Source organism: Streptomyces sp. NPDC001903 (genome assembly GCF_042891345.1).
Classification (GTDB): domain Bacteria; phylum Actinomycetota; class Actinomycetes; order Streptomycetales; family Streptomycetaceae; genus Streptomyces.
Map to the genome: position 1 here is coordinate 165,366 of NZ_JBIASZ010000006.1, position 51,240 is coordinate 216,605.

Consider the following 51,240-nt stretch of genomic DNA (forward strand, 5'->3'; position numbering starts at 1 on the left):
CACCGAGCAGTACCCGGAGCAGCAGAAGACCACCGCTCCGCGCTTCCACGGACGGCACCAGCTGAACCGGCACCCGGACGGTCTGGAGAAGTGCATCGGCTGCGAGCTGTGCGCCTGGGCCTGCCCCGCCGACGCCATCTACGTGGAGGGCGCGGACAACACCGAGGAGGAGCGCTACTCCCCGGGTGAGCGGTACGGGCGGGTCTACCAGATCAACTACGCCCGCTGCATCCTGTGCGGGCTGTGCATCGAGGCCTGCCCGACGCGGGCCCTGACGATGACGAACGAGTTCGAACTGGCCGACTCCAGCCGCGAATCGCTCATCTACACCAAGGAGCAGCTGCTCGCGGGCCTGACCGAGGGCATGGTGGAGTCGCCGCACTCGATCTTCCCGGGCACGGACGAGCAGGACTACTACCGCGGGCTGGTCACGGGAGCCGCTCCCGGGACGGTCCGGCAGGTGGCCGTCTCCAAGGGCGAGACCGCGGCCGGTGCCGAGGAGGTGCAGGCATGAGCGCCCTCGCAGCGGCCACCTCGACCTCCACGGGCGAGGCGGTCCAGTTCTGGATCCTCGGCACCGTCGCCGTCATCGGCGCGCTGTCCACGATCCTGATGAAGAAGGCCGTGCACAGCGCGCTGAGCCTGGCCGGGACGATGATCATCCTGGCGGTCTTCTACCTCGCCAACGGGGCGTACTTCCTGGGCGTGGTCCAGGTCATCGTCTACACGGGCGCGATCATGATGCTCTTCCTCTTCGTGGTCATGCTCGTCGGCGTCACCGCCGCCGACTCGCTGAAGGAGACCCTCAAGGGGCAGCGCTGGCTGGCCGCCCTGTGCGGACTCGGCTTCGGCATCCTCCTCATCGCCGGCATCGCCAACGCGAAGCTGACCCACTTCAACGGGCTCGGCCGGATCAACTCCGCCGGGCACGTGGAGGGGCTGGCCACGCTGATCTTCACCAAGTACGTGTTCGCCTTCGAGATCACCGGCGCGCTGCTGATCACCGCCGCCGTCGGCGCGATGGTCCTCACCCACCGGGAGCGCACCGAGCGCGCCGCCACCCAGCGCGAGCTCGCCGAGCGCCGCGTGCGCGAGGGCGTCCAGCTCCCGCCGCTGCCCGCGCCCGGCGTCTACGCCCGGCACAACGCGGTGGACGTCGCCGGCCTGCTCCCGGACGGCACCCCGTCCGAGCTGACCGTCAACAAGACGCTGCGCGCCCGCGGCCAGATCCGGGACGTGTCGAGCGAGGCGCTGAACGACCTGAAGGCGCTGGAGCAGGCGTCGGCGGAGCGCCTCGGCCGCGAGGAGGCATCGAAGTGAATCCGGTCAACTACCTGTACCTGGCCGCCCTGCTGTTCACCATCGGCGCGGCCGGAGTGCTCATCCGGAAGAACGCGATCGTGCTGTTCATGTGCATCGAGCTGATGCTCAACGCCTGCAACCTCGCGTTCGTCGCCTTCTCCCGGATGCACGGCAACCTCGACGGCCAGATCATCGCCTTCTTCACGATGGTCGTCGCCGCCGCGGAGGTCGTGGTGGGCCTCGCGATCATCGTGTCGCTGTTCCGTACCCGCCACTCGGCCTCGGTCGACGACGCCAGCCTGATGAAGCTGTAAGGGGCGCTCACAGTGGAGAATCTGATTGGGCTGCTGATCGCGGCGCCCCTGCTCGGAGCGGCGGTGCTGCTTCTGGGCGGCCGGCGCCTCGACAAGGCCGGGCACTGGCTCGGCACCCTGTTCGCGGCCGCCTCCTTCGGGATCGGCGTGGTCCTCTTCGCCGACCTGCTCGGGCGCGGCGCCGAGGACCGGACCCTGTACGAGAAGCTGTACACCTGGATCCCGGTCGAGGGCTTCCAGGCGGACGTGGCCTTCCAGCTCGACCAGCTGTCGATGACCTTCGTCCTGCTGATCACCGGGGTCGGCACGCTCATCCACATCTACTCCATCGGGTACATGGAGCACGACGAGCGGCGCCGCCGCTTCTTCGGCTACCTGAACCTGTTCCTCGCGGCGATGCTGCTGCTGGTCCTCGCCGACAACTACCTGCTGCTGTACGTCGGGTGGGAGGGCGTCGGCCTCGCCTCGTACCTCCTCATCGGCTTCTGGCAGCACAAGCCCAGCGCGGCGACCGCCGCGAAGAAGGCCTTCCTGGTCAACCGGGTCGGCGACATGGGCCTGTCGATCGCGATCATGCTGCTGTTCACCACGTTCGGGACCTTCGCCTTCGGCCCGGTGTTCGCCTCCGTGGGCAACGCGACCGAGGGCAAGCTGACGGCGATCGCCCTGATGCTGCTGCTCGCCGCCTGCGGCAAGTCGGCCCAGGTGCCGCTGCAGTCCTGGCTCGGGGACGCGATGGAGGGCCCGACCCCGGTCTCGGCCCTGATCCACGCGGCCACGATGGTGACGGCGGGCGTGTACCTGATCGTCCGCTCGGCCGCGGTCTTCAACGGGGCGCCGGACGCACAGCTGGTGGTCACCATCGTGGGCGCGGTCACGCTGCTCTTCGGTGCGATCGTCGGTTGCGCGAAGGACGACATCAAGAAGGCCCTCGCCGGTTCGACGATGTCCCAGATCGGCTACATGATCCTGGCGGCGGGCCTCGGCCCCATCGGGTACGTCTTCGCGATCATGCACCTGGTGACGCACGGCTTCTTCAAGGCAGGCCTCTTCCTCGGCGCGGGTTCCGTCATGCACGGGATGAACGACGAGGTGGACATGCGCAAGTACGGCGCCCTGCGGAAGTTCATGCCGGTCACCTTCGTCACCTTCGGCCTCGGCTACCTGGCGATCATCGGCTTCCCCGGCCTGTCCGGCTTCTTCTCCAAGGACATGATCATCGAGGCGGCCTTCGCCAAGGGCGGCACCCAGGGCTGGATCCTCGGCGGGGTCGCCCTGCTGGGCGCCGGCATCACCGCCTTCTACATGACCCGGGTCATGCTCCTCACCTTCTTCGGCGAGAAGCGCTGGCAGCCTGACGCTGACGGTCACGAGCCGCACCCGCACGAGTCCCCGAAGTCCATGACGATCCCGATGATCGTCCTGGCGTTCGGTTCGGTCTTCGCCGGCGCGTTCTTCGAGATCGGCGAGCGCTTCCTGAAGTGGCTGGAGCCCGTCACGGGCTACGAGCACGGCAATTCGCCGGTCAGCGCCATGGCGGTGACCGCTTCCACCATGGTCGTCCTGGTCGTCGGCGTGGGCATCGCCTGGTCGATGTACGGCCGCAGGCCCGTCCCGGTGGTCGCCCCGCGCGGCTCGCTCCTCACCCGGGCGGCGCGGCGGGACCTGCTCCAGGACGACTTCAACCACGTGGTGCTGGTGCGCGGCGGGGAGCACCTGACCCGCTCGCTCGTGTACGTCGACCACAGCCTGGTCGACGGGGTGGTCAACGGGACGGCCGCCTCCGTCGGCGGACTGTCCGGCCGGCTGCGCAAGCTGCAGAACGGCTACGCCCGCAGCTACGCGGTCTCGATGTTCGGGGGCACGGCGATCCTCATCGCCGCGACCCTGCTGATGAGGGCGGTGTGAGATGAGTTTCCCGCTTCTGACGGTGACGGCCGCGGTCCCCGCGGTCGGCGCCGTCCTGACGGCGGCCGTCCCGGCCGCCCGCAGGACCGCCGCCAAGTGGCTGGCGCTGCTCTTCTCGCTGGCGACGCTGGCCCTGGCCGTGCTCGTCGCGGTCCGCTTCGAGCCCGGTGGCGCCCGCTACCAGCTCACCGAATCGCACGCCTGGATCCCCGACTTCGGCGTCCGCTACGAACTGGGCGTCGACGGCATCGGGGTGGCGCTGATCGCGCTCACCGCGCTGCTGATCCCGTTCGTGATCGGGGCCGGCTGGAACGACGCCGACCCCCTGGAGACGTCCTCGTCCCGCTGGCGGCCGACGCAGGGCTTCTTCGCCCTGATCCTGATGGTCGAGGCGATGGTGGTCATCTCCTTCGAGGCCACCGACGTCTTCCTCTTCTACATCTTCTTCGAAGCCATGCTCATCCCGATGTACTTCCTCATCGGCGGCTTCGGTGACCGGGCCCACGCAGGGACGGACGAGAACGCGGCCGCGCAGCGCTCGTACGCGGCGGTCAAGTTCCTCCTCTACAACCTGGTCGGCGGCCTGATCATGCTGGCCGCCGTCATCGGCCTGTACGTGGTCGCCGGGAACTTCTCGCTCCAGGAGATCACCGCCGCCCGCGCCGCGGGCACGCTCGACATGGCGACCAACACCGAGCGGCTGCTGTTCCTCGGCTTCTTCTTCGCCTTCGCGGTGAAGGCCCCGCTGTGGCCGCTGCACACCTGGCTGCCGAACGCGATGGGCGAGGCCACCGCCCCGGTCGCCGTCCTGATCACCGCGGTCGTCGACAAGGTCGGCACCTTCGCGATGCTCCGCTTCTGCCTCGGGCTGTTCCCGGAGGCCAGCAAGTGGGCCACGCCCGCGATCCTCGTCCTGTCCCTGATCAGCATCGTCTACGGCGCGCTGGTCGCGGTGGGGCAGCGGGACATCAAGCGCCTGGTCGCGTACGCCTCGATCTCCCACTTCGGGTTCATCATCATGGGCATCTTCGCGATGACCTCCCAGGGGCAGTCGGGCGCGACGCTGTACATGGTCAACCACGGGATCTCGACGGCCGCGCTGATGCTGGTCGCCGGCTTCCTGATCTCGCGCCGCGGCTCCCGGCTCATCGCCGACTACGGCGGTGTGCAGAAGGTGGCCCCGGTGCTGGCCGGCACCTTCCTGATCGGCGGCCTCGCCACCCTGTCGCTGCCGGGCCTCGCGCCCTTCGTCAGCGAATTCCTGGTCCTGGTCGGCACGTTCGCCCGCTATCCCGTCATCGGCATCATCGCCACCATCGGCATCGTGCTGGCCGCGCTCTACACCCTGGTGCTCTACCAGCGCACGATGACCGGCCCCGTGAAGGAGGAGGTCCGCACCATGCGGGACCTGCACCTGCGCGAGGTGCTGGTGGTCGCCCCGCTGATCGTGCTGCTGATCGGGCTGGGCGTGTACCCGAAGCCGCTCACCCAGATCGTCAACCCGGCGGTGGAGCACACCTTGTCCGACGTACACGAGAAGGATCCGAAGCCACAGGTGGCCGTCGAGGCCAAGAACGGGGAGGCGGCGAAGTGAGCACCATGGCTGCGGCCCGTGGGCTGCTGACGCTGGCGGCCGGGGAGCCGATCGACCGGATCCCGGCCCCGCACATCGAGTACGCGCAGCTCGCGCCCACGCTGATCGTGGTGGGCGCGGCGGTCCTCGGAGTCCTCGTCGAGGCCTTCGTACCGCGCAAGTCCCGCTACTACGTCCAGGTGTTCCTCGCCGTCGCCGCGCTGGCCTCGGCCTTCGCCGCGGTCGTCGGCCTCGCCGCCGGCGGGTACGGCAGCGACAAGGCGCACATCGCGGCGATGGGCGCGGTGGCCGTGGACGGCCCGGCGCTGTTCCTCCAGGGGATCATCCTGCTGTCCGCGATCGTCGCGGTCTTCACCTTCGCGGAGCGGCGCCTGGACCCGGCCGCGCACGGCAACCGGGTGGACTCCTTCGCCGCGCAGGCGGCGTCCGTACCGGGCAGCGAGAGCGAGAAGGCCGCGGTCAAGGCGGGCTTCACCACCACCGAGGTCTTCCCGCTGGCCCTGTTCGCGGTCTCCGGAATGCTGATCTTCCCGGCCGCCAACGACCTGCTGACGCTGTTCGTGGCGCTGGAGGTCTTCTCCCTCCCGCTGTACCTGCTCTGCGCCGTCGCCCGCCGCCAGCGGCTGATGTCGCAGGAGGCGGCGGTCAAGTACTTCCTGCTGGGCGCGTTCTCCTCGGCCTTCCTCCTCTTCGGCATCGCCCTGGTCTACGGGTACGCGGGCTCGGTCTCGTACGCGGCCATCGCCGACGTGGTCGACGGCACGGTCACCAAGATCGACCCGGCGCTCGCCGACACCATGGGCAACGACGCGCTGCTGCTGATCGGCGGGGCGCTGATCCTGATGGGCCTGCTCTTCAAGGTCGGCGCGGTCCCGTTCCACATGTGGACCCCGGACGTCTACCAGGGCGCCCCGACCCCGGTCACCGGCTTCATGGCGGCGGCGACGAAGGTGGCCGCGTTCGGCGCGCTGCTCCGCCTGCTGTACGTGGTCCTGCCGGGCCTGCGGTGGGACTGGCGCCCGGTGATGTGGGGCGTCGCGATCCTGACGATGCTGGCCGGCGCGGTGATCGCGGTGACCCAGACCGACGTCAAGCGGCTGCTGGCGTACTCCTCGATCGCGCACGCGGGCTTCATCCTGGCCGGTGTGATCGCGACCTCGGCGGAGGGCGTCCAGTCCGTCCTCTTCTACCTGGGCGCGTACTCCTTCGTGACGATCGGCGCGTTCGCGGTGGTCACGCTGGTGCGCGACGCGGGCGGCGAGGCGACGCACCTGTCCAAGTGGGCCGGTCTGGGCCGCCGTTCGCCGCTGACGGCGGCGGTGTTCGCGGTGTTCCTGCTGGCCTTCGCCGGCATCCCGCTGACCTCGGGCTTCGCCGGGAAGTTCGCCGTGTTCAAGGCGGCGGCGGAGGGCGGCGCCGGGGTGCTGGTCGTGGTCGGTGTGATCTCGTCCGCGATCGCCGCGTTCTTCTACATCCGGGTGATCGTCCTGATGTTCTTCAGCGAGCCGAAGGCCGACGGCCCCACGGTGGCCGTCCCGTCGCCGCTGACGATGACGACGATCGCGGTGGGCGTGGTGGTCACCCTGGTCCTGGGTGTGGCCCCGCAGTACTTCCTGGACCTGGCGGGCCAGGCGAGCACGTTCGTCCGCTGACGCCCGCGACACGACTGGGCCCGGCTCCCCGATGGGAGCCGGGCCCAGTGGCGTGTGGCGGTGCTATTCGGCGCGGCGGCGCTTCGGCATGATCCCGGTGAGGTCCAGGTCGATGGGAAAGGGGTCGGAGACCTTCAGGCGGTCGTGGAAAATGCCGGCCGCGACGTAGGAGCCTGTCACCGGCTCGCGTTCGAACACGTAGACAACGGCTCGGCCGTCCTTGTTCTCGACGCGCCAGTAGTGCGGGATGCCGACTCGGGCGTACTTCACTGGTTTGGTCTCGCGGTCACGGCCGATGGACTCCGGCGACACGACCTCGATCGCCAGCAGGACCGCCTCGGCCGGAAGGCGGGTCTGGTCCAGGTCGTCGACGACGTCCTCGCGGCACACGATGACATCAGGCTCGGGGCGGTTGTGCCGATCGATGTCGATGGTGAACTCGCGGAGGACCTCAAGGCCTTCCGGGACCAGCGACTCGATCTGCCTCTCGAAGAAGCTGACCGCCCGCGAGTGGAAGAGGGTCTGCGGACTCACGAAGATCAGGTTCCCGTCGATCAGCTCCGTGTGCGGAGGCAGATTCGGAAGCGTGTCCAGGTCATCGGCAGTCCAGCCGCCCGCGGGTGGGATCGGCCAGCTGTATTCCGGGTTCATCAGTGCTCCCATGAGCCGAGTCTCGCCAGTCCGTTCAGCGTATCGCCGGGAATCGGCTCTGGACCGCCCGCACGTGTGAGCGGGAGGCGGAGTGTTGACCAAGTGCCGTAGTCACGGGCGAGCGGCATATGCGCGGACGTCCGCGTCCGGGTCCGAGGCGGCTGTGGACAGGGCCGTGCGGGCCTGTGGGACGGCGCGGTGGGTGCGGAGGGAGAGGACGGCGGCCTTGCGGACGTCCGCGTTGTCGTCCTTCAGGGCCGCGGCCAGGGGGGCGACGGCCGTAGCGGGGTCGGCCGCCGAGAGGGCGGTGGCGGCGCCGGTGCGGACCTGCCAGGCCGGGTCGGCCAGGGCCGCGACGGCCGTGGCGGCGTACGGCGCCGGGCAGCCCGTCGCGGCCAGCGCCGCCAGGGCCGCGGCGCGGACCAGCGGGTCCGGATCCGCCAGGAGCGGGTCCAGCGGATCCGGGGCCGGGGCGTGCACCGCCGCGAGCCCCTTGGCCACCGCGACCCGGACCTCCCGGGCCGGGTCCGCCGCGGCCCGCGCGAGGGCGTCGACGGCGTCCACCGAGACCAGCGCCCGTACGGCGTGGATACGGACCTCCGGGTCGGGGTCCGCCAGGGACTGCGCGTACAGGGCGGCGCCGCCGAGCCGCAGCGCGCGCAGGGCCTCCAGGGCGGCGGCGCGCACCACCGGATCCGGTACGGGGAGCGCCGCGCGCAGGGCGGCCCCGAGCTCCGGGCCCCCGGGGAGCACCTCCAGCAGCTCCCGCAGCGAGCCCGCGGCGGCGGCCCGTACCGCAGGGGCCGGGTCGGCCAGGGCGGCGGCCAGCGCCGGCCCGGCGCCGGCCGGGACGGTCTCGGTGACCACGCCGACGGCAGTGGTGCGCACGCCCGGGTCGGGGTCGGTCAGGTAGGGCCGCAGTACGTCGAGGGCGGGCGACTCCTCGGCGAGCGCGAGCAGGGTCAGCAGCCGCGGGGAGGCGGCGGCCGGGCCGGCACCGGGCGCGGTCCCCGCACCGGCGGCGGTCGCGGCACCGGAGGGGTGGGCCTCGGCGGGCATCCCTGGCTGCGTGTCCGCCCCGGCGCGGGCGCCGGAGCCGGGGGCCGCACCGGCCGCGGGCCCCGCTGCGGCGGAGGGTACGGCCCCGCCCGGGAGCGGGGCGGCCCCGCGCGGCCCCGCCGTGGCCACGCCGACCAGTTCGACCTCGCCCAGGTGGATGGAGGGGCCGCCCCGCGGGGTGAATTCGGGGACGGGGACCACGTACGGCTCCACCGGCCGGGCCGTGAACTCCATCGCCCCCGACGCCGACTTGCGCAGGTCCAGGTGGTGCAGCCAGGCCGGGTCGTCGCGCTCAGGGTGGTCGAGCCGCTCGTGGTAGAGGCCCCAGCGCGACTCGGTGCGCGCCAGCGAGGCCCGGGCCGCCATCTCGGCGCAGTCCCGGATGAACGACACCTCCGCGCACCGCATCAGCTCGTGCGGGGTCCGCGCTCCCATCTCCTCGATCTCGCCGCTCATCCGGGCGAAGGCCTCCACGGCCAGGGACAGTTTGGCGCCCGTCTTCGGCGGGGCCACGTAGTCGTTCACGAACCGCCGCAGCTTGTACTCCACCTGTGGCTGCGGCGGCCCGTCCGGCCGGCGCAGCGGCCGGTAGACCAGCTCGTGCGCCGCCGCCACCTGATCCGCCGGGAGGGGGCCCTCGTACGCCGTGTACCGCGCCGCGTCCTCGCCCGCCAGGTCGCCGAAGACGAACGCCCCGATCATGTAGTTGTGCGGTACGGAGGCCAGGTCCCCGGCCGCGTAGAGCCGCGGCACGGTGGTGCGCGCGTGGTCGTCGACGCGCACGCCCGACGCCGAATGGCCCCCGCACAGTCCGATCTCCGAGATGTGCATCTCGATGTCGTGCGTGCGGTAGTCGTGGCCGCGGCCCTCGTGGAAGGTGCCGCGCGTCGGCCGCTCGGTGGTGTGCAGGATCGATTCGAGGGCGGCGACCGACTCCTCGGGGAGGTGGCTGAGCTTCAGGTACACCGGCCCGCGGTCCGAGGCGAGTTCGGCCGCGAACTCCGACATCATCTGCCCCGACCAGTAGTCGGAGTCGACGAACCGCTCGCCGTGCCGGTTGACCTGGTAGCCGCCGAAGGGGTTCGCGACGTACGCGCACGCCGGCCCGTTGTAGTCCTTGATCAGCGGGTTGATCTGGAAGCACTCGATCCCGGTGAGGGCCGCGCCCGCGTGGTAGGCCATGGCGTAGCCGTCACCGGCGTTGGTGGGGTTCTCGTACGTCCCGTACAGATATCCGGAAGCCGGGAGTCCGAGGCGGCCGCAGGGGCCGGTCGCGAGGATCACGGCGCCCGCGCGGACCGTCACGAAGGCGCCGGTACGGGTGTTGAAGGCGGCCGCGCCGATGGCCCGGCCGTCCTCGGGCGAGGTGAGGACCCGTACCGGCATCACCCGGTTCTCGATCCGGATCCGCTCGCGCATCTCCCGGCGGCGCAACTGCCGGTAGAGCACCTTCTTGACGTCCTTGCCCTCGGGCATGGGCAGCACGTACGAGCCGGAGCGGTGGACCCGGCGGACCGCGTACTCGCCGTGCTCGTCCTTCTCGAACTTCACCCCGTACGACTCCAGGCGCTGCACCATCGCGAAGCCGCGGGTGGCGGTCCGGCGGACGGTGGACTGGTCGACGACGCCGTCGTTGGCGCGGGTGATCTCGGCGACGTAGTCGTCGGGCTCGGCGCGGCCGGGGACGACCGCGTTGTTGACCCCGTCCATGCCCATGGCGAGGGCGCCGGAGTGGCGTACGTGCGCCTTCTCCAGCAGCAGGACCCGCGCGCCGCGGCCGGCGGCGGTCAGGGCCGCCATCGTGCCGGCGGTGCCGCCGCCGATGACGAGGACGTCGCAGGAGAGTTCCTCGGCGTCGGCGAGTGCGGGGATGTCCATGGCGGGGTTGCCCTTCGGGGTGGTTTCGAGGGTGTCGGGCGGTCAGGGGGAGGCGAGGATCCGGCGGCGGAGCGCCGAGTGGTCCGCGCTCCGGTCGCGCGGAGCCGGTACGTCGAGCACCGCGCCGGTGGCGAGCAGCGCGACCCGGTCGCCGACGAACAGGGCCTCGTCCACGTCGTGGGTGACGAAGACGACCGTCGCCCCGGTGCCGGCGAGGACGTCGACGAGGAGGTCCTGCATGTCGGCGCGGGTCTGGGCGTCGAGTGCGCCGAAGGGCTCGTCCATGAGGACGGCGCGGGGGCGCGCGGCGAGGGCGCGGGCCAGCTGCACGCGCTGGCGCTGGCCGCCGGAAAGCCGGTGGGGGAGCTTGTGGGCGTGGTCGGCGAGGCCGGCGCGCGCCAGCCACTCGGTGGCGGTGCGACGCCGCTCGGCGCGGGGCACGCGCCGGATGGCGAGGGGCAGTTCGACGTTGCCCCGTGCGGTGCGCCAGGGCAGGAGGGCGTCGTCCTGGAAGACGAGCGCCCGGTCGGCGGCGGGCCGGGTGACGGGGGTTCCGTCCTGCGTGACGGTGCCGGCCAGCGGGGGGAGCAGCCCGGCGAGGGTGCGCAGCAGGGTGGACTTCCCGCATCCGGAGGGCCCGACGACGGCCAGCACCTCGCCGGGCCGGATGTCGAGGTCGAGCCCTTCGAGGACGGCCGGGCCGCCGGGACGGCCGAGCCGCACGCCGTCGAGCCGCAGGGCGGCGCCGGGTTGTGCGGTGGCCGCGGTGGCCGCGGTGGCGGGGACGCGGGGGGTGGTGGGCGGGGCCGCGTGCGCGGACATCAGGGGACCTCCTGTGCGTGGTCGGGTGCCGTCCGGGGGCGCGGGTCGCGCCGCGCGCCGTCCGGCTGTCGGGGGTGCCCGGCGGGCGGCCCCGCGGAGGGGTGTTCGGGGCGGGTCGGGAGCCAGCGGGTCAGCCGGCGGCCCAGCCGCTCCACCGCCGTCGACGTCAGCCAGCCCAGCGCGCCGATGGTGGCCATGCCGACGAAGACCGCCGGGTAGTCCACCACCGTGTAGTCCTGCCAGGTGCGGTAGCCGACCCCGTACTCGCCCGAGATCATCTCCGCCGAGATCACGCAGATCCAGGACACCCCGATCCCCACCGACAAACCCCCGAAGATGCCGGGGAGGGCGCCCGGGAGGACGACCGAGGCCAGGACGCGCCCCCGCCCCGCGCCCATCGTGAGGGCCGCCTCCTCCCAGGTCGGGGAGAGGGCCGCCACCGCGTGCCGCGTCGACACCAGCACCGGGAAGAACGCCGCCGCGCAGGTGATGAACACGATCCCCTGCTCGTTCGAGGGGAAGAGCAGGATCGCCACCGGCACCAGAGCGATGGCCGGGATCGGCCGTACCACCTCCAGCACCGGACCCAGCAGGTCAGCCGCCACCCGCGAGCGGGCGATCGCCGTGCCCACCGACACCCCCAGGACCGCCGCCAGCGCGAAGCCCGACACGATCCGGCGCAGGCTGGAGAGGAGGTCCTCCCAGTACGGCCCGGTCGACGCCCGCTCCGCCAGCTTCGAGGCCACCTCCGCCACCGTCGGGAACTGCCCGAACCGGAGCCACAGGTCGACGTCCAGCGAGGTCAGCAGCTGCCATGCCAGCAGGGCCGCCCCCAGCGAGGCCAGGCGCAGCAGCCTGCGCCCGGGCGTCACGACGCGATGCCTTCGGCTTCGGCGAAGCCCACGATCCGCGCCCCGGACGCCGCGTGCCCGTCGGCGTACGCCTTCGCGCCCGCCGGCGTCACGAAGGCCCGCAGCTCGGCGCCCTCCGCCACCCACACCGCCTTGTCGGCGAACCAGGGCGTCCCGGTCACCGCGTCCGGTACGTACGCCGCCCTGACCGCCGCCGGATCCGCGCCCTTCAGCGCCTTCAGCAGGGCCGCCGGGGTGTCGAACGTCCGCGTCGCCGCCTCGTCGCGCAGCCACAGCTCCGGGCGGGCGGGCGCCGCCGCCGGGTAGTCGGCCTCCGGGACGGCCCGCCTCAGCGGCGCCGGGTCCACGAACGCGTCCACGTCCACGTCCCCGACCAGCTTCGCGTCCTTGAGGACCGGTACGTCCTCCTTCAGCGCCGCCAGCAGCTCCGGCCGCAGCGACGGGTCGAAGGTCGCGATCCCGTTCGCGCCGTTGTAGAGGTACACGACCTCCGCCGGCAGCCCGGTCTCCTTCGCCACCGACTCCGCCGCCGCGATCGGCCGCGTCCGCAGGTACTCGGTCGCCTTGCGCTGCGCGCGCAGGAAGTCGTCCAGCACGCCGGCCCGCTGCGCCGCGAACTTCTGCCGCACCGTGACCCCGTGGAACGTCGGCAGGTTCAACTCGGCGCCGTCGTACAGCGCCTTGGCCTTGCCCTCGTACGCGAGCTGCCCCGGCCAGGCCACGAACTGCGAGAGCGCGTCCGCACTGCCCGCCTGGAGGGCCGAAGCCCCGACGCTGGGCTGCTGGTTGAGCTTCTGGATGCCGGTCGAGGGGTCGATGCCCGCGCGCCGGAGGGCCCGTACGAGGGTTCCGTCCGCCGCCGAGCCGACCGAGGTCGACACCTTCTTGCCGCGCAGGTCGGCCAGCGATCCGTACGTCGCGCCGGGCGCGGTGACGATCGTGTTGAGGCCGCCGCGCAGGTTGTAGCCGGTGACCGAGACGAGCCGGGTCCGCTGTCCCAGCTCCTTGCCGCGCGCCGCGTTGATCAGCAGCGGGAAATCGCCCATCGAGCCGATGTCGATCTTCCCGGCGGTCATCTGGGCGGTGATGGGCGCGCCCGTGGCGTAGTCCTGCCAGTCCACCTTGTACGTGACCCCGTCCTCGCGGCCGCGCGCCGCGAGCTCCTGCTCGAAGTAGCCGAGGGAGCGCAGCAGCGTGCCGGCGGTGACGGTGTTGATGGTCTTGGACTGGTAGCCGACCGTCACCGTCACGGTCTTGGGGCCGTCGGCCCCGGACGCGTTCCCGCCGCACGCACCGGCCAGCGGAGCGAGGAGCAGCAGTGCGGCGGGTGCGAGAGCTCTCGTACGGGGCATCGGAGCGGGCCTTTCACCAGGGTCGGCAGGTCAGCGGGTCGGCAGGTCAGCGGAGCAGGTAGGGCATGTTGACGGTCACCGCGCCCGTGGGACAGCGGGCGGCGCACGGGCCGCAGTACCAGCACTCGTCGACGTGCATGTACGCCTTGCCGTTGTCCTCGCGGATCGCGAGCGAATCGAGCGGGCACATGTCCACGCAGAGGGTGCAGCCGTCGATGCACAGGGACTCGTCGATGGTCACGGGCACGTCGCCGCGCTGGGGGACCACAGGCATGGCTGTCTCCAGGAAGGTGGGTACGCAAGGGTTCAGAGGGAGCGGCGGAGCAGGCCGCTCATGGTGATCCGGTCACCGCGGAAGCGGATGAACTCCAGGTCCACGGGCCGGCCGTCGCCCAGATGGGTGAGCCGCTCCAGCATCAGCACGGCCGCCCCGCGCGGGGCCTGCAGTACGGCGGCGGAGTGCGCGTCGGCGTTGACGGCCTCCAGGGTGATCTCGGCGTGGCCGAGGGGCTGCCCGGTGAGGGACTCCAGCAGCCGGAAGACGTCGGTGTTCTCCAGGTCGCAGCCGAGCAGTCCGGCGCCGATGTCGAGGGGGACGTAGGTGAGGTCGAGGGAGAGCGGCAGCCCGTTCAGCCGCCGCAGCCGCTCGATGTAGAGCACGTCGGCGTGCTCGGGAAGGCCCAGCCGGCCGGCGACGGGGGCGGGGGCGCGCACCGGGCCGACCGTACGGACCTCGTTGGTCACCCGGCCGTGCTCGTGCAGGGTCTCGGCCAGGCCCTGGAGCCGGTCGAGGCCGTGGGGGTACTTCTCGCAGACGACTACGGTCCCGACCCCGGGGCGGCGTTCGACGAGCCGCTCGCCGCGCAGCAGGTCGAGGGCCTGCCGGACGGTGTTGCGGCCGGCGCCGTACTCGGCGGCGAGGACGTCTTCCAGCGGGAGGACCCCGCCGGGGTACCCGCCGGCCAGGATCTGGTGGCGCAGCAGGTCGGCGAGCTGTCGCGCCTGGTCCGCGCGCAGCCGCCGCCGGCGCGCGGCGGCGACCGGGACGGTGTGCTCACGGGTGCGTTCGGCTGGCATGGCACGGAACATACCGACGGCTTCCGGCCGGTGGTGTTGCCGCAGTATTGCGCCACCGCAGCGCTCGGCGGCAGGGCTGTGACCAGCTACGACGCCGGGGTGGCGGAAAGATCCGCCACCCCGGTGAGGTCCTTCGTCCCGAGGGGCGGACTAGCGGGATCCCACAATGCGGCCGGTGACCTCGCCGAGGCCGACGCGGGTGCCCTCCGGGCCCGGCGCCCAGGCGGTGAGGGTGACGGTGTCGCCGTCCTCGAGGAAGGTGCGCTTGCCGTCGGCGAGCTCGATGGCGTCGCGGCCGTTCCACGTCAGCTCCAGCAGCGAGCCGCGCTGCCCGACCTCGGGGCCGCTGACCGTGCCCGAGCCGTAGACGTCGCCGGTGCGCAGGGAGGCGCCGTTGACGGTCATGTGCGCGAGCTGCTGGGCGGCGGTCCAGTACATCGTCGCGAACGGCGGCCGCGCCACCTCCTGGCCGTTGATCGAGACGGTGATGTGCAGGTCGAAGCCGCCGGGCCGGTCGGCTTCGGCGTCGTCCAGGTACGGCAGCAGGGGGAAGTCGCGGGCGGGCGGGGCGACCCGGGCCGTCTCCAGGGCCTCCAGCGGGGTGACCCAGGCGGAGACGGAGGTGGCGAAGGACTTGCCGAGGAAGGGACCGAGCGGCACGTACTCCCAGGCCTGGATGTCGCGCGCCGACCAGTCGTTGAGCAGGAACAGCCCGAAGACGTGGTCCTCGAAGTCGGCCAGCGCGACCGGGCGGCCCTGCTCGGACGGGGTGCCGACGACGAAGCCGACCTCCGCCTCGATGTCGAGCTTGACGGACGGGCCGAAGACGGGCGCCGGGTCGGCCGGGGCCTTGCGCTGCCCGGAGGGCCGTACGACGTCCGTCCCCGATACCACGATCGTGCCGGAGCGGCCGTGGTAACCGATCGGCAGGTGCTTCCAGTTGGGGGTCAGCGCCTCGCCGTCCGGGCGGAAGATGTGCCCCACGTTGGTGGCGTGGTGCTCGCTCGCGTAGAAGTCGACGTAGTCGGCGACCTCGTACGGCAGGTGCAGGGTGACGGCGTCCAGCGGGAGCAGGTGCGGCTCGACCGTCCCGCGGTGGCCCGGGTCGGTCACCCACGCGGTCAGCGCGCGGCGGACGTCGCGCCAGGCGGTGCGGCCGGCGGCGAGCAGCGGGTTGAGCGAGGACTGCCCGAGCAGCGCGGCGTACGGGGAACCGAGCGCGGCCGCGGCCGCCCCCGCGTCGAGCACGTGTCCGCCGATGCGCACGCCGATACGACGGCGGGCCGGCTCCGCGGCGGTCGAGAAGACGCCGTACGGGAGGTTGTGCGGCCCGAACGGGTCGCCCTCGGGGACATCGAGGGGGCTCTGCTGGGGCATGGGGTACTGCCTCGCTTTCGATGCGGACCGGGGGTGTCCCGGGAGCTGGTTGATACGTTACGTGGCCGGTGGGGCCCGTGGGAGGCCGGATTGGGGCTCTATTTGTAGGACTTGTCCAAAGGGGTCCGTATCCTTGCGCCGTGACTTCCGCCCCGCTTTCGGCCCTCCCCTTCGCCTTGATCGCCACCGACCTGGACGGGACCCTGCTGCGCGCGGGAGACACCGTCTCCGCCCGCTCGTACGCGGCGCTCGCGACGGCGCGCGCCGCGGGTGCCCAGCACATCATCGTCACCGGACGCCCCGTCCCGCAGGTGAGCCATGTATTGGACGGCCTCGGCTATACGGGGCTCGCGGTGTGCGGGCAGGGCGCGCAGGTGTACGACACGGCGGGCGCGCGCCTGTTGCACTCCGTCGCGCTGGACCGGGAGCTGGCCGAGGTGGCGCTCGGGAAGATCGAGGCGGAGATCGGCGAGGTGTACGCGGCGGTCAACCAGGAGGGGGTGGACGCCGAGATGCTGATAGGGCCGGGCTACCGGATGTGGCACCCGCACCTGCCGACGGTCCGGGTCCGCAGGCGCGGGGACCTGTGGGCCGCTCCGATCAACAAGGTGCTGCTCCAGCACCCGGAGCTGGACGACGACGAGCTGACGCGGGTCGCGCGTGCGGTGGTCGGGGACCTGGTGAACGTGACGATGGCGGGGGAGCACACGGTGGAGCTCCAGCCGCCGGGCGTCAGCAAGGCGAGCGGCCTGGCGCTGGCGGCGGAGGTGCTGGGCGTCGGCCCCTCGTCGACGATCGCCTTCGGCGACATGCCGAACGACATCCCGATGTTCGCGTGGGCGGCCCACGGCGTGGCCATGGCCAACGCCCACCGCGAACTGATCGCCGTGGCCGACGAGCTGACCCTCTCCAACGAGGAGGACGGCATCGCCGTGGTCCTGGAACGCCTCTTCGCCGACTAGCCGACCAGCCGACCAGCCGAGTCGCCGACCAGCCGACCAGGGGGTGTCCTGCGGGTCGGGTCGGCCCCGCCCTCAGCCCGCCGCCCTCGGCAACCGCCGCTCCCACGTCCGGTGGAACACCACCTCGTCCCCCTCCCGGCACACCACCTCGTTCGACGTCAGGAAGCCGCCCTCGTCGCACGAGACCTCCGACCGCGTCTCGACCCGCACGTCCCACCCCGACTCCGGCCGGTGCAACCGGATCCGCCACTGCGAGCGGGTCCGCGCCGAGAGCGGATCCGCCGAGTCGATCTCGTACACCTCCTGCGCCTCCTCCCCGTACTCCAGCCCGTCCGGATACACCCGCGTCCCGCCGTAGCGCGGGTCCACCTCCAGCCGCCACCGCCCGCGCGCCACGTCCCGTACGACCAGCCGCTCGGGCCGCGGCTCGTCCAGCGTGGCCGGATGCGACACCCCCAGCGGCTCCGCCTGCTCCGGCGGCTCGAAGCCGACCTCCGGCTCCGACCCCGCGGAGCGGACCGGCAGGACCACCGAACTCCCCGCCGGATCCAGCGTCCACCCCGCCTGCGAACCGGCCCGCGGCCAGATCCACGGCCAGTACGCCGACGACAGCGCGAGCCGGATCCGGTGGCCCGCCGCGAACCGGTGCCCGATGCCGTTCAGCTCGAACACCACGTCCTCGTACGCGCCCACCGGCCACGGCACCGCCTTGTCCCGCCCCAGTCGCGCCGAGAGGTTCAGCGCACCCCGCGTCACCAGCGTCGAGGACCCGTCGGGCGCCACGTCGCACAGCCGCGCCACCACCTGCCCGTACGGGACGTCCATCCGCAGCCGGGCCGTCACCTGCGCACGGCCCAGGATCTCCACGGGCTCGCGCCCCACCGGGAACTCGAAGCAGGCCGACTTCGCGTCCTCCTCCCGCTGGTCCGGCGGCAGGTCCGCGTCATTGCCGAAGGGGAAGAACCGACCCGCGTCCAGCCCCGTGTGCTGCGGGGAGGCCACGGCCACCGGCGCGCCCTGGAGCGCGTACGTGACCGGGGTGACGGAGGGGGAGGGCCACTCGGCGTCCCCGACCCAGCGTCCCGGCAGCACCTCGTACACGGTCGCCGGAGGGTGGGACTCCGAGATCCAGGACCGCAGCAGCGGCTCGTCCATGACCCCGTTGTCCGCGCCCTTCAGCCAGTGGTCCCACCACCTCAGGGTCTCCTGGAGGAACCCGATCGACGGCCCCGGCGGCAGCCCCCGGTCCGGGTACTGGTGCGACCACGGGCCGATCAGCCCCCGTACCCGGTCCGCGGGCAGGTGCGAGACCAGCCGCAGCACCGTGTCCCGGTACGGGTCGTGCCAGCCGCCGACCGCCAGCACGGCCGCGCCGATCGCCCCGTAGTCCTCGCAGACGCTGCCGTGGCGCCAGTAGTCGTCCCGCGTCTGGTGGGCGAGCCAGGTGTGGATCAGGGGTTCGACGGATTCCAGCCGCGCCAGCCACTGTTCCCGCCAGCCGTCGCCGACGAACAGCGGGTCCGGCGGCCGCGCCGCGAAGGCGAGCATGGTCGCCGCCCACGCGTGCATGTCCACGGCCAGCACCGAGCCGCCCATGTAGTGGACGTCGTTGTCGTACCGGTCGTCCGTCGAGCAGACCGTCACGACGGCCTTCAGGGCCTCGGGGGCCAGCGCCGCGATCTGGAGGGAGTTGAACCCGCCCCAGGAGATCCCGAACATCCCCACCGACCCCGTGCACCACGGCTGCTCCGCCAGCCACTCCACCACCGCGACCCCGTCGGCCAGTTCCCGCGCGTCGTACTCGTCGCCCGGGTTCCCGCCGCTGCAGCCGTGGCCCCGTACGTCCACCCGGACCGAGGCGTAGCCGTGGCCCGCGTACCAGGGGTGGCGCTGCCAGTCGCGGGGCGCGGTCCAGTCGGTCAGCCGGTACGGCAGGTATTCCAGCAGGGCCGGGACCGGCTCGTCGGTCAGCGGACGCCAGATCCGGGCGTACAGCTCGACGCCGTCGGGCATCGGGATCCGGACATCCTCGTGCGCCGTCCCGAACGGGAACTCGGTGCGGATGATCATCGGGCAACCACCTCAGTGGACGGGGTGCATCGTGCGCCGCAGCCACGGCGCCAGCGCGAACACGGCCAGGCCGGCCGCCACCGCGACGGCGCCGTTGACGCCGAAGTACGCGGGAGTGGACACCTGGCCGTAGACCTTGACGACCTGCGCCTGGATGCCGTTGGCCAGGGCCAGCGAGAGGAACCACAGGGCCATGGTCTGGCTGGCGAAGGCCTTCGGGGCGAGCTTCGTGGTGGCCGACATGCCGGAGGTCTCCAGCAGGACGTCGCCGAGTCCGAGCAGCAGGTACGAGCCGACGATCCACCAGGCGGCCATCTGGTACGCCTCCCCGCCGTGCCCCGAGGTGGGGATGACCATCAGCAGGAAGGACAGACCGCCCAGGACCACCCCGATGGCGATCTTGTTGGAGGCGTGCGGCTGGCGGCGGCCCATCCGGACCCACAACGCGGCGACGACCGGGGCGAGCGCCACCTCGAACGCGCCGAGCGCGGAGGCGTACCAGCTCGCGGGGAAGTGGAATCCCAGGATCTCGGTCCGGGCGTTCGTCGACGCGAGCAGCATCATCGTCGAGTACGCCTGGAAGAGGATGAAGTTGAAGGCGACCGAGGCCAGGAAGAGCACCACGTACGGGCGCAGCCGCCCCCGCTCCTCGCGCGTCACCCGCGGGCTGCGGAACATCACCCCGAAGTAGACGGCGGGCGCGATCACCGAGACGAGCGTGAGCAGGTCGACGAAGCGGCCCATGGTGAGCAGGCCGAGGCCCGCCAGAAGGGTGGCGAGGGCGCCTGCGGCGAGGAGTCCGGCGATGATCCACCGCACGGCGCGGCGCATCGCGGCGGGCGCGAGGGCGTACTCGGCCGAGTGCTTTCGCCCGGCCAGATGGCGGCGGCCGAGGACGTACTGGACGAGGCCCGCGGTCATGCCGACGGCGGCGGCGGAGAAGCCCCAGTGCCAGCCCTGGTGCTCGCCGAGCCAGCCGGTGATCAGGGGTCCGGCGAAGGCACCGATGTTGATGGCCGTGTAGTACAGGGCGAAGCCGGCGTCGCGCCGGTCGTCGTCCGTCCGGTACAGCTTGCCGACCATGGTGGCCACGTTGGGCTTGAGCAGGCCGGTGCCCGCGCTGATCAGGCCGAGGCCCGTCCAGGTCATGGCGGCCGTCGGCACCGCCATGGCGTAGTGGCCGCAGGCGATCAGGACGCCGCCCCAGAGCACGGCCCGGTACGAACCGAGGATCCGGTCGGCGAGCCACCCGCCGGCGACGGAGACGAGGTAGACCATGGTCCCGTAGGCCGCGGCGACGGATGCCGCGGTGCCCGGGTCCATCCCCAGGCCGCCGTTCGCCACCGTGTCCGCGAAGTAGAGGACGAGGATGGCCTGCATGCCGAGGAACGAGAAGCGCTCCCAGACCTCCAGTCCGGACAGCGTGGCGAGGCCCCGGGGGTGCCCGAGGAATGCGTGGTCGTCCCCGGGCGGCGGCTGGTCCGCCTCCGGGTCGACCGGCTCCGCCGGTTCCTCTATTGCAGTGGCAGTTCTGGACAAAACGCATTCTCCGGTTGTTTCGGCTTCTCAAGAACATACCGGTGCGCATCGGGCAGTGCGCGGGTGGCGACATGACGGCCGCTCTCGGTGATCGAAAACAGACCGGATACGCTGGCTTGAGTGATGGCAGCGACACATCGACAATCCAGGTGATCGTCACCGTGATCGTCAGCAGACAGGAGTACCCCTCGTGACCGTCGTCGGGCCGTTCGGACTGAGCGTGCGGGACCAGGCTCTTGAGACCGATGTCCAGGCCGGACTGGCCGCCGTCGAGGCGGGTCTGCTGGAGGCCACCAAGAGCGAAGTCCCCTTCATCACCGAGGCCGCGCAGCACCTGCTGCGCGCCGGGGGCAAGCGGTTCCGGCCGCTGCTGGTGATGCTCGCCTCCCGATTCGGCGACCCCTACGCGCCCGGCATCGTGCCCGCCGCGGTGGTCGTCGAGCTCACCCACCTGGCGACCCTCTACCACGACGACATCATGGACGAGGCGGACGAGCGCCGGGGCGTGGCCAGCGCCAACGCCCGCTGGGGCAACTCGGTGGCCGTCCTGACGGGTGACTTCCTGTTCGCCCGCGCCTCGCACATCCTGGCGGACCTCGGGCCGGAGGCCGTACGCATCCAGGCCGAGGCCTTCGAGCGGCTGGTCACCGGCCAGATCCTGGAGACGGCCGGTCCGCGCGACGGCCGCGACCCGGTCGCCCACTACCTCGACGTCATGGCCGGCAAGACCGGTTCGCTGATCGCGGTCTCCGGCCGGTTCGGCGCGCTGATGTCCGGCGCCGACGAGTCGGTCGTCGACATCCTGACCCAGTACGGGGAGCGCCTGGGCATCGCCTTCCAGCTCGCCGACGACGTCCTGGACATCGCCTCCGACTCGCACGAATCCGGGAAGACCCCGGGGACGGACCTGCGCGAGGGCATTCCGACGCTGCCCGTGCTGCGGCTGCGCGAGATGGCCGCCCGGGACGGCGACCCCGACGACCTGGAGCTCGTGGGCCTCCTCGACGGGGACCTGACCGACGACGCCCTGCACGCACAGGTGCTCGCCCGACTGCGGGTGCACCCCGCGCTGGAGCAGGCCCGCCGCGACACCGTCCGGTACGCGCAGGAGGCTCGGGCCACGCTGGCGCCGCTGCCGGAGGGCTTCGCGAAGTCCGCGCTCGAGGAGCTCTGCGACGCGGTCGTGCACCGCGCGGGCTAGGTGTATTGACCCGCAGGGTTGTTGATTCGGCTGATGGGTGGGTGTCCGCCGAGTGCGGTGTGGCAGCGGTGGTGGTTGTAGGTGTGGAGGAAGTCTGCCAGGGCTTCGGTCCGTTCCTGGTTCGAGGTGTAGGGCCGCAGGTAGGCCCACTCGTCCAGGAGGGTTCGGTTGAAGCGTTCGACCAGCAGCCGCCTACCGAAGACAGTCAGCCGGGCATTACGGTGGGACACGAAGACCTCCGTGCGGTGAGTTCCTAGACAGCTCCCACCACACCGGAGGTCTTCGCCATGTTCAAGACCCGCCCAGTGTCAACAACGCTCGTGATCAATACAGCTAGGCCGTGTCTTTCGGCACGGGCGAGGGCCCGGCATCCCCTACGGGTGGGGGATGCCGGGCCCTCGTTTTGTCATCCCTGGGGCGTACGCGGAGTTGGCCCCGGGGAGTGACGCCCCGACCCCCGCCCGTTTGGTCAGATGGAGACACACCAGAACGGGTGACACAGAGGTGGGGCAGACATGGCAACGAACGCAAAGACCCGCAAGGCCGCCCGGTACGCCGTACCGGTCGCGGTGGCGGGTGTGGCCGCCGCGACCGTGGCGATGGTCCCGGCCTTCGCGAACTCCGGCGGCCCCGACCTGCCGAAGGTGACCGCGCAGCAGCTCATCGAGAAGGTCGCGGCCTCCGATGTGCAGCAGCTGTCCGGCAGCGCGAAGATCAGCACCGACCTGGGTCTGCCGAAGCTGGCGAGCGGCCTCCTCGGTGGCGGGGGCGTCGCGGGCGGCTCGGCCAACCCCGAGGACAAGATCGCGCAGCTGGCGAACGGCTCGCACACCCTGCGCGTCGCGGCCGACGGGCCGGACCGCCAGAAGCTCACGTTCGTGGACGGCAAGGACGAGTACAGCCTCGTCCACAACGGCGCGGACGTCTGGGGGTACGACAGCAAGGCCAACGAGGTCTGGCACGAGAAGAACCCCGAGGCGGCGGCAGCCGGCAAGGACGAGAAGAAGACGGCCGAGCGGCTGGGCGGCGCCTCGCCCCAGCAGCTGGCCCAGGACGTGCTGAAGGCCGCCGGCCCGACCACGGACGTCAGCGTGGGCGAGACCGCGCAGGTGGCCGGCCGGGACGCGTACCAGCTGGTCCTGAAGCCGAAGCAGAGCGGATCCACGGTCGGCTCGGTCAAGATCGCGGTGGACGCCAAGAACGGCGTGCCGCTGCGGGTGCAGCTGCTGGCGGCCGAGGGCGGCAAGCCCATCGTCGACGCCGGGTTCACCAAGGTGGACTTCGCCAAGCCGTCGGCCGACACGTTCGCGTTCACCGCGCCCAAGGGCGCCAAGGTGACCGAGGGCGCTGCCGAGGCCGGCAAGGACGGCCACGGCAAGGACGGCCACGGCAAGGAGTTCAAGGGCCTGGACTCCTTCCCCGGCCTGGACGCCCTGACCGGCGGCATGGGCGGCGCGGGCGGCAAGGGCGGCGAGACGAAGGTCCTCGGCGAGGGCTGGGCGACCATCGCCCGCATCGACACCGGTGCCGGGAAGAGCCTGAAGGATCTCGAGAACGACAAGGACGCTCCCAAGGAGGCCAAGCAGTTCCTCGACTCCCTCGGCGGCAAGGTCACCGGCAAGTTCGGCGAGGGCCGGGTCTTCAAGACCCGCCTGGTCAACGCGCTGATCACGGACGACGGCAAGGTCTACGTCGGCGCGGTCACCAAGGACGCGCTGGTGCAGGCGGCCGACGCCAACAAGTAGTGCCGCAGGTGCGGTAGAGCTGTCTGAAGGGTGGGCGGGGACTGTGTCCCTGCCCACCCTTCGGCCGTTCCGGCCCTGTGTACAGCGGGCCCGCTGTACCGTGAAAAGCATGTCGAGACACGTCACCATCCGCCTGGACGAAGAGTTCCACGAGCGCCTCAAAGCGCGCGCGGCGGCACTGGGGACGACGGTCACCGCGCTGATCACCGAGGTAACGGAACGCGAGCTCGACGACGACCGGAAGAACTTCCTTTCCGGGATCGAGGAGTTCGCCGACCACTGGGGCTACTTCCAGGAGCGGTTCGGCAATTGAAGATCACCATGGAGTGGGCCTGGACCGCTCTGGCCCACCATCTCCCGTCGGATCCCGCCGTGTGGGACCCCTCAGGGGTGGCCGCCGCGGTCGCCCGTCACCAGAACGACCTCGTCCTGGTGCCCGAACAGCCCGCCCCGGACACCGCGTGGCGGGCCGCCGCGTTTCTGCACACCCTCGCGGTGTGCCCGGCGCTGGAATCGCCGATGAACGAGTTCTACGCGGCCGCCGCCACGCGCTCGTACCTGCGCGTGGCGGGGGCCAAGCAGCTGCCCTCTCCGGAGGACCTCGGCGACCTGGTGGAGGCGGCCAAGCTGGGCCGCGCCGACGTCGCCGCGGTCGCCGAGGAACTCCGGGCCCTCATACAGGAACCGCAGACGGCCTCGTCCTAGGCCCGGTCCCGTCTCAGAAGGTGATCTTCCAGCTGTTGATGTAGCCGGTGTCCTGCGCCGCCCCGTCCTTGACCTGGAGCTTCCAGACGCCGTTGGCCACCTCGCTCGACGCGTTGACCGTGTACGTCTGGACGAGGTTGTCGGCACTGCCGCCGCTGCGGTTGTGCAGGTTGTAGACGGTGCCGTCCGGGGCGACCAGGTCGACGACCAGGTCACCGCGGTAGGTGTGGACGATGTTCACGTCGACCTTGGTGGTGGCCGGGGCGTTGCCCGTGACGCCGGAGACCGTGATCGGCGAGGTCACCGCGGCGCCGGGGGAGTCCGGGATGTTCACGTCCGCCGTGTTCTCGAAGGACTGGCCGGGCGGGACCGGGGTGCCCGCCCCCAGGTTCCAGATCGCGTAGGCGATGGCGTCGGAGTTGCGGTCCAGGGCGGTGTCGTTGATGTTCGCCGAGGTGTCGCACGAGGCGTGGTAGCAGCGGTCGAAGGCCTGCCCGGAGGTGCCGCCCCACTTCTGCGCCTGCGCCGCCGTCTTGGTGTAGTCGGCGCCGGAGAACAGGCCGCCGACCGGGATGCCCGCGCTCTTGAACGGGGCGTGGTCGGAACGGCCGTCGCCCTCGGTCTCGATCTCCGTCGGGATGCCGATGCCCGCGTAGTAGTTCTTGAAGGTCTGCTCGATGGTCGGGTCGTCGTCGTAGACGAAGTAGCCCGGGTTCGGCGAGCCGATCATGTCGAAGTTCAGGTAGCCGGAGATCTTCGACTTCTCCGCGGCCGGCAGGTTGTTCACGTAGTACTTCGAGCCGATCATGCCGAGCTCTTCCGCGCCCCACCAGCCGAACCGCAGGTGCTTGGTGGGCTGGAGCTGTGCGCGCGAGACGGCCAGCGCCGTCTCCAGGATGGCGGCCGAGCCGGATCCGTTGTCGTTGATGCCGGGACCGGCGGTCACCGAGTCCAGGTGCGAGCCGGACATCAGCACCGAGTTCGGGTCGCCGCCCGGCCAGTCGGCGATCAGGTTGTAGCCGGTCGCACCGCTGCTGGTGAAGGTCTGCAGGGTGGTGGTGAAACCGGCCGCGTCCAGCTTGGCCTTCACGTAGTCGATCGAGGCCTTGTAGCCGGCCCGGCCGTGGGCGCGGTTGCCGCCGTTGGCGGTGGCTATGGACTGGAGCTGGGCCAGGTGCGCCTTGACGTTGGCGACCGGGATGTCGGGCGGGGTCGGCGCCGCGGTCGCCGCCGTGGGGGCGGCGAGTGCGGCGGGAGCGGTGGAGGCGAACAGGCCGGCGACCGCGATCGCGGTCACGGCGGCGAGACGCCGGGAGACGGACAGGCTCATGTGGGGGACTCCGGGATTCCGTTGGGGATTGAACGGAACGTGCGGGGTGGCGCAATTGAGCGATCGTGCGTCAGTGCGAGCCTGATGTTCAGTGGAAGGGTGACTGCCCGTCAAGACCGAGATTCGGTCAGGGGGGTTCGGAAAACGGACGATCCCCGCTGCGGGGGTTCCGTAGCGGGGATCGTGAGGGGTGTGGGGTGTGCGGTGCGGCGTTACGCCGGTTCGTTCGCCGGCGCGACCGCCACCGGCCCGGCGGCGGCGCGCGCCGCCTCGAGCCGGGCCCGGGTCCCGCGCGCCGTACGCAGCGCGTCCCAGGTCAGCAGCGCCAGCGCGGCCCAGACCAGGGAGAATCCGGCCCAGCGCTCAGGCGGCATCGCCTCGTGGAAGTACACGACGCCGAGCCCGAACTGGAACACCGGGGCCAGGTACTGGAGCAGCCCGAGCGTGGACAGCGGGACCCGGATCGCGGCCGCCCCGAAGCAGACCAGCGGGATCGCGGTGACCAGCCCGGTCGCGGCGAGCAGCGAGGCGTGCCCGAGGCCCTCTGCGGCGAAGCTCGACCTGCCCTGCGCGCCCAGCCACAGCAGGTAGCCGAGGGCGGGCAGGAACAGCAGCGCGGTCTCGGCGGCGAGCGACTCGACCCCGCCCATGTTGAGCTTCTTCTTGATCAGCCCGTACGCGGCGAAGGAGAAGGCCAGCACCAGCGAGATCCACGGCGGCCGCCCGTACCCGACGGCGAGCACCAGTACGGCCGCCACGCCGATGCCGACGGCCGCCCACTGCGCCCGGCGCAGCCGCTCCCCGAGGACCAGCACGCCGATCGCGATGGTGACGAGCGGGTTGATGAAGTAGCCGAGGCTGGCCTCGACGACCGCGCCGTTGTTGACGGCCCAGATGTACAGGCCCCAGTTCACGGAGATCACCGAGGCGGCCAGCGCGGTCAGCGCCAGCTTGCGCGGCCGGCGGAGCAGCTCCCGTATCCAGGCCCAGCGGCGCATGGCCAGCAGCAGGATCCCGACCACGCCCAGCGACCACACCATGCGGTGGGCGAGGATCTCGATGGCTCCGGACGGCTTGAGCAGCGGCCAGAACAGGGGGACCAACCCCCACATCCCGTATGCGCCGAATCCGTAGAGCAAACCCGTGCGCTGCTCGTTCTCCGCCTTCACGGGGCCCTCCAGTCGTGATTCGGCCAACCTCACGAAGGTAGCGCCGGGCGGACCGGATGTCATGCCCGTTAGCAGGAGATACTCATGACACGTGCTGGGCCTTGCGTGGCCGCGGCGAGGCGGACTCGGGCCGTGGCCATGCCCGCCCCGGGCCGCGGCCCCGCCCGCCTCGCGCCGCGCCCCGCCCGCCCCGGGCCCGCTCAGGCCAGGGCGGAGGCGATCGCGTGGGCCACCGGGGTCGTCGGGCGGCCGATCAGCCGGGACAGGTCCCCGCCGGTGTGGGCGAGCCGGCCGCGGGAGATCGCCGCGTCCACGTCGACGAGGATCGCCGCGAAGCCCTCGGGCACCCCGGCGCCGGTCAGGATCGACAGGTGCGCCTCGGCCGGGACCTCGCTGTACGCGACCTCCTTGCCGGTCTGCGCCGCGACCTCGGCCGCGTACTCCGCCAGGCTCCACGCCGAGTCGCCGGAGAGCTCGTACACCTTGTCCAGGTGGCCCTCGCCGGTCAGTACGGCGGCCGCGGCGGCGGCGTAGTCCGCCCGCGCGGCCGAGGCGATCCGGCCCTCGCCCGCGCTGCCCACGACCGCGCCGTGCTCCAGGACGGTGCCCAGCTGCCCGGTGTAGTTCTCGTGGTACCAGCCGTTGCGCAGGAAGGTGTGCGGCAGGCCGGAGTCGAGGATGGCCTGCTCGGTGACCTTGTGCTCGGCGGCCAGGTCGAAGTCGGCCTCGGGACCGCCGAGGATCCCGGTGTACGCGAGCTGGGCGACGCCGGCGGCCCGCGCGGCCGCGATCACGGCGAGGTGCTGCGGAACCCTGCGGCCGACCTCGTTGCCGGAGATCAGCAGGACCCGGTCGCCGGAGCGGAAGGCGCCGGTCAGGGTCTCGGGGGCGTCGTAGTCCGCGACGCGCACCTCGACACCGCGCGCGGCCAGGTCGGCGGCCTTCTCCTCGCTGCGGACGACGACGGCGACGCGCTCGGCGGGGACCCGGTTCAGCAGCTCCTCGACGACGAGGCGGCCGAGGGCTCCGGTGGCTCCGGTGACGACGATGCTCATGGGGTGCGCTCCTTGTGTGCGGACGGTGTCGTGCTTCGCGGTATGACACCACCCTAAGGAGAGCGCTAACCTTTCGTAAGTACCCACTTCAAAGTAAGGTACTGGTATGAAGGTAAGTGAGCAGCCTGCGGTGAGCGTGAAGGCCCCGATGTGCCCCTCCCGCGGAGTGCTGGAGCACGTCACCAGTCGCTGGGGCGTCCTGGTGCTGGCGGCGCTCGTCGAGCGCTCGTACCGCTTCAGCGAACTGCGCCGGGAGGTGGGCGGCGTCAGCGAGAAGATGCTGGCCCAGACCCTCCAGACGCTGGAGCGCGACGGATTCCTGCTGCGCGACGCCAAGCCCGTGATCCCGCCGCGCGTGGACTACTCGCTGACCGAGCTCGGGCGCGAGGCCGCCGAGCAGGTGTGGGCGCTCGCCCGCTGGACCGAGCGGCGCACCGCCGACGTCCAGGCGGCGCGGGCCGCGTACGACGAAGCCCGGAGCTCCTGAGGCGGGAACTCCGGGCGCCGCTGTGCGGGGCGCGGGTCAGCCCACGACCGTCCAGGTGTCGCTGCCGGCGAGGAGGGTGCTGAGGTCGCCCTTGCCCTTGGCGTCGACGGCCGTCTCCAGCTGCTCGGCCATCAGGGTGTCGTAGACCGGCCGCTGCACGCTGCGGAAGACCCCGATGGGCGTCTGGTGCAGGGTGTGCGGGTCGGCGAGCCGGGACAGGGCGAAGGCGGTGGTCGGGCCGGCGCCGTGCGCGTCGTGGACCAGGATCCGGGACTCGTTCTCGGGGGTCACCGTGACGACCTCCAGCTCCCCGCTGGCTTGGTCGCGTACGACGCCCTTGTGCCCGTCGGTGCCGAAGCGGATCGGCTGCCCCTGCTCCAGCCGGATCACGGCCTCCTGCGCCTGGGTGTTGTCCTTGAGGACCTCGAAGGCGCCGTCGTTGAAGATGTTGCAGTTCTGGTAGATCTCCACGAGGGCCGTGCCCTGGTGGTCGGCGGCCGCGCGGAGCACCTCGGTGAGGTGTTTGCGGTCGGAGTCGATGGTGCGGGCGACGAAGGTGGCCTCGGCTCCGAGGGCGAGCGAGACGGGGTTGAAGGGGGCGTCGAGCGAGCCCATCGGGGTGGACTTGGTGATCTTGCCGACCTCGCTGGTGGGCGAGTACTGGCCCTTGGTCAGTCCGTAGATCCGGTTGTTGAAGAGCAGGATCTTGAGGTTGACGTTGCGGCGCAGGGCGTGGATCAGGTGGTTGCCGCCGATGGAGAGCGCGTCGCCGTCGCCGGTGACCACCCACACCGACAGGTCGCGGCGCGAGGTGGCCAGCCCGGTGGCGATGGCCGGGGCGCGGCCGTGGATCGAGTGCATCCCGTAGGTGTTCATGTAGTACGGGAAACGCGAGGAGCAGCCGATCCCGGAGACGAAGACGATGTTCTCCTTCGCCAGCCCGAGCTCGGGCATGAAGCCCTGGACGGCCGCCAGTACCGCGTAGTCACCGCACCCGGGGCACCAGCGGACCTCCTGGTCCGACTTGAAGTCCTTCATCGACTGCTTGCCCTCGGCCTTCGGCACGAGGGAGAGCAGATGGGGGGCGTCGGTCACCTCAGTCATTGATGGCCTCCTCGAGAACCTTCGCGAGCTGCTCAGCCTTGAACGGCATTCCGTTGACCTGGGTGTACGACTGGGCGTCGACCAGGTACTTCGCCCGGATCAGGGTGGCGAGCTGCCCGAGGTTCATCTCCGGCACCACTACCTTGTCGTAACGCTTCAGGACCTCCCCGAGATTCCCCGGGAACGGGTTGAGGTGGCGCAGGTGGGCCTGTGCGACGGGGGCGGCGACATGGCGCAGCCGGCGGACGGCGGCGGTGATGGGGCCGTAGGTCGAGCCCCAGCCCAGGACGAGGGTGCGGGCGCCGTCCGGGTCGTCGACCTCCAGGTCGGGGACGCGGATCCCGTCGATCTTGGCCTGGCGGGTGCGGACCATGAAGTCGTGGTTGGCGGGGTCGTAGGAGATGTTGCCCGTGCCGTCCTGCTTCTCGATGCCGCCGATGCGGTGCTCCAGCCCCGGCGTGCCCGGAACAGCCCACGGACGGGCCAGGGTCTGCGGATCGCGCTTGAACGGCCAGAACACCTCGGTGCCGTCCGCGAGCCGCTGGTTCGGCCCGGAGGCGAACTGGACCTTCAGGTCGGGAAGGTCGGCGACGTCGGGGATCCGCCAGGGCTCGGAGCCGTTCGCCAGGTATCCGTCGGAGAGCAGGAACACCGGCGTCCGGTAGGTCAGCGCGATCCGCGCGGCGTCGAGGGCCGCGTCGAAGCAGTCCGCCGGGGTCCGGGGGGCCACGACCGGCACCGGGGCCTCGCCGTTGCGCCCGTACATCGCCTGGAGCAGGTCGGCCTGCTCCGTCTTGGTCGGCAGACCCGTCGACGGGCCGCCCCGCTGGATGTCCACGATCAGCAGCGGCAGCTCCAGGGAGACCGCCAGGCCGATCGTCTCGGATTTGAGGGCCACGCCGGGTCCGGAGGTGGTCGTCACGCCGAGGGCGCCGCCGAAGGCCGCGCCGAGCGCCGCCCCGATGCCCGCGATCTCGTCCTCGGCCTGGAAGGTCCGCACGCCGAAGTTCTTGTGCTTGCTCAGCTCGTGCAGGATGTCCGACGCCGGGGTGATCGGATAAGAGCCCAGGTAGAGGGGCAGATCGGCCTGCCGGCTCGCCGTGATCAGGCCGTACGACAGGGCCAGGTTCCCGGAGATGTTCCGGTAGGTGCCCGTCGGGAAGGCCCGGGTCGCCGGGGCCACCTCGTAGGAGACCGCGAAGTCCTCGGTGGTCTCGCCGAAGTTCCAGCCGGCCCGGAAGGCCGCCACGTTCGCCTCGGCGATGTCGGGCTTCTTGGCGAACTTCTGCCGCAGGAAGTTCTCCGTACCCTCCGTCGGGCGGTGGTACATCCAGCTCAGCAGGCCCAGCGCGAACATGTTCTTGCTGCGCTCTGCCTCCTTGCGGGAGAGCCCGAAGTCCTTCAGCGCCTCGACGGTGAGCGTGGTCAGCGGCACCTGGTGGATGTTGTAGGCGCCCAGCGAACCGTCTTCCAGCGGCGAGGTCTCGTAGCCCACCTTCGCCATCGGGCGCTTGGTGAATTCATCTGTATTGATGATGATCTCGGCGCCGCGCGGGACGTCCGCGATGTTCGCCTTCAGCGCCGCCGGATTCATCGCCACCAGTACGTTCGGGGCGTCGCCCGGCGTCAGGATGTCGTGATCGGCGAAATGCAGCTGAAAGGACGAAACCCCCGGCAGGGTGCCGGCAGGGGCGCGGATCTCGGCCGGGAAGTTCGGCAGCGTGGAGAGGTCGTTCCCGAAGGAAGCCGTCTCCGAGGTGAACCGGTCACCGGTGAGCTGCATGCCGTCACCCGAGTCACCCGCGAAACGGATGATCACCCGGTCCAGGCGGCGCACTTCCTTGCCGCCCGGGGCCGGGGGTGTCCGCTGTTCGCCGACTACGGCACCTTCGGCCCCGTCGGCCTGTTCGGCTGGACTACTGACCTGGCTGGTCACTGAACTGGACCTCCTTCGAGGCGTGGCGTTCCCGTTCCCAAGGTCAACCCTACGTCGGCAGGGCCGGCCTTCCCGGGGGACGCTCGTATTCTGGACCGTCGTCCGCGGCGGTCTGTCGAGAGAATCCCGTGGGATTACGCGGGTCCACGGGATTCCGAGAGATTCCGAGATTTCGTGCCGTGCAGAAATAGTGCGAGCCCCGTGCGGCCGGGTGCCGTAACGCCGCACCTGACAGGGTGTCAGTTGATCAAGGTTTTGATCAATGCCCCCGGTCTTTCGATCAAGACCGCAGGTAGGTGAGAACGGCCAGAACCCGCCGGTGGTCCCCGTCGCTCGGGGACAGCCCGAGCTTCATGAAGATGTTGCTGACGTGCTTCTCCACCGCCCCGTCGCTGACCACGAGCTGCTTGGCCACGGCCGAATTGGTCCGCCCTTCGGCCATCAGGCCCAGCACCTCGCGCTCGCGCGGGGTCAGCCCCGCCAGCACGTCCTGCTTCCGGCTGCGCCCGAGCAGCTGGGCGACCACCTCCGGGTCCAGGGCGGTCCCGCCCCGGGCCACGCGCACGACGGCGTCCAGGAACTCCCGCACGTCGGCCACCCGGTCCTTGAGCAGGTACCCCACCCCGGTACTGGAACCGGCCAGCAGTTCGGTGGCGTACTGCTCCTCCACGTACTGCGACAGCACGAGCACGCCTATCCCGGGATGCTCGCGCCGCAGCCGTACAGCCGCCCGCACGCCCTCGTCGGTGTGCGTCGGCGGCATCCGTACGTCGGCCACCACCACATCCGGCAGCGCATCCTCGGCGGCCAGCTCCGCCACCGTCTTGATCAGGGCCTCCGCGTCCCCGACGCCGGCCACGACGTCATGCCCCCGGTCGGTCAGCAACCGGGTCAGGCCCTCACGCAGCAGCACTGAATCCTCGGCGATGACCACCCGCACCCTGTCTTCCACGTCCAGCAGCTCCCGCGTCCACGTCGTCCGATGTGCCTGACGCAGCCAAGCATCCCAGCCCGGGGGCCGGATGGAGGCGAGTGGGGATCATCGGATGAGCCGTACGCAGGAGCCGGGACCGGAACCGCCGGGACCGGACCGCCGGGACCGGACCGCCGGGACCGGACTACCGGGACCGGGACTACCGGGACCGCCAGGGGAGCTCGGCGGTGACGGTGGTGCCGCCGCCGGCCGGGGAATCGAGGACCAGCACCCCGTCCACGGCGTCCAGCCGCTCGGCGAGCCCGGCCAGCCCCGTGCCCCCGCCCCCGCTGCTCGCGCCGCCGCGCCCGTCGTCCGCGACCTGGATCAGCAGCCGGTCCCCGGACTTCCACACGTCCACGCTCGCGGTACGGGCCCCGGAGTGCTTGCTGATGTTCTGCAGCAGCTCCGAGACGGTGAAGTACGCGATCCCCTCGACGGCGGAGGCCGGCCGGTCCGGCAGGTCCGCGGACACCCGTACCGGCACCGTGCAGCGGGAGGCGACGGAGGACAGCGCCGCGTCCAGACCGCGGTCGGTCAGCACGGCCGGGTGGATCCCGCGGGCCAGGTCGCGCAGCTCCTGGAGCGCGATCTTCACCTCTCCGTGCGCCTCGTCCACCATCCGGGCGGCGGCCCGGGGGTCCTCGGTCAGCTTCTCCTTCGCCAGCCCGAGGTCCATCGCCAGCGCCACGAGGCGGGCCTGCGCCCCGTCGTGCAGGTCGCGCTCGATGCGGCGCAGGTCGGCGGCCGCGGTGTCGACGACGACCCCGCGGTCGGACTCCAGCTCGGTGACCCGGTGGTCCAGGCGCGAGGGGCCGAGCAGCCCGGCGACGAGCACCCGGTCGACGGTGGTCAGGGCCCGCACCACCCAGGGCGTGGCCAGGGTGAAGGCCAGCCCGACGAGGAAGGCGAGGGCGATCTCGGCGGGGGAGTCGAGGTAGAAGGTGTAGTCGTCGTTCTGGAAGAGCTGGAGCCCGGGCCAGTCGGTGTAGGCCGGGAAGACCCAGAACCAGACCGGGTACAGCAGGAAGGCCCAGCCGTACGCCCAGAACACCAGTGCCAGGGTGAAGGCGAAAACGGCCCAAGGGAGGTGGATCACGGAGTACAGCGCGTGCCGCCAGGCGCTGCCGCTCTTGAGCAGGGCCCCCATGGCGGCGAGCGGACCCCGCTTCTGCGCCCGGACGGGCGCGGGCTCGGCGATGTCGAGCCCGAGCATGGCCCGCGCCCGGCCCCGCTCGACCCGCCCGAACCCCCGGCACATGGCGAGCACCCCGGCGAGCACCGGGACCCCGAGGAAGGTGACGAGCAGCCCGGCGCCGAGGCTGACCCCGGTGACGGCGAGCGAGAAGTACAGCAGGCTCAGCGGCAGCCCGAGCAGCAGGTACCCGAACTCCCGCCAGGTCCGCCCCTCGACGGGAGCCCGCAACGCACGGCCGAAACCCATAATCCAACCCGCCCTCTCGACGCTTCCCGTAACCACACCCCACCCTCCCGCCCGGGAGCCCCCGGAACCATCGGGCGGGTAGGCGTCCCCATGGTGGGGATAACCCCACCACCTCCCGGTCCAGCCCCGGTCGATCAGCCCGGCCCGGCGTACGACGCGCCGACGGCCGGGACCCCCGCCCGCACCCGCCCCGGACGGGGGTCCCGATCACGCGGCCGAGGCCGCCGGTTCAGCCGCGCCCGCGCCACGGCAGCTCCGCCGTCACCACCGTCCCCTCCCCCTCGGGGGAGTCGACCACGAACACCCCGTCCACGGCCCGCAGCCGCTCGGCCAGCCCGGCCAGCCCCGACCCGCCCCCCACGGCGGCACCGCCCCGTCCGTCATCCGAAACCCGGATCAGCAGCCGGGTCGGGGCGGCGGCGGTCCCGGAGGTCCGCCACACCTCCACGCTCGCCCCCCGGGCCCCCGCGTGCTTGCTCACGTTCTGCAGCAGCTCGGACACCGTGAAGTACGCGATCCCCTCGATCGCGGCCGCGGGCCGCTCCCGCAGATCCACCGCCACCTTCACCGGCACCACGCACCGCGAGGCCACCGCCGACAGCGCCGCGTCCAGCCCCCGGTCGGTCAGCACGGCCGGGTGGATCCCCCGCGCCAGATCGCGCAGCTCCTGGAGCGCCAGCTTCACTTCCCCGTGCGCCTCGTCGACCATCGCCGCCGCCGCGTCCGGATCCTCCAGCAGCTTCTCCTTCGCCAGGCCCAACCCCATCGCCAGCGCCACCAGCCGCGCCTGCGCCCCGTCGTGCAGGTCCCGCTCGATGCGCCGCATGTCGGCCGCCGCCGTGTCCACGACCACCCCGCGGTCGGACTCCAGCTCCGCGATCCGCCGCTCCAGCTCGTCCGAGGGCGACAGCAGCCCCCGCACCATCAGCCGGTCCACGTTCGACAGCCACCGCACCACGTACGGCAGCACCGGCCACAGCACCAGCAGCCCCACCAGCGCCACCGTGAACGTCAATACCCCCCACGGCAGCCGCACCAGCTCGTACAGCACGGTCCGCCACGCCACCGGGTCCTTCACGCCCGCCCACAGCCAGGGGAAGAACCCGCCGGCCCGCCGCGGCCCCGGCAGCGGGGTCGGCTCCTCCACCCGTACGCCGAGCAGCGCGCGCGCCCGCGCCCGCTCCAGCCGTCCCAACTGGCGGGATCCGAAGAGACCGAGCGCGAGCAGCGGAAGGCCGATCGCGGTCACGGACAGGCCGCCCGCGGTCGCCACCATGGTCACCGTGTAGACGAAACCGACGAGCGCGAGCGGAAGATTGCCCAGCAGATGGACGGTCTCTTTCCACGCCACGGCCCCCAGGGCCGGGCGTACGGGCGGAGGCCGGTCGTTGTCGGGACCTGGGTGGGAGACTTGAATGGGCGCGGTCATGCCGCCCAGCCTGCCAATTCCGGTCCGCCGTTGCCATGGGGCAGCCGGGCCGCAGTAAACGGGGGATAACCCCACCCTGTGTGGACCAGGCCCTAGACTCCCGTCCGTACCAGATCATCGACAGTGGCCAAGGAGCGAGGAACGGACGTGCCCGACCCAACGGTATCGACCGTAACCGTGCTCGCGGCGGACTATTTCCGGAGTTATTCGGTCGTCGGCCTGCTGGCCGTCCTCGGTGTGCTCTTCGTGGCCGTCGCGTTCGGCGCGGGCCGCCTGCTGAGACCGGTCGTCCCGACCCCCGAGAAGCTGCTGACGTACGAGTGCGGCGTGGACCCCGTCGGCGAGGGCTGGGCGCACACCCAGGTCCGCTACTACGTCTACGCGTTCCTCTACGTCATCTTCGCCGTCGACTCGATCTTCCTCTTCCCGTGGGCGACGGTGTTCGCCGCCGCCGGTTACGGCGCCACCACGCTCGTGGAGATGTTCATCTTCCTGGGCTTCCTGGCCGTCGGCCTGCTCTACGCGTACAAGAAGGGCGTCCTCGAATGGACGTGACACCGGCCGGTACACCGGCCGAGCCCCAGCTGCTCCCGGAGCCCAAGCGCCTGGGAGTCCTCTCCCGCCTTGCGCCCGAGCCCATGAAGGTGGTCCTGAACTGGGGCCGCCGCTACAGCCTGTGGGTCTTCAACTTCGGTCTCGCCTGCTGCGCGATCGAGTTCATCGCCGCGTCGATGGCCCGGCACGACTTCATCCGCCTCGGCGTCATCCCGTTCGCGCCCGGCCCGCGCCAGGCGGACCTGATGATCGTCTCGGGCACGGTGACGGACAAGATGGCGCCGGCCGTGAAGCGGCTGTACGAGCAGATGCCGGAGCCGAAGTACGTCATCTCCTTCGGCGCCTGCTCCAACTGCGGCGGGCCGTACTGGGACTCGTACTCGGTGACCAAGGGCGTCGACCAGATCATCCCGGTCGACGTCTACGTCCCCGGCTGCCCGCCGCGCCCCGAGGCGCTGCTCCAGGGCATCCTCAAGCTCCAGGAGAAGATCGCCAGGGAGTCGCTGGCGGACCGCTACGCGACGGCCGCCTCGACCGCCCAGCTGACGAGCGGCCTGATCACGCCCCCGCCGGCCCCCGGAGCGGGCGCATGAACCTCTACGACTCCCTTCCCGACGCGGTGGCGACGATCTTCGGCGCGGAGGCGCTCGCCGACCACTCCTACGACGTCCTGACGGTGGACGTCCCGGCCGGAAGCTGGATCCCGTCGCTGGAGATCGCCCGCGACAAGCTGGGCTGCACGTACTTCGACTGGCTGAGCGCGGTGGACGAGCCGGGCACGGGCTTCCGCGTGTGCGCGCACGTCGTCTCCCTCGAGAACCACCGCGTCCGCCGCCTGCTCCTGCGTACGACGGTCCCGCACTCGGCGCCCTCCCTCCCCTCCGCGGTCGCGATCTACGCGGGCGCGGAGTGGCACGAACGCGAGACGCACGAGATGTTCGGCGTGGTCTTCACGGACCACCCGCACCTGGTTCCCCTGCTCCTCCCGGAGAACTTCGAGGGCCACCCCCTGCGGAAGGACTTCGTCCTGGCCGCGCGCGTCGCGAAGGCCTGGCCGGGCGCCAAGGAGCCGGGCGAGGCGCACGACCCCGACGCCCCGAAGCGCCGCCAGATGCTCCCGCCGGGCGTCCCGGACCCCAACGACTGGGGCCCGATGAAGGGCCAGCTCCCCCCGGCCCCCACCCGCCCGGCCCGCACGGCGCGCACCCCCCGCGCAGCCGCAGCCGCCGCCGGCGCCCCGGAGGCCGAGGCCGCCCCGCGCCCGCCCCGGCGTACCCGCTCGGTGACGGACGGCTCGGCCAGCCAGACGGCGCAGCCGGAGGCCGAGGCCGCCCCGCGCCCGCCCCGGCGTACCCGCTCGGTGACGGACGGCTCGGTCAGCCAGGCCGCGACCCCGCCGGAGACCGGGACCCCGGCCGAGACCGGGACCCCGGCCGAGACCGGGACTCCGGCGCAGCCGGAAGCCGAGGCTCCGCCGCGCGCGGAGGGCCAGGCGATCCGCGGCCGCACGGTGGCGCCGGGCAGGCGCCCGGCCCCGCGCAGCGCGGACGCGCCCTGGCACAAGCCGCAGCCCGCCTTCGCGGAAACGGAACCGGGAGCGGAACCGGGACCGGAGCCCGCGCCGGCCCCCGCGGCCGACCCGGGCCCGAAGGGCGAGCCGAAGACCACGCCCGATGTCGGCCCGCGGCCCGGCGCCGAGCCGAAGCCCGCACCGGCCCCCGGCCCGGAGTCCGCGCCCACCGGCGCACCCGAGTCCGAATCCGAGTCCGAGTCCGAATCCGACCCCAACGGAGGCGACGCGTGAACGACGTCCTCGACGTCGCGCTGCGACTCATCGTCGTCTTCGCCGTGTTCCTCGTGCTCCCGCTCGTCGTCGGGCAGACCGAGCACAAGGTCATGGCCCACATGCAGGGCCGCCTCGGCCCCATGTACGCCGGCGGCTTCCACGGCTGGGCCCAGCTCGTCGCCGACGGCGTGAAGTTCGCGCAGAAGGAAGACATCGTCCCGGCGGGCGCCGACCGCCGCATCTTCCAGCTCGCCCCGGCCGTCGCCCTGCTCCCGTACCTCCTCGTCCTCGTCGCCATCCCCATCGGCCCCGGCGAAGGCGCCGTCGGCCAGGTCATCGACGCCGGACTGTTCTTCGTCCTCGCCGTCATGGGCGTCGGCGTCCTCGGCAGCCTCATGGCCGGCTGGGCCTCCGCCAACAAGTTCTCCCTGCTCGGAGGCCTGCGCACCGCCGCCCAGCTCCTCGCGTACGAGCTCCCCATGCTGCTCGCCGCCGCCTCCGTCGCGATGGCCGCCGGGACCGTGTCCCTGCCCGGCATCGTCGACGCCTTCCAGTGGTGGTGGCTCCCCTGGCAGATCACCGGCGCGCTCGTCTTCTTCACCGCCGGCCTCGCCGAACTCCAGCGGCCCCCCTTCGACATGCCCGTCGCCGACTCCGAGATCATCTTCGGCGCGTACACCGAGTACACCGGCCTGCGCTTCGCGCTGTTCCTGCTCGCCGAGTACGCCGGCATCGTCGTCCTCTGCGCCCTCACCACCGTCCTCTTCCTCGGCGGCTGGCACGGCCCGATCGCCGACGGCTGGGTCTGGACCCTCCTCAAGACGGCGGTCCTCGCCTTCGTCGTGATCTGGCTCCGCGTCAGCTACCCGCGCCTGCGCGAGGACCAGCTCCAGAAGCTCGCCTGGACCACACTCATCCCGCTCGCGCTCGCCCAGATCGCGCTCACCGGCATCGTGAAGGTGGCGATCAGCTGATGCCCATCCCCGGATCCGGCCTCGCCAAGGGCCTCGCCGTCACCCTGCGCACGATGACGAAGCGCGCGCACACCGCCCAGTACCCCGAGGTGCAGCCCGAACTCCCGCCCCGCACCCGCGGGGTCATCGGCCTGTTCGAGGAGAACTGCACGGTCTGCATGCTGTGCGCCCGCGAGTGCCCCGACTGGTGCATCTACATCGACTCCCACAAGGAGACGGTCCCGGCCGCCACCCCCGGCGGCCGCGAGCGCAGCCGCAACGTCCTCGACCGCTTCGCCATCGACTTCTCCCTCTGCATGTACTGCGGCATCTGCATCGAGGTGTGTCCCTTCGACGCCCTCTTCTGGTCGCCGGAGTTCGAGTACGCGGAGACGGACATCCTCGAACTGACCCATGAGCGCGACAAGCTGCGCGAGTGGATGTGGACCGTCCCGGCACCGCCCGCCCTGGACCCCGCCGCGGAGGAGCCCAAGGAGATCGCCGCAGCCCGCAAGGCGGCGGAGAAGGCCGAAGCCGCGGCCGCCGCGGCGGCGGCCGCGGCAGCCGAGGCCGCCGCGCCCACGACGCCCGAGACCGACACCCCCAACACCCCGGAGGGAGACGCGTGACCGACCTGACCCCCGCGGCCACCACGCTGGCCGCCGCGGCGACGGGCCACGGGTTCCTCTCCCCGACCGGCGTCGAGATCGCCTTCGTCCTCGTCGGCCTCGCCACCCTCGGCGCGGCCGCGATCACCGTCACCACCAAGCAGCTCGTGCACGCCGCCCTCTGGCTGGTCGTCGCCCTCGGCGGCATCGCCGTCGAGTACCTGCTGCTGACCGCCGAGTTCATCGCCTGGGTCCAGGTCCTGATCTACCTCGGTTCCGTGGTCGTCCTCCTGCTCTTCGGACTGATGCTCACCAAGGCCCCCATCGGCCGTTCCCCGGACGCCGACTCCGGCAACCGATGGGTGGCCCTCGGCGTCGCCCTCGTCGCGGCCGCATCCCTCGTCTGGGTCGTCGTCGACGCCTTCCGCACCACCTGGATCGACCTCGACGGACCCGCCCAGGGCTCCACCAAGGTCTCCGGCGAGATCCTCTTCCAGCACTGGGTGCTGCCCTTCGAAGCGCTCTCCGTCCTCCTCCTCGCGGCCCTGATCGGCGCCATCGTTCTCTCCCGCAGGGACACCGCTGCCGGCGGATCCGCCGACGAAACGAACACGAAGGGGCAGCAGCGCTGATGCACCTCGCCTACCCCGCCGTGCTCGCGGCGCTCCTCTTCTGCACGGGCCTGTACGGAGTGCTCGCCCGCCGCAACGCCATCCTGGTCCTGATGTCCGTCGAGCTGATGCTCAACGCCGTCAACCTCAACCTCGTGGCCTTCGACGTCTGGCTCCGCGACGCCCTGCACGCCGGCCAGGCCCTCACCCTCTTCACCATCGCCATCGCCGCCGCCGAGATCGGCATCGGACTGGCGATCGTGCTGATGGTGTACCGCAACCGCGGCACCTCGGACGTCGACCGGCTGCGCGACACCGCCGAGGGCCACGAGCCCGCCCCGAACGACAAGAGCGAGGTCACCGCGTGAGCACCACGACCCTCGCGGTCCTCGTCCCGCTCCTGCCCTTCCTCGGGGCGGTCGCGGGACTGCTGCTCGGCCGCCGCGCCCCCGGCTTCGTCCGGCCCCTCGCCGTGCTGCCGGCGCTGGCCTCGGCCGTACTGGCCGTGCTCGTCGCCGTCCGCCAGGGCGGCGGCACGCCGCTCGTCGCCTCGACCGAGCTGACCCCGACCGGCTCGGTGCCGATCGACCTCTCGCTCTACCTGGACGGTTTCGCCGCCCTGGTCGCCGTGCTGGTCGGCGTCATCGCCACCTGCGTGCAGCTCTACTCCACGGCGTACCTCCGCGAGGACCCGCGCTACCCCTCGTACGCCGCTCTGGTCTCGCTGTTCACCTCCGCCATGCTGCTCGTCGTCTACTCCGGCGACCTGATGGTGCTGTTGGTCGGCTGGGAGGTCATGGGCATCTGCTCGTACTTCCTCGTCGGCCACTACTGGGAGACCGAGGCGGCCCGCTCCGCCTCCCTGAAGGCCTTCCTCGTCACCAAGCTGGGCGACGTCCCCTTCCTGATCGGCCTGTTCGCGCTCGCCACCGACGCCGGCTCCTTCGAGATCCCCAAGATCCTGGGCACCGTCGCCGCGGGCGGACTCGACCACCCCACGCTGATCGCGCTCCTGCTGCTCGCCGGAGTCGCGGGCAAGTCCGCGCAGTTCCCGCTGCACACCTGGCTCCCCGACGCCATGGCGGGCCCCACCCCGGTCTCCGCGCTGATCCACGCCGCGACGATGGTCGCCGCCGGCGTCTACTTCGTCGCCCGCCTCCTCCCGGTCTTCGCCGCCTCGCAGGCCGCTCTGGTGGTCATGGCCGTCATGGCGGCCGTCACGATGGTCGGCTCCGGCCTCGCCGCCCTGGCCCAGGACGACATCAAGCGCGTGCTCGCCTACTCCACGATCGGCCAGCTCGGCTACATGACCGGGGCCCTGGCCGTCGGCGACCGCGGCGCCGCCGTCTTCCACCTGCTGTCCCACGGCGCCTTCAAGGCGCTGCTGTTCCTCGGCGCGGGCGTGATCATCCACGCCGCCGGCACGAACTCCCTGGCCGCCATGTCACGGATGGACGGGCTGGCCAAGCGCATCCCCGACGCCTTCTGGACCATGACGATCGCGCTGCTCGCGCTCGCCGCGATCCCGCCCTTCGCCGGCTTCTTCTCCAAGGAGGCCGTCCTCGTCGCCGCCGAGCACGCCGCCGGCGGGCACTCGGAATTCGCCCCCAGCGCCGCCGGCTGGGTCGTGCTCGTCTCCGGTGTGCTGACGGCCCTGCTCACCGCCGCCTACGCCACCCGGCTGTGGCTGATGGCCTTCCGGGGCCGGGGCGCCGCCGCCCCCGACCACGGCAGGGAGCCCATCGCCATGACCGGCGTGCTGTGGCTGCTCGCGATCCCGTCCATCGGACTCGGCCTCACCGCCGGACCGATCGCCGACTGGTTCGACGGCAACGAGCTCACCCCGACGCTGACCACATCCGTCCTCGGCACCGGAGCCGCCGCCGTCGGCGCGATCCTGACCTACGCCCTGTGGCAGCGGGCCACCGCGAAGACCGCCGCGGCCCCCGCCGCGGCCGGACCCGCCCCCGGCGCCCTCGCCGCCGGCACCGGCGCCGAGCAGCCCGCCGCCGTGGCCGCCGGAGTCTCCGCGGCCACCGCGGCCGCCGAATCCGCGGCCGAGGCCCCCGAGGTCGCGGAGGTCAGCCACGAGCACCCCGCCGTCCCGGCGGGTCCCGCCGCCGACCCCGGCCGCGCACTGCTCGGCCCCCTGCACCGCCACGCGGCCGACGGCTTCCACCTCGACGCCGTCTACGACCGGCTGTTCGTCCGCCCCGTCCGCGCCGCCGCGAGCCTCGTCCGCTTCCTCGACCGCGAGGTCGTGGACACGTACGTCAGCGGTGCGGGCGCCGGACCCCGGCTGCTCGGCAGCCTCGTACGCCGGGCCCAGACCGGCAACGTGCAGAGCTACCTGAGCGCCCTGCTCGCCGGCGCCGTGGTCCTGGCGATCGCCACCGCCGTCCTCGCCAACGTCAACGCCGGATCGTGAGCCGTGAGTCAGCCGTGATTGATATCAGCCCGTCCGTGATGCAGTTCCTTCTGGCGTTCGTCGTGGCCGCACCGCTCCTCGGCTCCGTCGCGGCCCTCCTGCCCGCCCCGCCCGGACTCAAGGGCAAGAGCCCCGAACAGGCCGTGCTGCGCCACGGCGTGACCGTGACCGGCGTGATCCTCGCCGCGGCCATCGCCCTCGCCCTGGGCTTCGACCACGACGCCCCGGCCCGCTTCCAGGCGACCACGGACATCAGCTGGATCCAGGCGCTGAACGTCCGGATCCACCTCGGCATCGACGGCATCTCGCTCCCCCTCCTCCTGATGACCGCGCTGCTGTTCTTCCTCTGCGCGCTCTACAGCTACTTCAAGCTCCCCGAAGGCCCCTCCCCGAAGGCCTTCGTCGCCCTGCTCCTCGTCCTGGAATCCGGCACCCTCGCGACCTTCGCCGTCCTCGACCTGCTGCTGTTCTTCCTCGCCTTCGAGATGGTCCTCATCCCGATGTACTTCCTCATCGCCCGCTGGGGCGGTGCTCAGCGGCAGGCCGCCGCCTGGAAGTTCATCCTCTACACCCTCCTCGGCTCCGTGGTCATGCTCCTCGGACTGCTGCTCATCGGAGTGAACAGCGGCACCTTCGACATGGTGGCACTCGCCTCCGACAACGGCCGCGAACTGACCCACACCACCCAGCTCCTGGCCGTGCTCGCCATCGGCATCGGCCTCGCCGTGAAGACCCCGATGTGGCCGCTGCACAGCTGGCTGCCCGACGCCCACACGGCCGCCCCCACCGTCGGGTCCGTGCTGCTGGCCGGTGTCCTGCTCAAGATGGGCACGTACGGCTTCGTCCGCATCCTGCTCCCCGTCACCCCCGACGGCATGGCCACCTTCGCCCCCTACCTGGGCGCCTTCGCCGCCGTGGGCATCGTCTACGGGTCCCTCGCCTGCCTCTCGCTCGCCCGCAAGGGCAACAAGGGCGACCTCAAGCGCCTCATCGCGTACTCCTCCGTCGGCCACATGGGCTTCGTCCTCCTCGGCATCGCCTCCATGACCCCCACCGGCGTCAACGGCGCGCTGTTCGCGAACATCGCCCACGGCCTGATCACCGGCCTCCTCTTCTTCCTGGTGGGCGCCCTCAAGGACCGCTACGGCACCGCCGACCTCGACACCCTCGCCGGAGCCACCGGAGCCGCCCTCTACGGCCGCGCCCCCCGCCTCGGCGCCTTCCTCGCCTTCGCCGCCGTCGCCTCGCTCGGCCTGCCCGGCCTCGCCGGCTTCTGGGGCGAGATGCTGGCCCTGTTCGGCGCGTTCGACCCGGCGCGGGGCCTGTCCAGGCCCGCCTTCCTCACCTACATGGCCTTCGGCGCGTTCGGCACCCTGCTCACCGCCGCCTACCTGCTGATCGTCGTACGGCGCGTCTGCATGGGCGACCCCAAGGCCCGGCCCGAGCCCGGATCCGTGTCCGCTTCCGGATCCGCGTCCGGGGCGGCTTCCGGGCACCTGCCCGGGCTCGAGCTCGCCGACATCCAGCGCTACGAGTTCGCCGCCTGGACCCCGCTCGTGGCCCTCACCGTCCTCGCCGGCCTGTGGCCCGCCGTCCTCCTCGGCCTCACCGACCCGGCCGTCCAGAAGCTCCTCGCAGGAGGCAACGCATGACGGCCCTGACGGCCTCCGTTCTGTCCGCCCCCTCGGCGGCCCCGGCCGCCGAGGCCGCGAGCCTCGTCCAGAGCGTCGACTGGCTCGCGATCACCCCCGTGGTGCTCCCCGCCGCCGTCGCCCTGGTCGTCCTGGTCGCCGACCTCTTCGTACCGGAGCGGAGCAAGCACCTGCTCGGCTGGCTCTCCGTCGCCGGCCTCGCCGCGGCGACCGCCACCCTGCTGCCGCTGCGCGCCGGCGACCGCGCCACCTTCTGCCTCACCACGGACCCCGGCGCCTGCAGCTACACCGCCGACCACTTCGCGCTCGTCATCCAGTTCCTGGTCCTGGCCGGCGCGCTGGTCACCGCCCTGCTGTCGGTCACCGCCGTCCGCGAAGCGCGCATGCCGGCCGGCGAGTACTGGTTCCTGCTGCTGTCCTCCGCCGCCGGCGCCGCCCTGCTGCCCGCCTCGCGCGACCTCGCCACCCTGATCGTCGCCCTCGAAGTCGCCTCCCTGCCCGCCTTCGCCCTCGTCGGCATGCGCCGCGGGGACCGCCTCTCCTCCGAGGCCGCCCTGAAGTTCTTCCTGTCCTCCGTCACCGCCACCGCCGTGTCGCTGATGGGCATCAGCTTCGTCTACGCCGCCACCGGCTCCCTGCACCTCACGCAGGTCGCCGACCGGCTCGAAGACGTCCCCGGGCAGCTCGACACCCTCGCCATGGCCGGCGTCGCGCTCACCCTCGTCGGCTTCGCCTTCAAGACCGCCGCGGTCCCCTTCCACTTCTGGGTCCCGGACACCTACGTCGGCGCGCCGCTGCCCATCGCGGGCTACCTCTCCGTGATCGGCAAGGCCGTGGGCTTCACCGGCCTCATCCTCGTCACGGTGATCGCCTTCCCCGCGTACTCCGACATCTGGGGCCCGGCCCTCGCCGTCATCGCCGCGCTCACCATGACGCTCGGCAACGCCGCCGCCCTGCGCCAGCGCGCGGACCGGCCGAACAGCGCCGTCCGGCTGCTCGCCTGGTCCTCGGTCGGCCAGGCCGGCTACCTGCTCGTCCCGATCGCCGCCGCCGCGTACTCCGGCCGCGACCAGATCGGCTCCACCGTCGCCTACGCCCTGATGTACGCCGCCGTGAACCTCGGCGCCTTCTCCGTGGCCGCCCTGGTCGCCCGTACGAAGCCGCGGAACCGGATCAGCGACTACCGCGGCCTCTACGCGGAGCGCCCCGCCGCCGCCCTCGCGCTGGCCTTCTTCCTGCTCTGCCTGGCCGGCCTGCCGCCGGGCCTCATCGGCCTCTTCGCCAAGGTCACCGTCTTCCGCTCCGCGGTCGACGCGGGCCTCGGCTGGCTGGCCGTGGTCATGGCGGTCAACGTCGTCATCGCCCTGTACTACTACCTGCGCTGGACGGCGCTGCTCTTCCGCGCCCCGGAGTTCCCCGCCGAGGGCGCCCGTACGAAGGCCCCGTGGCCGGTCACCGTCGCGATCGCGGTCACCGCCGTCATCGCGCTGGTGCTCTCGGGCGCCCCGCAACTGGTCCTGCGCTTCGCGTCGGGCAGCCTGTTCCCGCAGTAGTCCGCGGCGGACCCGTACGCCGTGACCACCCGTACGCCGTGACCCGTACGCCGTGACCCGTACGGCCCAACGCCCGCCGGACCCCCGCCGCCCCGGCCTCCCGGGCGGCGGGGCCGCCGCGCCCCGGGAACCAGACGCCCTCACCTCGCGTTGAGCGGAGAGGGAGGGTCCACTGGACCGTAGACCCTCAGATCCAGGACGGGGCTCCCCTGCCGCACCATTTGGAGGGCGTACCGTGCACCGCCGGCACAACGGGCTGAAGACCGCCGTACTCCTCGGCGGGCTGTCCGCACTCATCATCCTCATCGGAAGCTTCTTCGGGCGGGGCGGTCTGATCATCGCCGTCCTCGTCGCGCTGGGGACGAACGCGTACGCGTACTGGAACAGCGACAAACTGGCTCTACGCGCGATGCGCGCCCGCCCCGTCAGCGAGTTCGAGGCCCCGCAGCTCTACCGCATGGTGCGCGAGCTCTCCACGTCCGCGCGCCAGCCGATGCCCCGGCTCTACATCTCGCCGACCGAGGCGCCGAACGCGTTCGCCACCGGCCGCAATCCGCGCAACGCCGCGGTCTGCTGCACCGAGGGCATCCTGCGCATCCTCGACGAGCGCGAGCTGCGCGGGGTGATCGGCCACGAGCTGAGCCACGTCTACAACCGCGACATCCTGATCTCCTCCGTCGCCGGAGCCCTCGCCTCCGTCATCATGTTCCTGGTGAATTTCGCCTGGCTGATCCCGGTCGGCCGGTCCAACGACGACGAGGGGCCCGGCATCCTCGGCATGCTGCTGATCATGATCCTCGGCCCGCTGGCCGCCTCCGTGATCCAGCTGGCCATCAGCCGCTCGCGCGAGTACGAGGCGGACGCGTCCGGCGCCCAGCTCACCGGCGACCCACTCGCCCTGGCCAGCGCCCTGCGCAAGCTGGACGCCGGCGTCAAGCAGCTCCCGCTGCCCCCCGAGCCCAGGCTGGAGACCGCGAGCCACATGATGATCGCCAACCCGTTCCGCCCGGGCCAGGGCCTTTCTAAGATGTTCTCGACGCACCCTCCGATGGCCGAGCGCATCGCCCGGCTCGAACAGATGGCAGGACGTAGCCGATGAAGACCATCCTCAACATCATTTGGCTTGTCCTCAGCGGCATCTGGCTGTTCCTGGGCTACTGCCTCGCGGGCGTGATCCTCTGCATCACGATCATCGGCATCCCGTTCGGCATCGCGGCCTTCCGCATCGCCCTCTACGCGCTCTGGCCCTTCGGCTACACCACGGTCGAGCGCCACGACGCGGGCGCCGGGTCCTGCATCGGCAACGTGCTGTGGCTGGTCCTGGCGGGCTGGTGGCTCGCCCTCGGCCACATCGTCACCGGCATCGCCCTGTGCGTGACGATCATCGGCATCCCGTTCGGCATCGCCAACTTCAAGATGGTCCCGCTGTCCCTGCTCCCGCTGGGCCGTGAGATCGTCCCGACCGACGCGCCGTTCGCGTCCCGGTAGGCGGCGGGGCGGCGCAGGCACCCGGGCAGAACGCACGGGCGAGAACTCACGGGCAGGAAGAACCAGTGTCGGCTGCGAGCACGGCCACGACCCTCTCGGTCATCGTGCCGATGTACAACGAGGAAGAGGCCCTCCCCGCCCTGGTGAGCCGCCTGCGCCCGGTCCTCGACGAAACCGGAGTCCCTTACGAGGTCCTCGCCGTCGACGACGGGAGCACCGACCGGACCGGCGAACTCCTCGAGAAGTTCCGTACGGACTGGCCCGAACTCCGCATCGTGCGGCTGCGCGGCAACTCCGGCCACCAGGCCGCCCTGCGCGCCGGGCTGCACAGCTCGGTCGGGGCGTACGTGGCCAGCATCGACGCCGACCTCCAGGATCCGCCGGAGAAAATACCGGAGATGCTGGACCTGGCCCGGTCCGAGAACCTCGACATCGTCTACGGCGTCCGCTCCGACCGCAGCACCGACACCGGCTTCAAGCGCCGCACCGCCGCCGCCTACTACTGGCTGATGCGCCGCATGGTCGGCAAGCAGGTGCCCGCACAGGCCGGGGACTTCCGCCTGCTCAGCCGCGAGGCGGTCGAGGCCCTCAAGTCCCTGCCGGACCAGCACCAGGTCTACCGGCTGCTGGTGCCGTGGCTCGGTTTCCCGAGCGGGCAGGTGACCTACCGGCGGGGCGAGCGGGTGGCGGGCGAGACCAAGTACCCGCTGAGCAAGATGATCCGCCTCGCCGTGGACGGCATCACCAACTTCTCGGCCGCGCCGCTGCGGCTGGCGACCTGGCTCGGTGTCATCAGCTTCGTCACCTGCTTCGTGATGATCGCCTGGACCCTGGTGGTCTTCCTGCTCGGCAAGACCGTGCCGGGCTGGAGCTCGCTGTTCGTCGCCATGCTCTTCCTCGGCGGCGTGCAGCTGATCTGCGTGGGGCTGCTCGGCGAGTACATCGGCCGGATCTACACCGCGGTCCAGCGCCGGCCCACGTACTTCATCGGGTACGACTCGGCGCGCGACGACACCGGCAAGGATCCGGGACGGAACGGGAACTGACACCGGCTCCGGGGGATCGCCGCAGGTCAGGGCGATTGTCAGTGGGGTGGGTCACGATGGGTGCATGAACGAGACCGAGCAGTTGCTGGAGCAAGTCGCCCGTCATGTAGGCGGCTTCGGGCCCGAGGGCGGCACCCTGGCGCCCGGGCGCCTGCCGGCCCCCGCGGCCGACGGGGCGGTGCGTCGGGCCGAGGGCATACTCGGCTTCGCCCTGCCCCCGCTCCTGTCCGGTCTCTACACCCGGATCGCGGACGGCGGGTTCGGCCCGGAGTACGGCCTGCTCCCGCTGGAGGCCGCCGTCCGGCAGTACACGGCGATGCGCGCCGGCGACTGGGGCTGGCCCGAGGGCGTCCTGCCGATAACCGACTACGGCTGCGCCATGCTGGGGTGCGTGGACTGCCGCTCCGAGACCGCCCAAGTCCTGCTGTTCGAGCCGAATCCGGGCGATCCCGACCTCGCCTGGTACGCCGACTCGCCCGCCCTCGCCGACTGGCTGCGCGGCTGGCTCGACGGCACCGCCTGGTTCTGCGACGACTCGGAGGACGCGGGGCTGGAGATGAGCCCCTGGGCGGAGTTCAGATCCCGGGTCTGAGCCGGCCGCGCACCAGGTAGGCGGCGACGCCCACGGCCAGTACGCCCGCCCCCGCGACCACCGCCGCGGCCGGCAGCGCGCAGGCCAGCACCACACAGCCGGACAGCCCGACCGCTGCCACGGCCCGGCCCTTGACACCTGAATCGAGCGTCCAGGCAGAAGCGTTCGCGATCGCGTAGTAGGCCAGCACCCCGAAGGACGAGAAACCGATCGCGCCCCGCAGATCGGTGGTCGCCGCGAACACCGCGACCACCGCACCCACGGCGAGTTCCGCATGGTGCGGCACCCGGTGGCGGGGATGTACGGCGGCCAGCGCGCGGGGGAGATGGCCGTCCCGGGCCATCGCCAGGGTGGTCCGCGACACCCCGAGCACCAGGGCCAGCAGCGAGCCCAGCGCCGCCAGGGCCGCCCCGACCCGGACCACGGGGGTCAGTCCGGGCATCCCGGCCGCCCGCACCGCGTCGGCCAGCGGGGCCGGGGAAGCCGCCAGGGCCCCGGCGCCCAGTACCGACAGCGCCGCCACCGCCACCGCGGCGTACACGAGCAGGGCGATCCCCAGGGCGAGGGGCACCGCCCGCGGGATCGTGCGCCCCGGATCACGCACCTCCTCGCCCAGGGTGGTGATCCGGGCGTACCCCGCGAATGCGAAGAACAGCAGCCCGGCCGCCTGCAGCAGCCCGCCGAGGCCGCCCCCGGCCGACCCGCCGAGCCGTCCCGCGTCCGCCGCGCCGGACGTCAGGCACACCACCACGACCGCAGCCAGCACGGCCAGCACCGCCGCCACGATCACCCGGGCGATCCGCGCGGACTTCTGCACGCCGCCGTAGCTCGCGGCCGTGAGGGCCACCACCGCTGCGACGGCCACGGCATGCTGGCGCCCGGGCCACACGTACGCCCCCACAGTGAGCGCCATCGCCGCGCACGAGGCGGTCTTGCCGATGACGAAACCCCAGCCGGCCAGGTAACCCCAGAACGGGCCGAGCCGCTCCCGCCCGTACACGTAGGTCCCGCCGGAGGCCGGATGGCGGGCGGCCAGCCGCGCCGAGGAGTGCGCGTTGCAGTAGGCGACCAGGCCCGCCACCGCCAGCGCCGCGAGCAGCGCACCGCCCGCGGGCCCCGCCGCGCCCGCCGCCGGGGCGAGCGCGGCGAAGATGCCCGCACCGACCATCGCCCCGAGCCCGACGACGACGGCGTCGAAGACCCCCAGCGTGCGCTTCAACTCGTTGTCCACGGGGCGGAGGGTAACCCCCCTAGATGACGCCTTCCCGGCCGGTCAGTGGCGTCCGGTTCCGCTCCCAGCCGTGCAGGGCCGTCAGGCAGGCGTGGTCGAGGTGGCGCAGCCCGCTCAGGTCGAGGCGTACGGGGTGCCCGGCCGGCAGCGCGTCCAGCTCGTCGAGCAGCTTCGGCAGCCGCAGGAAGCTGGCGCTCCCCAGGACCTGGACGTGGAGCTCCCCGCCCTCCCACACCTCCTCGATGTGCACGTGGGAGGTCTCCCAGGCCGCCTTCACGACGGCGAGACCCAGTCCGATCAGCACGCCCTCGAAGAGGTTGGTGGCCACGACCGCGCCGGCCGTCGCCACCAGCACCACCGCCTCACCCCGGTGCGTACGCCACAGGCCGGCGACGGCTCGGGCCGGCAGCAGCTTCCACCCGGCGTGCAGCAGCACCCCGGCCAGCGCGGCCAGCGGCACGATCCGGAGCAGCTGGGGGAGCGCCACGGCGAACAGCAGCAGCCAGCCGCCGTGCATGACCCGGGAGGCCCGGGTGCGGGCCCCGGCTTCCACGTTGGCGGCGCTGCGCACGATCACGGCGGTCATCGGCAGCGCTCCGAGCAGTCCGCAGACGGTGTTGCCCACCCCCTGCGCCACGAGCTCCCGGTCGTAGTGGGTCCGCGGCCCGTCGTGCATGCGGTCGACGGCGGCCGCGCTGAACAGGGTCTCGGCGGAGGCGATCAGCGCCAGCGCGATCACGGTGCCGAGCGCCCCGGCGGAGGCCAGCATCCCGAAGTCCGCCCAGCCGGGCGGGGCGACGGCCCCCAGGACGCCGGTCACGGTCACCTTCTCGACGGGCAGCCGCAGCATCACCGACACGGCGGTGGCGGCCGCCACCCCGACCAGGGCGCCCGGTACGAGCCGCAGCCGGGCCGGCATCCGGCGCCAGGCCACGAGGACGGCGATGGTCCCGGCCCCGAGCGCCACGGCGGCCCAGTCGGCCTCCGCGGCGAGAGCCGGCACCGCGGCGAGCTTCTCCAGGGTCGCGCCGGGAGCCGGGACGCCGCCCAGGGCGTACAGCTGCCCCGCGATCAGCACGAGTCCGATCCCGGCGAGCATCCCGTGCACGACGGCCACGGAGATCGCCCGGAACCACCGTCCGAGCCGCAGGGCCCCCATGCACAGCTGGAGCACCCCGGCGGCCAGCACCAGGACCCCCAGCGCGCGGGCCCCGTGCGTCTGCACCGCCTCGTAGACGAGCACGGTGAGCCCGGCCGCCGGCCCGCTCACCTGGAGCGAGCTGCCCGGGAACCAGCCGGTGACCAGCCCGCCCACCACCCCGGTCACGATCCCCAGCTCCGCGGGCACGCCGGAGGCGACGGCCACCCCCACGCAGAGCGGCAGAGCGACGAGCGCGACGACGACGGACGCCCCGAAGTCTTCGCGAAACGTTCCGACTCCAGGCATCCGTGACCCTCCCCTGTCCAGCGGCGATGAATACGGCCAGGTTGGCGGGTGCGCGCACGGTTGCCCAAGTGCTCATTGGGGGCCAGTGAGGCGCACGCGCCGCGTACGCCCGGCACATGATCCGCACGCCCCCGAGGACGGCCGCGGCCCCGGAAACGGCCGCGGGCCCGCGGGGCGGGGGGGGGCGGCGGGGGGCCCGGCGGGGGGGGGGGGGGCGGCCGCCCGCAGCGGGGGGTTAAGGTAGGGGTGGCGAAGTCGGGGGGCTTGGGCGGGGTGGGGGGCG

Annotated in this window: 46 protein-coding genes and 1 pseudogene (1 of these 47 cut by a window edge); 26 read left to right on the forward strand and 21 right to left on the reverse strand. The window is 72.0% G+C overall.

The genetic code is table 11. From position 1 onward, the window contains the following. The 6 genes in view from nuoI to nuoN are tightly spaced (at most 12 nt apart) and all read left to right on the forward strand, a layout consistent with a single transcriptional unit that may run on beyond the window. Positions 1–514, forward strand: the 3' portion of a protein-coding gene (nuoI, locus tag ACFYZS_RS16105) for an NADH-quinone oxidoreductase subunit NuoI (RefSeq protein ID WP_099889996.1). Its footprint begins 95 nt before the window's first position; only the last 514 of its 609 coding nucleotides appear in the window; its start codon lies off the left edge, out of view; its stop codon occupies positions 512–514. Further along, positions 511–1,320, forward strand: a complete 810-nt coding sequence (locus ACFYZS_RS16110) for an NADH-quinone oxidoreductase subunit J (protein ID WP_389012093.1) — start codon at positions 511–513, stop codon at positions 1,318–1,320. Before nuoI ends, ACFYZS_RS16110 begins: the two co-directional genes overlap by 4 nt. Then, positions 1,317–1,616, forward strand: coding sequence for an NADH-quinone oxidoreductase subunit NuoK (nuoK, locus tag ACFYZS_RS16115; protein WP_030161991.1), 300 nt, complete (start codon positions 1,317–1,319; stop codon positions 1,614–1,616). Before ACFYZS_RS16110 ends, nuoK (ACFYZS_RS16115) begins: the two co-directional genes overlap by 4 nt. Before the next feature lie 12 nt (positions 1,617–1,628). Further along, entirely contained in the window at positions 1,629–3,524 is a 1,896-nt protein-coding gene (gene nuoL / locus ACFYZS_RS16120; RefSeq protein WP_389012096.1) for an NADH-quinone oxidoreductase subunit L, read from the forward strand. A 1-nt stretch (position 3,525) separates the two neighbouring features. Next, on the forward strand, positions 3,526–5,118 hold the full coding sequence (locus ACFYZS_RS16125; RefSeq protein WP_389012099.1) for an NADH-quinone oxidoreductase subunit M: 1,593 nt from the start codon (positions 3,526–3,528) through the stop codon (positions 5,116–5,118). Between the two features lie 5 nt (positions 5,119–5,123). Then, positions 5,124–6,770: an NADH-quinone oxidoreductase subunit NuoN gene (gene nuoN, locus ACFYZS_RS16130; protein WP_389012102.1), complete on the forward strand. Its 1,647-nt coding sequence runs from the start codon at positions 5,124–5,126 to the stop codon at positions 6,768–6,770. Between the two features lie 63 nt (positions 6,771–6,833). Here nuoN and ACFYZS_RS16135 read toward each other — a convergent pair whose 3' ends face one another. From ACFYZS_RS16135 to fahA, 8 genes are all read right to left on the reverse strand, one after another. Next, positions 6,834–7,433, reverse strand: a complete 600-nt coding sequence (locus ACFYZS_RS16135) for a Uma2 family endonuclease (RefSeq protein WP_389012105.1) — start codon at positions 7,431–7,433, stop codon at positions 6,834–6,836. Positions 7,434–7,532: 99 nt separating this feature from the next. Further along, positions 7,533–10,358 (reverse strand): fumarate reductase/succinate dehydrogenase flavoprotein subunit, encoded by a 2,826-nt coding sequence (locus tag ACFYZS_RS16140; RefSeq protein WP_389012107.1) that lies wholly within the window; start codon positions 10,356–10,358, stop codon positions 7,533–7,535. A gap of 42 nt (positions 10,359–10,400) precedes the next feature. After that, positions 10,401–11,180 (reverse strand): ABC transporter ATP-binding protein, encoded by a 780-nt coding sequence (locus ACFYZS_RS16145; RefSeq protein ID WP_389012110.1) that lies wholly within the window; start codon positions 11,178–11,180, stop codon positions 10,401–10,403. Further along, on the reverse strand, positions 11,180–12,052 hold the full coding sequence (locus tag ACFYZS_RS16150) for an ABC transporter permease (protein WP_389012113.1): 873 nt from the start codon (positions 12,050–12,052) through the stop codon (positions 11,180–11,182). The genes ACFYZS_RS16145 and ACFYZS_RS16150 overlap by 1 nt, the downstream gene beginning before the upstream one ends. Continuing rightward, complete coding sequence (locus ACFYZS_RS16155; RefSeq protein ID WP_389012116.1) at positions 12,049–13,404, reverse strand: ABC transporter substrate-binding protein; 1,356 nt, start codon at positions 13,402–13,404, stop codon at positions 12,049–12,051. Before ACFYZS_RS16155 ends, ACFYZS_RS16150 begins: the two co-directional genes overlap by 4 nt. A gap of 46 nt (positions 13,405–13,450) precedes the next feature. Beyond that, positions 13,451–13,678 carry a ferredoxin family protein gene (locus ACFYZS_RS16160; RefSeq protein WP_030011381.1) on the reverse strand — a complete coding sequence of 76 codons (228 nt, stop codon included), beginning with the start codon at positions 13,676–13,678 and terminating at the stop codon, positions 13,451–13,453. A 32-nt stretch (positions 13,679–13,710) separates the two neighbouring features. After that, on the reverse strand, positions 13,711–14,481 hold the full coding sequence (locus ACFYZS_RS16165) for a GntR family transcriptional regulator (protein ID WP_389012119.1): 771 nt from the start codon (positions 14,479–14,481) through the stop codon (positions 13,711–13,713). 150 nt (positions 14,482–14,631) lie between these two features. Further along, positions 14,632–15,858 carry a fumarylacetoacetase gene (gene fahA / locus ACFYZS_RS16170; protein WP_389012122.1) on the reverse strand — a complete coding sequence of 409 codons (1,227 nt, stop codon included), beginning with the start codon at positions 15,856–15,858 and terminating at the stop codon, positions 14,632–14,634. A 140-nt stretch (positions 15,859–15,998) separates the two neighbouring features. Here fahA and ACFYZS_RS16175 point away from each other — a divergent pair, with 140 nt between their 5' ends. Next, positions 15,999–16,820: an HAD family hydrolase gene (locus ACFYZS_RS16175; protein WP_389012125.1), complete on the forward strand. Its 822-nt coding sequence runs from the start codon at positions 15,999–16,001 to the stop codon at positions 16,818–16,820. A gap of 72 nt (positions 16,821–16,892) precedes the next feature. Here ACFYZS_RS16175 and ACFYZS_RS16180 read toward each other — a convergent pair whose 3' ends face one another. Beyond that, positions 16,893–18,890: a CocE/NonD family hydrolase gene (locus ACFYZS_RS16180; protein ID WP_389012128.1), complete on the reverse strand. Its 1,998-nt coding sequence runs from the start codon at positions 18,888–18,890 to the stop codon at positions 16,893–16,895. Positions 18,891–18,902: 12 nt separating this feature from the next. Continuing rightward, the gene (locus ACFYZS_RS16185) at positions 18,903–20,429 is read right to left on the reverse strand and encodes a peptide MFS transporter (RefSeq protein ID WP_389012131.1); all 1,527 of its coding nucleotides are present in this window, start codon (positions 20,427–20,429) and stop codon (positions 18,903–18,905) included. A gap of 190 nt (positions 20,430–20,619) precedes the next feature. On the opposite strand from ACFYZS_RS16185, the gene ACFYZS_RS16190 reads away from it, so the two are divergent. Continuing rightward, a complete protein-coding gene (locus ACFYZS_RS16190) occupies positions 20,620–21,630 on the forward strand; it encodes a polyprenyl synthetase family protein (RefSeq protein ID WP_389012134.1) in 1,011 nt (336 codons plus the stop codon). Here ACFYZS_RS16190 and ACFYZS_RS16195 read toward each other — a convergent pair. Beyond that, positions 21,627–21,812: pseudogene (locus ACFYZS_RS16195) on the reverse strand (integrase core domain-containing protein); the annotation flags it as partial. The gene ACFYZS_RS16190 and the pseudogene ACFYZS_RS16195 sit on opposite strands and share 4 nt — an antisense overlap. A 333-nt stretch (positions 21,813–22,145) precedes the next feature. Between ACFYZS_RS16195 and ACFYZS_RS16200 the strand changes: the two are divergent. From ACFYZS_RS16200 to ACFYZS_RS16210, 3 genes are all read left to right on the forward strand, one after another. After that, on the forward strand, positions 22,146–23,375 hold the full coding sequence (locus ACFYZS_RS16200) for an outer membrane lipoprotein carrier protein LolA (RefSeq protein ID WP_389012137.1): 1,230 nt from the start codon (positions 22,146–22,148) through the stop codon (positions 23,373–23,375). A 109-nt stretch (positions 23,376–23,484) separates the two neighbouring features. Then, positions 23,485–23,688 carry a ribbon-helix-helix domain-containing protein gene (locus ACFYZS_RS16205; RefSeq protein ID WP_251055898.1) on the forward strand — a complete coding sequence of 68 codons (204 nt, stop codon included), beginning with the start codon at positions 23,485–23,487 and terminating at the stop codon, positions 23,686–23,688. After that, positions 23,685–24,080, forward strand: a complete 396-nt coding sequence (locus tag ACFYZS_RS16210; protein ID WP_389012140.1) for a hypothetical protein — start codon at positions 23,685–23,687, stop codon at positions 24,078–24,080. The genes ACFYZS_RS16205 and ACFYZS_RS16210 overlap by 4 nt, the downstream gene beginning before the upstream one ends. 13 nt (positions 24,081–24,093) lie before the next feature. On the opposite strand, the gene ACFYZS_RS16215 is transcribed toward ACFYZS_RS16210, so the two are convergent. The 3 genes from ACFYZS_RS16215 to ACFYZS_RS16225 form a co-directional block, all read right to left on the reverse strand. Beyond that, complete coding sequence (locus ACFYZS_RS16215) at positions 24,094–25,410, reverse strand: M28 family metallopeptidase (protein WP_389012143.1); 1,317 nt, start codon at positions 25,408–25,410, stop codon at positions 24,094–24,096. 212 nt (positions 25,411–25,622) lie between these two features. Continuing rightward, positions 25,623–26,579 (reverse strand): EamA family transporter RarD, encoded by a 957-nt coding sequence (rarD, locus tag ACFYZS_RS16220; protein WP_389012677.1) that lies wholly within the window; start codon positions 26,577–26,579, stop codon positions 25,623–25,625. Positions 26,580–26,779: 200 nt separating this feature from the next. Beyond that, positions 26,780–27,634, reverse strand: a complete 855-nt coding sequence (locus tag ACFYZS_RS16225; protein WP_389012146.1) for an NAD(P)H-binding protein — start codon at positions 27,632–27,634, stop codon at positions 26,780–26,782. A gap of 106 nt (positions 27,635–27,740) precedes the next feature. Between ACFYZS_RS16225 and ACFYZS_RS16230 the strand changes: the two genes are divergently transcribed. After that, positions 27,741–28,121: a winged helix-turn-helix transcriptional regulator gene (locus ACFYZS_RS16230; RefSeq protein ID WP_389012149.1), complete on the forward strand. Its 381-nt coding sequence runs from the start codon at positions 27,741–27,743 to the stop codon at positions 28,119–28,121. Positions 28,122–28,157: 36 nt separating this feature from the next. On the opposite strand, the gene ACFYZS_RS16235 is transcribed toward ACFYZS_RS16230, so the two are convergent. The 5 genes from ACFYZS_RS16235 to ACFYZS_RS16255 all read right to left on the reverse strand — a co-directional run bounded on the left by ACFYZS_RS16235 (position 28,158) and on the right by ACFYZS_RS16255 (position 35,007). Next, entirely contained in the window at positions 28,158–29,225 is a 1,068-nt protein-coding gene (locus tag ACFYZS_RS16235; protein WP_389012151.1) for a 2-oxoacid:ferredoxin oxidoreductase subunit beta, read from the reverse strand. Further along, positions 29,218–31,161: a 2-oxoacid:acceptor oxidoreductase subunit alpha gene (locus ACFYZS_RS16240; RefSeq protein ID WP_389012154.1), complete on the reverse strand. Its 1,944-nt coding sequence runs from the start codon at positions 31,159–31,161 to the stop codon at positions 29,218–29,220. The genes ACFYZS_RS16235 and ACFYZS_RS16240 overlap by 8 nt, the downstream gene beginning before the upstream one ends. A 280-nt stretch (positions 31,162–31,441) precedes the next feature. Next, positions 31,442–32,101, reverse strand: coding sequence for a response regulator transcription factor (locus tag ACFYZS_RS16245; protein WP_030161942.1), 660 nt, complete (start codon positions 32,099–32,101; stop codon positions 31,442–31,444). 193 nt (positions 32,102–32,294) lie between these two features. After that, positions 32,295–33,578, reverse strand: coding sequence for a sensor histidine kinase (locus tag ACFYZS_RS16250; protein WP_389012157.1), 1,284 nt, complete (start codon positions 33,576–33,578; stop codon positions 32,295–32,297). 229 nt (positions 33,579–33,807) lie between these two features. Then, positions 33,808–35,007: a sensor histidine kinase gene (locus ACFYZS_RS16255; RefSeq protein ID WP_389012159.1), complete on the reverse strand. Its 1,200-nt coding sequence runs from the start codon at positions 35,005–35,007 to the stop codon at positions 33,808–33,810. Between the two features lie 147 nt (positions 35,008–35,154). On the opposite strand from ACFYZS_RS16255, the gene ACFYZS_RS16260 reads away from it, so the two are divergent. The 14 genes from ACFYZS_RS16260 to ACFYZS_RS16325 all read left to right on the forward strand — a co-directional run bounded on the left by ACFYZS_RS16260 (position 35,155) and on the right by ACFYZS_RS16325 (position 48,279). Beyond that, complete coding sequence (locus ACFYZS_RS16260; protein ID WP_030163040.1) at positions 35,155–35,562, forward strand: NADH-quinone oxidoreductase subunit A; 408 nt, start codon at positions 35,155–35,157, stop codon at positions 35,560–35,562. Next, positions 35,553–36,155, forward strand: a complete 603-nt coding sequence (locus tag ACFYZS_RS16265; RefSeq protein ID WP_389012162.1) for an NADH-quinone oxidoreductase subunit B — start codon at positions 35,553–35,555, stop codon at positions 36,153–36,155. Before ACFYZS_RS16260 ends, ACFYZS_RS16265 begins: the two co-directional genes overlap by 10 nt. Beyond that, complete coding sequence (locus ACFYZS_RS16270; RefSeq protein ID WP_389012165.1) at positions 36,152–37,366, forward strand: NADH-quinone oxidoreductase subunit C; 1,215 nt, start codon at positions 36,152–36,154, stop codon at positions 37,364–37,366. The genes ACFYZS_RS16265 and ACFYZS_RS16270 overlap by 4 nt, the downstream gene beginning before the upstream one ends. Next, positions 37,363–38,322: an NADH-quinone oxidoreductase subunit H gene (locus tag ACFYZS_RS16275; RefSeq protein ID WP_389012168.1), complete on the forward strand. Its 960-nt coding sequence runs from the start codon at positions 37,363–37,365 to the stop codon at positions 38,320–38,322. The genes ACFYZS_RS16270 and ACFYZS_RS16275 overlap by 4 nt, the downstream gene beginning before the upstream one ends. Further along, complete coding sequence (locus ACFYZS_RS16280; RefSeq protein ID WP_389012171.1) at positions 38,322–38,930, forward strand: NuoI/complex I 23 kDa subunit family protein; 609 nt, start codon at positions 38,322–38,324, stop codon at positions 38,928–38,930. Before ACFYZS_RS16275 ends, ACFYZS_RS16280 begins: the two co-directional genes overlap by 1 nt. A 5-nt stretch (positions 38,931–38,935) precedes the next feature. Next, a complete protein-coding gene (locus ACFYZS_RS16285) occupies positions 38,936–39,541 on the forward strand; it encodes an NADH-quinone oxidoreductase subunit J (RefSeq protein ID WP_389012680.1) in 606 nt (201 codons plus the stop codon). Further along, entirely contained in the window at positions 39,541–39,888 is a 348-nt protein-coding gene (nuoK, locus tag ACFYZS_RS16290) for an NADH-quinone oxidoreductase subunit NuoK (protein WP_389012174.1), read from the forward strand. Before ACFYZS_RS16285 ends, nuoK (ACFYZS_RS16290) begins: the two co-directional genes overlap by 1 nt. Further along, on the forward strand, positions 39,885–41,948 hold the full coding sequence (locus ACFYZS_RS16295; RefSeq protein ID WP_389012177.1) for an NADH-quinone oxidoreductase subunit L: 2,064 nt from the start codon (positions 39,885–39,887) through the stop codon (positions 41,946–41,948). The genes nuoK (ACFYZS_RS16290) and ACFYZS_RS16295 overlap by 4 nt, the downstream gene beginning before the upstream one ends. 38 nt (positions 41,949–41,986) lie before the next feature. Next, positions 41,987–43,600, forward strand: a complete 1,614-nt coding sequence (locus ACFYZS_RS16300) for a NuoM family protein (protein ID WP_389012683.1) — start codon at positions 41,987–41,989, stop codon at positions 43,598–43,600. Beyond that, positions 43,597–45,153, forward strand: a complete 1,557-nt coding sequence (locus tag ACFYZS_RS16305; protein ID WP_389012180.1) for an NADH-quinone oxidoreductase subunit N — start codon at positions 43,597–43,599, stop codon at positions 45,151–45,153. Before ACFYZS_RS16300 ends, ACFYZS_RS16305 begins: the two co-directional genes overlap by 4 nt. A 235-nt stretch (positions 45,154–45,388) precedes the next feature. Continuing rightward, positions 45,389–46,252, forward strand: coding sequence for a zinc metalloprotease HtpX (gene htpX, locus ACFYZS_RS16310; RefSeq protein ID WP_030870104.1), 864 nt, complete (start codon positions 45,389–45,391; stop codon positions 46,250–46,252). Further along, positions 46,249–46,641, forward strand: coding sequence for a YccF domain-containing protein (locus ACFYZS_RS16315; protein WP_376094484.1), 393 nt, complete (start codon positions 46,249–46,251; stop codon positions 46,639–46,641). Before htpX ends, ACFYZS_RS16315 begins: the two co-directional genes overlap by 4 nt. 65 nt (positions 46,642–46,706) lie before the next feature. Then, on the forward strand, positions 46,707–47,687 hold the full coding sequence (locus tag ACFYZS_RS16320; protein ID WP_389012185.1) for a glycosyltransferase family 2 protein: 981 nt from the start codon (positions 46,707–46,709) through the stop codon (positions 47,685–47,687). 64 nt (positions 47,688–47,751) lie between these two features. Further along, positions 47,752–48,279, forward strand: coding sequence for an SMI1/KNR4 family protein (locus ACFYZS_RS16325; RefSeq protein ID WP_389012188.1), 528 nt, complete (start codon positions 47,752–47,754; stop codon positions 48,277–48,279). On the opposite strand, the gene ACFYZS_RS16330 is transcribed toward ACFYZS_RS16325, so the two are convergent. Next, on the reverse strand, positions 48,263–49,510 hold the full coding sequence (locus tag ACFYZS_RS16330; protein WP_389012190.1) for an APC family permease: 1,248 nt from the start codon (positions 49,508–49,510) through the stop codon (positions 48,263–48,265). The genes ACFYZS_RS16325 and ACFYZS_RS16330 overlap by 17 nt on opposite strands. A 19-nt stretch (positions 49,511–49,529) precedes the next feature. Beyond that, a complete protein-coding gene (locus ACFYZS_RS16335) occupies positions 49,530–50,957 on the reverse strand; it encodes a SulP family inorganic anion transporter (RefSeq protein ID WP_389012193.1) in 1,428 nt (475 codons plus the stop codon). Between the last annotated feature and the right edge of the window lie 283 nt (positions 50,958–51,240).

What these genes read in the sequence shown, in the direction of transcription:
- ACFYZS_RS16250 (WP_389012157.1), bottom strand. Translation starts at nt 33,578, where the DNA reads ATGGGTTTCGGCCGTGCGTTGCGGGCTCCCGTCGAGGGGCGGACCTGG.
- ACFYZS_RS16160 (WP_030011381.1), bottom strand. Translation starts at nt 13,678, where the DNA reads ATGCCTGTGGTCCCCCAGCGCGGCGACGTGCCCGTGACCATCGACGAG.
- ACFYZS_RS16215 (WP_389012143.1), bottom strand. Translation starts at nt 25,410, where the DNA reads ATGAGCCTGTCCGTCTCCCGGCGTCTCGCCGCCGTGACCGCGATCGCG.
- ACFYZS_RS16225 (WP_389012146.1), bottom strand. Translation starts at nt 27,634, where the DNA reads ATGAGCATCGTCGTCACCGGAGCCACCGGAGCCCTCGGCCGCCTCGTC.
- nuoK (WP_389012174.1), top strand. Translation starts at nt 39,541, where the DNA reads ATGCACCTCGCCTACCCCGCCGTGCTCGCGGCGCTCCTCTTCTGCACG.
- ACFYZS_RS16315 (WP_376094484.1), top strand. Translation starts at nt 46,249, where the DNA reads ATGAAGACCATCCTCAACATCATTTGGCTTGTCCTCAGCGGCATCTGG.
- ACFYZS_RS16255 (WP_389012159.1), bottom strand. Translation starts at nt 35,007, where the DNA reads ATGACCGCGCCCATTCAAGTCTCCCACCCAGGTCCCGACAACGACCGG.
- ACFYZS_RS16180 (WP_389012128.1), bottom strand. Translation starts at nt 18,890, where the DNA reads ATGATCATCCGCACCGAGTTCCCGTTCGGGACGGCGCACGAGGATGTC.
- ACFYZS_RS16235 (WP_389012151.1), bottom strand. Translation starts at nt 29,225, where the DNA reads ATGACTGAGGTGACCGACGCCCCCCATCTGCTCTCCCTCGTGCCGAAG.
- ACFYZS_RS16165 (WP_389012119.1), bottom strand. Translation starts at nt 14,481, where the DNA reads ATGCCAGCCGAACGCACCCGTGAGCACACCGTCCCGGTCGCCGCCGCG.
- ACFYZS_RS16265 (WP_389012162.1), top strand. Translation starts at nt 35,553, where the DNA reads ATGGACGTGACACCGGCCGGTACACCGGCCGAGCCCCAGCTGCTCCCG.
- ACFYZS_RS16125 (WP_389012099.1), top strand. Translation starts at nt 3,526, where the DNA reads ATGAGTTTCCCGCTTCTGACGGTGACGGCCGCGGTCCCCGCGGTCGGC.
- ACFYZS_RS16280 (WP_389012171.1), top strand. Translation starts at nt 38,322, where the DNA reads ATGCCCATCCCCGGATCCGGCCTCGCCAAGGGCCTCGCCGTCACCCTG.
- ACFYZS_RS16325 (WP_389012188.1), top strand. Translation starts at nt 47,752, where the DNA reads ATGAACGAGACCGAGCAGTTGCTGGAGCAAGTCGCCCGTCATGTAGGC.
- ACFYZS_RS16145 (WP_389012110.1), bottom strand. Translation starts at nt 11,180, where the DNA reads ATGTCCGCGCACGCGGCCCCGCCCACCACCCCCCGCGTCCCCGCCACC.
- ACFYZS_RS16140 (WP_389012107.1), bottom strand. Translation starts at nt 10,358, where the DNA reads ATGGACATCCCCGCACTCGCCGACGCCGAGGAACTCTCCTGCGACGTC.
- ACFYZS_RS16205 (WP_251055898.1), top strand. Translation starts at nt 23,485, where the DNA reads ATGTCGAGACACGTCACCATCCGCCTGGACGAAGAGTTCCACGAGCGC.
- nuoN (WP_389012102.1), top strand. Translation starts at nt 5,124, where the DNA reads ATGGCTGCGGCCCGTGGGCTGCTGACGCTGGCGGCCGGGGAGCCGATC.
- ACFYZS_RS16155 (WP_389012116.1), bottom strand. Translation starts at nt 13,404, where the DNA reads ATGCCCCGTACGAGAGCTCTCGCACCCGCCGCACTGCTGCTCCTCGCT.
- ACFYZS_RS16200 (WP_389012137.1), top strand. Translation starts at nt 22,146, where the DNA reads ATGGCAACGAACGCAAAGACCCGCAAGGCCGCCCGGTACGCCGTACCG.
- ACFYZS_RS16230 (WP_389012149.1), top strand. Translation starts at nt 27,741, where the DNA reads ATGAAGGTAAGTGAGCAGCCTGCGGTGAGCGTGAAGGCCCCGATGTGC.
- fahA (WP_389012122.1), bottom strand. Translation starts at nt 15,858, where the DNA reads ATGCCCCAGCAGAGCCCCCTCGATGTCCCCGAGGGCGACCCGTTCGGG.
- ACFYZS_RS16270 (WP_389012165.1), top strand. Translation starts at nt 36,152, where the DNA reads ATGAACCTCTACGACTCCCTTCCCGACGCGGTGGCGACGATCTTCGGC.
- ACFYZS_RS16110 (WP_389012093.1), top strand. Translation starts at nt 511, where the DNA reads ATGAGCGCCCTCGCAGCGGCCACCTCGACCTCCACGGGCGAGGCGGTC.
- ACFYZS_RS16135 (WP_389012105.1), bottom strand. Translation starts at nt 7,433, where the DNA reads ATGGGAGCACTGATGAACCCGGAATACAGCTGGCCGATCCCACCCGCG.
- ACFYZS_RS16300 (WP_389012683.1), top strand. Translation starts at nt 41,987, where the DNA reads ATGCAGTTCCTTCTGGCGTTCGTCGTGGCCGCACCGCTCCTCGGCTCC.
- ACFYZS_RS16305 (WP_389012180.1), top strand. Translation starts at nt 43,597, where the DNA reads ATGACGGCCCTGACGGCCTCCGTTCTGTCCGCCCCCTCGGCGGCCCCG.
- ACFYZS_RS16335 (WP_389012193.1), bottom strand. Translation starts at nt 50,957, where the DNA reads ATGCCTGGAGTCGGAACGTTTCGCGAAGACTTCGGGGCGTCCGTCGTC.